This is a genomic window from Neisseria sicca (assembly GCF_014054945.1).
GTDB lineage: Bacteria > Pseudomonadota > Gammaproteobacteria > Burkholderiales > Neisseriaceae > Neisseria > Neisseria sicca.
This window is the reverse complement of record NZ_CP059566.1, coordinates 114,417-172,087: the sequence shown is the minus strand read 5'-3', so window position 1 is coordinate 172,087 and position 57,671 is coordinate 114,417. Positions and strand designations below refer to the sequence as shown.

Sequence of the window (57,671 nt, the reverse complement as noted above, 5' to 3'; positions counted from 1 at the left end):
ACGACCTTTTGACGACGGGCAGGCTCTCGCCCGTCAACATGGCTTCGTCCACTTCGCTCTCGCCGGACAACACCGTGCCGTCCACAGGAATGACTTCGCCGGGTTTGACGACGATCACGTCGCCCGCCTGAAGCTGTACAACTGCCGCTTCTTCGATTTCCTCGCTGTCGGGATAAGACGGAAGGCGGTGGCAGAACGCGGGAACAAGTTTCACCAGCCGCTCCGCCGCATCTCCTGCCCTGCGCCTTGCGATTTGTTCCATAAACCGCCCGCCCAACAGGAAAAACAGCAGCATGGCGATGGACTCGAAATACATCCCCTGCCCCGCATTGACGGCAAGGCTGTAAATGCCCGCGACAAAGGTCATCACGACCGCAATCGCAATCGGCGTATCCATGCCGACGCGGCGGTTTTTCCAATCGCGCCATGCGCCGCGGTAAAACGGCAACGCGCTGTAAAACACGACGGGCAGCACCATCAAAAAGCCGCCCCAGTGCAGGATTTCCAAAAACAGCGGCTCGATGTCGCCGCCGTAAAGATAAGTCGGCACGGCAAACATCATCGTCTGCATCATGCCCAAACCCGCGACCGCCAGCCTGACGATAAACTGTTTGCGCTCTTTCTGCGCCTGCGCCTCGACTTTTTGCGCATCGTAAGGCGCGGCGGTATAACCCGTTTTGCGGATTTTCAAAAGAATGTCCGACAGCGCGATTTTGCCCTCGTCCCACACCACGCGGCAGCGGTGCGTACTGTAATTCAAATCCACGCGCACCACGCCCGCCGTCCGTAAAAGCTGCTGCTCAATCAGCCATACGCACGCCGCGCAAGTAATGCCGCCCAGCATCAACACCGCCTCGCGTTCATCCCCTTCCCCGACCTCGACAAAATCCGCCTGCACTTCGGGCAAATCGTACAATTTCAGTTGCGACAACACTTCCGGCGGCGGCAGTTCGGATTTTTCCGCGTCGGCGGTACGCTGTTTGTAATAATTGCCCAAACCTGCATCAATAATGCTCTGCGCCACCGCCTGACAACCCGCGCAGCAGGTTTCATGGTCTTCATTTTCGTAGCGGACGGTCAAATGGAGGTGTTCGGGGACTTCCAGACCGCAATGGAAACAGGTTCTTTCCGTTTGATTCATAATATGTGCCTGATGGTGTGCCGGCAGATGGTTTGCCGCTTGAAACTTGGATTTGAAATGTTTAAAAATGTAAACTTTATTAAAGTGTCGCTTTTTAGCAGATTTTTAAAATTTTTTTACAAAACGTTTATTTTAAAACAATTTGCATATTTTTATATTATTTATTTATATTTTTCAACGATATATCCGTTTATCAATAGACGAACGGTTACCCTGCCATACCGCATATCGGTCGAATTTACCGATTATTTTAATGTAAAAACGGAACTTTTTTAAAAAAACACCATACATTTTTGTTGACCGACTCGATTTGAAGCTGCATACTACACGCATATTCCGTACAAACAGTACAATAAAAAATACAAAACATTACGCTTTTACACAAAATTTTTCATTAACTTCTTACTCGGGAAAACATCATGATTGACCGCCTGCTACCTATTTTTGCCGTTATCGGCATCCTGTCCAGCGTCGCCTACCTGAGCTTGGCGGCATGGATGATTTACGAAAACGTTTTGAAAAAACGCCGCCTCCTCCCCCTCTAAGCGGGAAACCTTTTAAACGGCCGTTTGGAAATAAAGATAAACCCTCCCTGATTTATCTTTGTTTTCCAAACGGCCTTTATTTTTTCAGACGACCTTTTGAAACACGCGGCGGCAAACGATGATCGAAATCGAAATTTGACCCGCCGCCCTTTCTATAGTGGATTAAAATAAAAATGAGACAAGGCGGCAACGCCCGCCGTGTACGGGTAGTACATAAGGGCGTTGGCAACGCCGTATCATTGCAATTTTAATCCACTATATACAGAAACAACGACAGTCAAAACACCTTGTTTTTATTCGACTTCGCAGTTTTCAGACGACCTCTTGCCGCCGTTTTCCAACACCCGTTCAATCATCGCCTCGCGCAAAGCGTCCAAGCCCAGACTTTTCGCAACCGAAATATTCACGCCGACGGCGCGTCCCGAATTGTCCCGCAACACGCCCGTATCGCGCACGCCTTGCGGCAGCAGGTCGATTTTGTTGTACACGACAAGCTGCGGCACTTCATGCGCGCCGATTTCCTCCAAAACCACATTCACATCGTCCATCTGCCGCTCGAAATCGGGATTGGACGCATCGACGACGTGCAGCAACACATCTGCCAAAGCCGTTTCCTCAAGCGTCGCCGAAAACGCCGACACCAGCTTGTGCGGCAAATCGCGGACGAAACCGACCGTATCCGTCAGAATCACGCCCGCCTCGTGCGACAGGAACAAACGCCGCGCCGTCGTATCCAGCGTGGCAAAAAGCTGGTCTTTCGCCAACACGTCCGCCTTGGTCAGACGGTTGAACAGGCTGGATTTGCCCGCATTGGTATAGCCGACGATGGCAAAGGTTTTCAGACGACCCTCCATCCGCGATTTGCGGCGCGTGGCACGTTGTTTTTTCACTTGCGCCAACTGTTTTTTCAACGCCGTGATTTTCTGCCCGATTAAGCGGCGGTCGGTTTCCAACTGCGTCTCGCCCGGCCCTTTCAAGCCGATACCGCCCTTCTGGCTCTGCAAATGCCCGTAGCCGCGCACCAGCCGCCCGCTCAAATGGTTCAACTGCGCCAGCTCCACCTGCAATTTACCCTCCTGCGATTGGGCTCGTTTGGCAAAAATCGCCAAAATCAGACCCACGCGGTCGAGGACGCGGCATTGCAGGATTTTCTCCAAATTACGCTCCTGCGTCGGCGTCAATTCATGGTTGAACACCGCCAAGCCGATGTCGTGCAGCTTCACCGCCGCCGCCAGCTCCTCCGCCTTGCCCGTACCGACGAAATAAGCCGTATGCGCCTTGTCGCGCTTGGCGGTTTCCCGCAACACCAGCTCGCCGCCCGCTGCCGCGACCAATTCCGCCGCCTCGTCCAAGGTCGTCTGAAAAGTCCGCTCGCGCACTTCGTTCGCGCCCGAATAATCCGCACTCAACATCACCCCGACCAGCATCACGCGTTCGGGTTGCTCCAAAGATTTGTCGACGGGGAAAATGTTGCGTTTGGACAAGGAAAATCCTTTCTTTTTTTGAAAAAACGGAAAGCGGCATCCATCCGTTTGATGGCTCGGCCGCTCTCTGCCCTATCTCTATCCGGCGTGCCGCACGCTCCGTTGGAGGCGTTTGTTGATGCGATTGCGTGCTGCGTCAACATCTTACACCATCCGCCCGTGAAAGCATAATCAAGAAAGGTCGTCTGAAAACCGGATTGGGGTTTTCAGACGACCTTTTGTTTGTTTAAACGGTTTAAACCAACGCTTCAGGCGGCTTGTTCGTGCAGCGTGTGGAGGCGGCTTTGCGCGGGATTTTCTTGAAACCACTTCAATTCGTCGCGCAGGGAAACGACTTCGCCGATGACGATCATCGCGGGGCGCGGGGCGTTTTCTGCCAGCTCGGACAGGTTTTTCAGACGACCTGTCACGACGCTTTGGTGCGGGAGCGTGCCGTTGGAAACGATGGCGACGGGTGTGTCGCCGCTGCGTCCGTGTGCCATCAGTTTTTCGGCGGTTTCGGCGGCTTTGAGCGTGCCCATATAGACGACCAGTGTTTGGTTGCTCAGAGCGAGCGTGCGCCAGTCGGGTTGGTGGCCGTCGTGTTTGCTGTGTCCGGTAACGAAGAGCGCGCTTTGGGCGCAGTCGCGGTGCGTCAGGGGGATGCCTGCGTAGGCGGTCGCGCCCAGCGCGGCGGTGATGCCGGGGATGATGCGGTAGGGGATGTTTGCCTGCCGCAAGACTTGGGCTTCTTCGCCGCCGCGCCCGAAAACGAAGGGGTCGCCGCCTTTGAGCCGGACGACGCGTAAACCTTGGCGGGCGTATTCGACCAGGAGGCGGTTGGTTTCTTCTTGTTGGACGTGGTGCGAGCCTGCGCGTTTGCCGACGCTGATTTTGTCCGCGTCTTTGCGCATCATGCTTAAGACGTCGTCTGAAACCAAGGCATCGTGGAACACGACATCCGCCGCCTGTATCGCCTGCAAAGCGTGCAAGGTGAGCAGCCCTGCGTCGCCGGGGCCTGCGCCGACAAGGACGACTTCGCCTTTTGCCGCGCCGAAGCCGTCAAGCTGCGCGGCAAGCTCTGCTTCGGCGGCATCGAGGTTGCCTTGGGCGGCGAGCGCGTTAAAGCGGCTGTCGAATAGGTTTTCCCAAAAGCGGCGGCGGTTTGCCGTACCTTTGATTTTGGCTTTGACCGCGTTGCGCCATTTGCCGGCGAGTGCCGCCATTTGACCGGTGTGCAGCGGGATGAGCGTTTCGATGATTTGCCGCCACTTGCGCGCCAAAACGGGGGCGGTCGCGCCGCTGGAGACGGCGATTTTGAGCGGGCTGCGGTCGATAACGGCGGGGACGGTGAAGGAACACAAATCCGCGGTATCGACGGTGTTGCAGAGTTTCGCCCGCTGCTCCGCCGCTTGGAAAATGCGGCGGTTGAAGGCGTAATCGTCGGTGGCGGCAACGGCGAAAAACACGTCGTCCAAATCGTCGTCGTGAAATTCGCTGCCCAGCCATTCGATTTTGCCTTCGTCCGCCCATTTTTGGAAAACGGGATTGAGTTCGCGGGCGACAACCCTGACCGCAGCCCCTGCCTGCAACAGGCTTTCGGCTTTGCGTTCCGCCACTTTGCCCGCACCCGCCAGCAGGACGGGGCGGCCGTTCAAATCGGCAAACAGGGGATAATGGTTCATGGCGTGTTCTCTTATTAAGCTATCGTGCCGCCCATCTTAAAATCCCGCAGGCCTCGGCGGAAAGAATGGTTTTTGCTTATCTTATCGAATTTGGTTATATGGTGGATTAAATTTAAATCAGGACAAGGCGACGAAGCCGCAGACAGTGCAGATAGTACGGCAAGGTGAGGCAACGCCGTACTGGTTTAAAGTTAATCCACTATATGTGCCGTTTCCGTTGCCGCGCGGCAAAAAGGTCGTCTGAAAACGGCAATCCCTTTTCAGACGACCCCGCCAATATAACGAAATCATCTTTGCTTCAAACAAACCATTCTTTCCGTTTTTCAGACGACCTCTTTAGAGTACCGCCTATCCGAGTTTTGCTAAAGAGAACAATATGTCTATTCAAAACCACCACCTAGACTGGCTTGAAGCCGAATCCATCTACATCATCCGCGAAGTCGTCGCCGAGGCGAAAAATCCCGCGCTGCTGTTTTCCGGCGGCAAGGATTCCGTCGTTTTGCTGGCGCTGGCGGTCAAAGCGTTCAAACTCGAAGGCCGCCCGCTCAAGCTGCCGTTCAAGCTGCTGCATGTCGATACGGGGCACAATTATCCCGAAGTGATTCAGTTCCGCGATGAAACCGTGGCGCGCACGGGCGTGCAACTGGTGGTCGGCAGCGTCGAAGATTCCATCAAAAAAGGCACGGTCGTCCTGCGCCGCGAAACCGATTCGCGCAACGCCGCGCAGGCGGTTACGCTGGTGGAAACCATTGAAGAACAAGGCTTTGACGCGCTGATGGGCGGCGCGCGGCGCGATGAGGAAAAAGCGCGGGCGAAGGAGCGGATTTTCTCGTTCCGCGACGAATTCGGACAATGGGACCCGAAAAGCCAGCGTCCTGAACTCTGGTCGCTCTACAATACTCGGCTCTTTAGCGGCGAAAACATGCGCGTGTTCCCCATTTCAAACTGGACGGAACTCGACATCTGGCAATACATCGCCCGCGAAAACCTCGCGCTGCCGCCGATTTATTACAGCCACAAACGCGAAGTCGTCGAACGCGGCGGGCTGCTCGTCCCCGTTACCCCGCTGACGCCGAAACGCGAAGGCGAAGTTTCCCAAATCCGCGACGTGCGCTTCCGAACCGTCGGCGACATTTCCTGCACCTGCCCCGTCGCCAGCACCGCTGCCACGCCCGAAGACATCATCGCCGAAACCGCGGCAGCCACCATTTCCGAACGCAGCGCCACGCGCATGGACGACCGCGTGTCGGAAGCAGCGATGGAAGAGCGCAAAAAGGCGGGTTATTTTTAAGCGGAACGCTCCGACCAAACCCGCGGCATTCACAATATTTACATCTGAATGTTTCCCTGCCCAAGGTCGTCTGAAACCGATTTCAGACGACCTTTTATTGATACAAATCTAAAAAAACTATTTGCATCACACATGAACTTTAACCAAACAACGCCCCGCACCCAAGCCCAAAGCGAGCGCTTGATTCCGACACCAAATCCGCGCCATTGCCCTTTCCACCTTCAACTTGACCACCCATCCCGATTCCCGTTTACCCGCCGCACGCAGGATAACGATAAAACTGAAACAAACAATGAGTGTTATAATAAGTAAACCGACACACCCGACAGGTCGTCTGAAAAGGAGTAATCGACATGCCCCGACGCGTCTTTATCGTACACGGTTTTGAAGGCAATCCGCACGGCAACTGGTTTGACTGGCTCTCGGCACAAGTCCGCGCCGCAGGCTTCTTCCAAGCCGACTCGCTGGCGATGCCCAATCCCGAACGGCCGACGGTTTCCTCGTGGCAGTTCGCCCTCGACCAAGTCATCGGCAAGCCCGACGAAAACACCTTTTTAGTCGGACACAGCCTAGGCTGCATCACCCTTCTGCACTTCCTCAGCCGCCAGCAACCCGAAAAAATCGGCGGCTTGGTACTGGCGGCGGGATTCGCCGACCCCCTGCCCCCGCTGCCCGCCCTTGACGCCTACATCAAAGGCGCCGCGCCCGAATTCGACATCCTGCGCAAAATCCAAATGCCCAAACACTGCATCGTCTCCGACGACGACACCCACGTCCCGCCCGAACTGACCCTGGACATGGCGGACAAACTCAAAAGCCCCGTCACCCACATCGCCCAAGGCGGACACCTGATGGCATCCGACGGCTTTACAGAACTGCCGCAGGCTTGGGAAGCCTTAAAACCGATGCTGGAAGCCAAAATCTGACCCGAACGAATCAAGCACCCGTCCGTACAAACCCGCATACCCGTTCCCAAACACAATCCGGTCCGAAACATCCATACGGATACCCGATACAGCCGATAAGCCTATTCAAACGAAGCCTTTGGGTTTCAATATAGTGGATTAAAATTGCAATGATACGGCGTTGCCAACGCCCTTATGTACTACCCGTACACGGTGGGCGTTGCCGCCTTGTCTCATTTTTATTTTAATCCACTATAAAATTCGGCAAGCCCTGAAACCATCCTCGAACAAAACCCAAAAACACACCGTTTCCCATAAGAAAGGTCGTCTGAAAATGCTTCACGCTTGTTTTCAGACGACCTTTGGTTTGAAGTTTCGGTGTTTTGGGGTTTTACGCCTGCGGCTCGCTCTAGCTGCGCTCATTTACCCAACCTTTTCAACTGTTTGGCAGCATATTATAGTGGATTAAATTTAAATCAGGACAAGGCGACGAAGCCGCAGACAGTACAGATAGTACGGAACCGATTCACTTGGTGCTTCAGCACCTTAGAGAATCGTTCTCTTTGAGCTAAGGCGAGGCAACGCCGTACTGGTTTAAAGTTAATCCACTATATTTGCCTGCCGCTGCGGCACGACAACAGTAGCGTACGGCTTTTTTCAGACGACCCGCTTGACTTTGCCTCTTGAGGGTTTACAGTACGGTCTTGGATATTTTCTACAATCTAGGATGAAATCCTACAAGCATTTGTGTTTCGACATTTGGGCACATCGTTTGCGTTGAAGTGTTGCGGCGGCCTGTCGGATTTCACGATATTTGCCCACAGAAAGGAAACCCTATGGAAACCCTCACGCTTCATATCGACGGGATGACTTGCGGCGGTTGCGTCAAAAGTGTTACCCGCATTTTGACCGGCATCGACGGCGTAGCCAAAGCCGAAGTCAGTTTGGAAAACAAAAATGCCGTTATTGAATTCGATCCGGCGAAAACCAATGCGGCGGCGTTGATTGACGCTGTGGAAGACGGCGGATACGACGCGGCTTTGTGATTGCTTGCGAAAAGGTCGTCTGAAAACGGATTCCGGTTCATATAGAACCGAATCAGCCGTTTTCAGACGACCTTTTTTTACGTTTTCGCCGGATATAGTGGATTAACTAAATCAGGACAAGGCGAGGTAACGCCGTACTGGTTTAAAGTTAATCCACTATAATCAAAACAAGATTCCGTCTCGGCGGCGGTCGTCTGAAAATGAAACCTGCTTTTCAGACGACCTTATAACCAAAATTGATATCCGCCGAAGCAAACATTATTTCCGCTTTTTATTCTTTCGAGATAAAGTGCTTTGTAATCACTGCCTGTTCATGCTTTGTGCGTTACGTCCTTATCGGCAATGAATCGGGCGAATTGTTTTCCGAATTTTTCAGGAGTGTCGAATGAATATCCGCATACTGTCGCTGGCTGCCGTCATTGCCCTTTCCGCCTGCTCGCCCAAGTCCGAACAGGCTGCCGACAAGGCGGCTGCGCCGGCGGCAAACGGCAAGGGCATTACGCTTTTAAATGTGTCTTATGATGTGGCACGGGATTTTTACAAAGAATATAACCCGTTATTTATTAAAGAATATCAGGCAAAGCATCATGGCGAGTCTATTGAAATCCAGCAGTCTCACGGCGGCTCCAGCAAGCAGGCTTTATCTGTGGCGAACGGTTTGGCGGCGGACGTGGTGACCATGAATCAGACTTCCGACATCGAGCTGCTCGAACAAAAAGGCTTGGTCAAATCCGACTGGGCTAAACGCCTGCCCGACCAAGCCGTGCCTTACACCAGCACGACAGTTTTCCTCGTCCGCAAAGGCAATCCGAAGCAAATCAAGGATTGGAACGATTTGACCAAAGACGGGGTAAAAATCGTACTCGCCAACCCGAAAACCACGGGCAACGGCCGCTACGCCTTTTTGGGCGCATACGGCTACGGTTTGAAGGCGTTTGGCGGAGATGAAGGCAAAACCAAGGAATTTGTCGCTGCTTTGCTGAAAAATACGCCGGTATTTGAAAGCGGCGGCAGGGCGGCAACGACGACGTTCAGTCAGCGTAATATCGGCGATGTTTTGATTACTTTTGAAAACGAGGCGAATCATGTCAGCAAAAAACTGACTCAAGATCAATTTGAGATTGTTTATCCGAGCTACACGATTTTGTCGGAAACACCGGTTGCCGTCGTGGACAGCGTGGCGGATAAAAAAGGTACGCAGCAGGCGGCGCAGGAATATCTGTCCTACCTTTGGAGCAAACCCGCCCAAGAGCTTGCCGCCAAATTGTATCTGCGTCCGCGCGACAGCGAAGTCCTCGCCGCACACAAAGCTGATTTCCCAGATATCGAAACGTTCAATCCGAATGAAAAATTCGGCACATGGCCGGAAATCATGAAGAAATATTTTGCTGACGGCGGCTTGGTGGACCAGCTCTCGCCCAAACGCTAAAAAACACCTTGCGCCCTGCCCCGCTTCGGCTTGCCAATCAGGCGCAAACAGCCCGAAACCTTTTTTCAGTCAGGTTTCGGGCTGTTTTGCTTTTGAATGAACGGCATCTTTTCAGACGACCTTGTCCATATCGCACATATCCTACTAGAAAATTTCATGCAGACTATGGTTTTTGAAAATACCCTGTTAGATCATATATTTCAGCTGTTATAAATTTATTTCTATTCTATATAGTTTCAAGTTTGGTGAGATACGACTTAACTAATGAGCTAACATCAACGAATAGAAGGAACTTCTCTATTTTTAGAAACAAATATAGGCCAATTTCCAATAATAGATTTGTTTATATCCATTGTTTCTAAATATTCTTTTGACTGATATGGGAAAAACCACCCATCATCATTTTCTCGTATATGAGATTCAACTATTAATAATGACATTCCTATTTCTTGCTCTATTTGACTTAAAAAAGATACTGCAATTTTCTTTGCTTCTTGATAAGTAATTATCATGGAAATACTCCATCAAACTTGGCACATCATTTCACACACGGATTGTCCAAAACGACCGAGACATCGCGTTCGGCTTTGTTCATATAGGTCATGCGGACTTTCTTGCCTTTGAATTCTGCCTCGACGACGGATTCCAACGTGGCGACATCTTGGATGAAGCCGAATTTTTTGTCTTTTGCGGAAATGAATTTGACCGGTTTTTCATGGAACAGCGAGTAGAAAGACACGCCTTTATAACCTGCGGTCACGGCGCATTGCGTTTTGCTGTCGGTGGCGATAACGGAAGAAAGCGTATGAGGCTTGTGGGTACGGTCGGCGAAGGTGGTGTAGGAATCATACGATCCGAAGCTGATCCTTAATGCAAAGGTATTGCCAAGCCATTCATAGCTCGTCCTGTCTTCGGGAAGATTTTTTGCAATGGCTTTTTTGCTTGCAAAGAAAGAGCATTCTTGAGTTTTATGGTTGCAGACTTTTCTGACGCTGAACTGTTTGTCCGGAGAAGTAATGACGGTTGCGGCGGCAAGGCTGTTTGCGCTTGCTGCGGCGAACACACAGCTTAAAAGAAGTGAGCGGATGGGAAGGGACGGTTTCATTTTTTGTTTGGTGTATCGGTTGGTTTTTAATCTTGATTGAGCGGGTTTGAATGCAATGGCGCATTCAATATGCCTGCGGCGGAATGACTGCCGATATGTTGATTTCAATCCGCAAAACAGATAATCCGAAGGTCGTCTGAAACTGCTTTTTGGCGTTTCAGACGACCTATAGTGGATTAACTTTAAACCAGTACGGCGTTGCCTCGCCTTGCCGTACTATCTGTACTGTCTGCGGCTTCGTCGCCTTGTCCTGATTTAAATTTAATCCACTATATATTTGCTTTGCGGCGCGGGTTTAGCGGAAGAAGTCGCCCATGCCTGCGGGCAGGCCTTGGGTGAATGCGCCCATGGTTTTGTTGGTGGTTTCTTCGGCTTTTTCAGAGGCGGCATTGATGGCGGCGAGCACCAAATCTTCGAGCATTTCTTTGTCGTCTGCGGCTTCTTGAATCAGGTCGGGGCTGATTTCGAGTTTGCGCACGACGTGGGCGCAGGTCATCACGACTTTAACCAAGCCGTTTCCTGCTTCGCCTTCTACTTCGGTCTCGGCAAGTTTCGCTTGCGCTTTTTTCATGTTTTCCTGCATTTGCTGCGCCTGTTTCATCAGGCCGCCTAATCCGGCTTTTCCGAACATATTTAAAACTCCTGTGGTTGAATCGTTAAGGTTATGGGGTCATACCGTTTGGTGTGAAGGGTCGTCTGAAAGCGGGTTGACGGTTTTCAGACGACCTGAATGTTTATGTATCCGAAGGGAAACGGAAATTCCCGATTGCCGTTATTCCGCCTGCTCCGCCAGTTCCAAAGAATCGGGCTGCCATTGGGCTTCGAAAACTTTTAAAACCTGACGCGCGGTTTCGTCGGCTTCGAGCAAATCCTGTGCCTGCTGCCTGCCTTCAAGCTGGAGGCGTTGGCGGCGCATGGTCGGGGTTTCCCAGCCTGCGTCGTCGCGCCACGGTTCGGTTTGCAATTTCAACGGAAGGCCGTAGGCTTCGGCAAGCGTGTTTTTGATTTTGTCGAGCCGCTCTTTGTTGGCGGTGGCGCGCGCTTCGTCAGTCAGCGACAGCATTATAAGATGGCTGTCTGCGTCGTAGTGCGTCCATGCTGCGTGTTGCGCCAGCATTTGCGCGGCGCCGAGCTTGCGGGCGAAATGTCGGACGATTGCCGCCCAGTTTTCGGTGGAAAAATCGGGCAGCGGGGCGAACTGCGTGTCTTCGTCGTCGCCGTCTTCTTCGGCTTCCGATTCTGCTTCTGCCGTATCGGCAGGGACGGCGTGTTCCCAATCCGGCGGCGGAGGCATGTCTGCGCTGTCTTCTACGGGGTAGTCATGCTCGGGCGAACCGTAATCGTAGAAAGGCTCTGCGGGAGCTTCATGCGCAAATGCTTCTGCGTCCACGGCTTCTGCGACTGGGGTCGTCTGAATTAGGTTTGTGTTTTCAGACGACCTTTCAGCCAAGGAAACCTCGGTTTCGTTGTTTGCTACCCCGTAATCGGAAACTTGGTTTTCAGACGACGTTTCGGCTTGAGGGGTCGTCTGAAACGGCGTTTCTGCTTCGTTTGCGGACGGAGTGTTTGTCTCTGCTGCGTCAGAGGTCGTCTGAACGCTCGCATCCGCCGTTTGCGCAGGTGTGTCCGATACGGTTTCCACATCGCTCGGCACGTCTTCCCAAGGTGGAACGTCGTTGTTTCCTTGAGTTGAAACCGGTTCGGCAACCTTGTTTTCAGACGACGTGGCAGGCGCAGGGGTCGTCTGAACGGGCGGTTTGGCGGCTTCAGACTGGGGAAGTTGCAAAGGCTTTTTTGCGGTGTGGACACCTGTTTCGGCAGAATGCAGCTCGGTATTTTCAATATGTCCGCCAACGTCGTGCGCATCCGCTGCCAGCGGCGCAAACGCAAGCATACGCAGCAGGGTCATGACGAAGCCGGCGTATTCGTCGGGCGCAAGGCTCAAATCCTGTTTGCCATGGATAGTGCATTGATAATAAAGCTGGATTTGTTCTCCGCTGAGTGCCTGGCTTAGTTGCAACAGGGTTTCGCGCTCAGGGTCGTCGTGTGCCAAAGCGGAAGGAACCGCCTGTATCAAGGCGAGGCGTTGCAACAGCATGGCAAGTTCGCCCAACGCGCTGTCAAAGCCGATGGCACGCGCCGCCATTTCCTGCGCTTTCGCCAGCAGGGCTTCGCCGTCTTGGTTGACAATACCCGCCAGCAGTTCGTACAGATATTGCTTGTCCACCGCACCAATCATTTGGCGGACGTCTTGTTCGGCAACGCTGCCCGAACCCATGGCGATGGCTTGGTCGAGCAGGCTCAGGGCATCGCGCATCGAGCCTGCGGCGGCACGGCCCAAGAGTTGCAGGGCAGCGGATTCGTAGGCGATGTTTTCGTTGTTTAAAACATGGGCAAGGTGGTCGGCAACCTGTTGCGAAGTCATGTTGCGCAAGACAAATTGCAGGCAGCGGCTCAAAACGGTAATGGGGACTTTGTGCGGATCGGTGGTGGCAAGGATGAATTTGACGTGTTCGGGCGGCTCTTCCAGCGTTTTCAGCATGGCGTTGAACGCACTTTTGGAGAGCATATGCACTTCGTCGATGATATAGACTTTGTATTTGCCGGCGGTCGGCGCGTATTGGGCGTTTTCCAATACTTCGCGGATGTTGTCGATGCCGGTATTGGAAGCGGCGTCGATTTCCAGCAGGTCGACGTAGCGTCCGGTATCGATTTGCGTACAGCTTTGGCACACGCCGCAAGGCTCGCCGTGTTGCGCGTTTTCACAGTTCAGGCTTTTCGCCAAAATACGGGCGATGGTGGTTTTCCCGACGCCGCGCGTACCGGTCAGCAGGTAGGCATGGTGCAGGCGGCCTTCGTCCAGCGCGTTGCGCAAGGCTTTGACGACGTGTTCCTGACCGACTAAATCGGCAAAGGTTTTCGGACGCCATTTACGGGCAAGAACTTGATAAGCCATAAGGTTTTCTCTGCTGGAAATAAATCGGAAGGTCGTCTGAAAAGTGGTTGAACGCCTTTCAGACGACCTTGGAAGATGACGGGTATTTTAGCATTTTTTTGATTTTTATTAAGGATTTTCTGCCTGCATATCGGGAAAGGCGCGTGTATATTCGTTAGAATATTACAAAATCTAAAATATCTTGAAGAACAAATCACTATGTCTGAAATCATCTTACGCAATCATTCCGCATCCATGCAGATAAACACCTTGGGTGCATATGTGGACAATTTGGTTTTACACGGTCGGGAAGTGTTATTCCCGAAAACCAGCGTCCAAGTCGGTACTGACACAAAATTACGCGGCGGGATGCACGTCTGCCTGCCGCAGTTCGGACCGGACAGTAAAAACCATTTGGCGCAACACGGTTTCGGCAGAACCTCTACTTGGCAAGTCCGTTATCAAAACGAATCGGATGTCGGCTTGAGATTAATCAGTACGGCAAAGGGCTACGAAAACGTCGAATGGCTGCTGGATTACAGCCTGCCGAATGAAAACGAAGCAGTCGCTACATTGACCGTCTGCAATTACGGAGACGCGCCCGTGCGCACTTCGCCCGGTTTCCATCCCTATTTCCCCGCCGTCGGCACCCAATTCGATTTCAACGGCGCGCCCTACGACGCCGACTATATTGCACACACGGAATTTGTCGCTTCACCATCGGATACACATGTTGCGTTTGACGGATTAAAACTCGACATCCGAACGCAAAACCTGCCCGTTTACGCGCTTTGGAGCGACCGCAACGGACAATACACCTGCGCCGAGCCTACCGCCGAAGGCAACGCCTTTTTATCGCCTGCGCGCGGCGGACAGTTTGTTTCCGGACATGGCAAAAAGCGTTACGGCATGAAAATCCGTTTGATTGCTTGAATTTGGAGTGGATTTGTTTCAGACCCTCAAATAAAAAACCACCTTGGAGAAGGTGGTTTTTAAACATTACAAACCGTTGTTGTTGATTGCATTGGCAATATCGCGCACGGCGGTAACATACATCCGGCTGTTGTTATACTGCCAAACCGTATAGAAATTATTCAGACCGAGATAATATTCAAATACGCCCGGACTAGTTTCCAAGCTGAACAAAACGGCTTTCTCATTGTCGGCAACCGCTTTTTGCGGAACCACGCCCATCGCTTTAAAATCGGCAACGGTACGGTTCAATGCAGTTTTTTCATCAATGATGGCTTTTAAATCGGGCGTAATTGTCAGATTGACGGGAACAATCATTTTGCCGCCTGTTTTCCAACCGTGTTGCTTCATATAATTGGCAACAGAGGCGGCAACGTCGCCGATATTGTTCCAAATATCACGGTGTCCATCGCCATCATAATCGACCGCCCATTTGCGATAGCTCGAAGGCATAAATTGCGGCATACCCATTGCGCCCGCATAGCTGCCTTTGAAGTCAAAAACATTCTCTTTTTCTTCTTTCGCCATCAGCAAAAGCTCAATCAGCTCGTTTTGGAAAAATTCGGCGCGGCGCGGATAATCAAAACCCAAGGTACTCAAAGCATCGGCAACGCGGAAGCTGCCCGTGTTTTTACCGTAGTTGGTTTCAATGCCGATAATCGCCACAATCAGCTCGGCAGGTACGCCGTATTTGCGTGCCACATCATCGATAACGGCACGGTTGGCAGCGTAAAACTGTTTGCCGCCGTTAAATTTCGTCGCGCCGGAGTTGCCCGTGCGGAATTCATACCAAGGGCGGGAAGTTGACGGGCGGTACATGATATTGATGATATTGCCCTTGTAAACCACGCCATTGAAAAAGTTTTGCAGCTCGGCTTCTGTAAACTGCTTTTTCGCCGCTTCATAACGGATAAACTGGCGGACATTGGTATTGGCATTAAAGCCGCTGCTGGCAACCGATTCCGCAGCAGAATCAAAAGCAGGACGCTGGTTTTTGCTTTGATTGATCGGCTCAACCGTTTTAGCAGACTCAACGTTTGTTTTGGTTGTATTGCAAGCAACAAGCAGCAACGCAGTTGATATCGCAAGAGAAGGAATAAGTTTTTTCATATCTGGATTTATAGTCACTAAGGAAGCAGTCTTAATTATGCAAAAAGGCCGTCTGAAAGACGGTAGGAATATACATTCCATTCCCTTTCAGACGACCTTTTAAGACTGTCTATTACTCGGCAGCCGCAACAACAGCAACGGTAATCGCAGCAACAGCGTCAGTGTGCAGAGCCACTTCAACTTCGTACTCACCTACGGCTTTCAGAGGACCGTTAGGCAGGCGGACGTTGGATTTTGCAGCTTCAACGCCTGAAGCAACAATCGCAGCAGCGATGTCGGCATTGGTAACAGAACCGAACAGACGACCGTCCACACCGGCTTTTTGAGCGATAGTGATGGTTTGACCGTCCAGTTTTTCTTGACGTGCTTTAGCATCGGCCAAGATTTCGGCTTGTTTGGCTTCCAATTCGGCACGGCGTGCTTCGAATTCTTTCATGTTGGCTTCAGTAGCGCGTTTGGCTTTGCCGGCAGGAATCAGGAAGTTGCGGGCGTAACCGTTTTTCACGGTAACGATGTCGCCCAGGTTGCCCAAACCGCCGATTTTCTCTAACAGAATAATTTGCATGATTTAAACTCCAAAATTATTTGTGTTGATCGGTGTAAGGCAACAGAGCCAGGAAGCGTGCGCGTTTGACTGCAGTAGCCAATTGGCGTTGGTAATGTGCTTTGGTGCCGGTGATGCGGGCAGGGATGATCTTGCCGTTTTCAGAAATGAAGTCTTTCAGCAAATCAACTTGTTTGTGATCGACTTCTTGGATTTTTTCAGCCGTAAAGCGGCAGAATTTTCTACGTTTGAATGATTGACGAGCCATTGTCGTTTAACCTTTATATTCTTTAATGTTCTGTATGCGGAGTATCGGCCTTGGGAAGCGTTTGCTTCGCTGTGCGAGAAAGCCTTCTGCTTCAACCATCGTATCTTGCCGATACTGCCATTCTTCAGCCTGCTTACCTAAAATACGCGCGGGAATTTCAAAACTGACCAGGCATTTTTGCCCATTTTCTTCCTGCCAAGATTCATGCTTTAACATAATATCCAAAACAGGGATTCCTGCCGGCGTGTATCTCAAGGATTCAACCTTGTAAATCAGGGCGGTAAGCTTTGTAAGATTATCCAATCTTATTCGGCTGCTGCAACTTCTTCAGCCGCACCGTTCAGCAAGTTTTTTGCTTTTTCGCCGCCCAGCATAGGAGAGGCTTCGGTTACAGCATGTTTTGTTTTGATGGTCAGATGGCGCAGTACGGCATCGTTAAAGCGGAAAGCGGTTTCCAGCTCTTCAACTACTTCAGGAGTAGTTTCGATGTTCATCAAAACATAGTGTGCTTTGTGGATTTTGTTAATCGGGTAAGCCAGTTGACGGCGGCCCCAGTCTTCCAAGCGGTGGATTTTGCCGCCGGCTTCGGCAATCATGGTTTTGTAACGTTCAACCATAGCAGGCACTTGCTCGCTTTGATCAGGATGAACGATAAACACGATCTCATAATGACGCATGTTATCTCCTTATGGATGATTAAATACAGCCTTTTGCCATGCGAAAGCAAAAGGCAAGGTTGAAAGCGTCGGATTATAACCGAAATTCGAGTCTGTCACAAGCAGACAATACTGTCTGAAAATATTCTGTTTTCAGACGACCTCTATCCTCATCAAATCATCCTTATTTATCCCGCCGTGACATTCCAGATAAACTTCAACATCATTCCCCTGCCAAACACAGGCAACAACAAATCCATCAGACAACATCGCTGTCATTCCATGCCAATCCGAACATCCGCACACCTGTATTTCCTTTTTTCCATCTGCTGTAAATCGATAGCCAACCTTGCGCATATCCTCGGGAAAATCCAAATCCGCCGCCTTCAACAGTGCTTCTTTAATGCACCATAGCCGATAAAATTCTTCCTTATCCCAATCTCTGGATGCCAAATATTCCTTTTCCCACTCAACACATACCCACTCAGCCAACGCCTGAAAATCACGAAAACGGATTTTCTCAACATCCACACCGGCGGACAGACTATTTGATGTACACAATACCGCAGCAATGCCGTGACTATGGCTGAGCGAAACGATTGGATATTTTGATTTTTGCTTAAGGGCGCGACTGACTTTCCAATCTATTCTTTCCGACAATTGCGGTGATTGGGCTATCCTCTGCCTATCATGTTGACTTAAAGAATCATCACAATAAGTTTCGGCAAGTAGCTCATCTCCGAGCAGGCAATACAAATGCTTCTTCATCGGATATCCAAAACAAAATTTTCTAAAACCAAAATGAGCCGGCAGCATATACCCCACCGGCTCATTTCAACACATTGTCGCAGACTGCCTGAAAAGGCGGTTACAACTCATAGTCCCGTTTCATCCGCTCCAACCCTTCTTCGTTGAACAGGCAAATACACAACGCCTGACAATCGTATTCGTTCCAACCGTTTTGCGCTTCAAAATCCGACAATGCCTGCGACAAGGCTTTGTCATCGCCTTTCGTGCTTCCAAACGCAGCTTGAAGTATTTCGGCAGAAACTGGTTCAGGCATACCGGAAACCAGCATGACACCACCATTCTCCACCGAATCCAGCGACACGGATAACGGCAGCGAAAAATAAATTTGCCCTGCCCAATCCTGCAAAACAAGCCGGTTTCCCTGAACGGCAAAAAATGCGTCCGTACCCTGCAAATACCACACATTTTCACATTCGCTATCAAACGCACAACCGGAAAATTCCCGATAAAATTCGTCAAAAAAATTGTCTTTGTCGTTATCAAACAGGATGAACGAATCGGGCGAAACGGATAATAGATAAGGATATTCCATAGATAAACGCTCCATATAGATTGGAATGTGCAGGATTCGTGGGGAACGTCAATCAGGAGTTGAACCTGCAGGCTGATTTGCCCCACGGCAAACATGCAGTTGAAATTGCCGTGGCAGTTAGACCAAATTACCGCCAAACCATAATTTGGTCGTTACACTTTTAATGCAAGCTTCCTTTTAAGACCACTCGGCTGTTCCAAGTAGCAACATGGCATTCATACTCATTGCCGCCAACGGTTTTTTTGTCAAAATAGCTGACTAAGCGGACGGATTTCGCTTTTCTTTGTACCGCAGTGCTTTGGAAGCGTTTCACTGTACTCAAGAAAGCACGCTGGCAGGACTCCTCCGGACTTTTACCGACCATGTTGGCAATTTGACGGGAGACCAAAGTGGTATTACCGGTGCTGCCATAAGAAACTTTGATATTAGGATTCAAAACAGATTTCGCTTCATCGGAATTCAGTGCAACACTTGCCTTACACATATAAACGTCATTTTTTCCTTTGCCATTCACTTTATGCCCTTCACCCACACTGCGGCATGCTCCTGAATCTTTCCCGGCATATTGTTCATGAGATGAAGCCGAGCCTGAATTTCCGACAGAAGATTCCGATTTTGATTGGTTACTAGCACATGCAGAAATGGCTAACACTGAAGACAAAGCGATTAGATAAGAAAAACGGCGCATTTCAATAACTCCCGAAAGTAGTTTGTAAATAAGGATTACGATTTGTTATTGTAATGCATTGCGGATTATCTGATAAGAAATAAATCATCTCTTCTTTTACAAAAATCCCCTCTCACCGCACAACTTCAAATATTGTTATAAAGCAAATTATAGTGGATTAAATTTAAACCAGTACGGCGTTGCCTCGCCTTGCCGTACTATCTGTACTGTCTGCGGCTTCGTCGCCTTGTCCTGATTTAAATTTAATCCACTATATATGAACTCTCTCTTTCAGACGACCTGCAATTCGCCACACACATAAAATCATCTGAAAAATAGACAAACTTTATCATCAACCGTTAGACTGCCCAGATTATGTCACGGATACAATTATGAATATCTTAATTTCCAACGACGACGGCTACCTAGCCCCCGGCATTGCTATTTTGGCACGCGTTGCAGCAGAATTTGCCAATGTCCGCGTAGTTGCACCCGAACGCGACCGCAGCGGCGTCAGCAATTCTTTAACACTTGACCGCCCGCTGCAAATAAAAGAAGCCTCAAACGGTTTTTACTATGTCAGCGGAACGCCAACCGACTGTATCCATGTCGGACAACACGCCCTGCCCGATTTCAAACCTGATTTGGTTTTATCCGGAATAAACAATGGCGCCAACATGGGGGACGACACCCTCTACTCAGGTACAGTCGCTGCAGCAACCGAAGCCTATTTGATGGGTATTCCCGCCATCGCTTTTTCATTGAATGATTCACGCGGCCGCTACTGGAAAACCGCTGAAAAATCCGTTTGGATGTTGCTAGAATATTTGTTAAAAAATCCTCCCAAAGAGCCCATCCTGTGGAATATCAACATCCCCGCAGTCATGCCTGAAGACATACAGGGCATTAAAATCACGCGATTGGGCAGAAGACACCACGAGCAAAGTATCGTCCCCATGCACAATCCGCGCGGAGAACCGATTTACTGGATAGGGCCGGTCGGCAACATTTCCGACCAAGAGAAAGGCACCGACTTTGGAGAGTGCGAAGCAGGATTCATCACCATCACCCCCCTGCAAATCGACCTGACAGCCTATAACCAACTCCAAAGCGTCAACGAGTTTTGGCAAGGCATAAAAACCTCAAACACATAACCTTTTCAGACGACCTGCTTCTGATATAGTGGATTAACTTTAAATCAGGACAAGGCGACGAAGCCGCAGACAGTACAGATAGTACGGAACCGATTCACTTGGTGCTTCAGCACCTTAGAGAATCGTTCTCTTTGAGCTAAGGCGAGGCAACGCCGTACCGGTTTAAAGTTAATCCACTATAAACAGTTATTTTGAAATGAAACCCTACATTAAGCCCATACCCGCTGTCCGTCAGATTTTCAAACAGGCAAACCAGTCAAAATCAGGCACTTTAACAGTTACTAACGGCTGCAATACTTGAGAACAGGGCGTATTTTTATTATGATATGTCCCAATAAAACAACAACCCGATATAAAGGTCATCCAATCATGTTGAAAAAAACCGCATTTTACGCAGGGTCGGCAGCCCTCGCCCTCATACTCAGCGCATGCGCCAGCCAACAACCTGCGCCCGTCGTCGTAGGAAATTCCGGCAGCAATTCCGGTTCTGCAAACACAGCCTCCAACAATCCATATGGTGCAGCGCCTTACGAAACCAATGCGGCCAACAACGACGCCCCTTATACCCCTCCCGCCTCTACTCCTCCTGCCAACAGCAGCTACCCTTCCGGCCCTACCGGCTCTTACACACCTTCTTACGCGCCGGTGGACATCAATGCTGCAACACACACCGTAGTGCGCGGCGATACCGTTTATAACATTTCCAAACGTTACCAAATTACCCAAGACAACCTCCGCGCATGGAACGGCTTGGCAGACAACACCATCAGCGTCGGACAAACCCTCCGCGTCAAACCGAACGGCTACAGCGCCCCAACCGCTACTGCGTCCGTTCCAACACCTCCTCCGACACACACCGCCTCTCCCAAACCTACTCCCGCACCGCTTAACACCCCGACCGTTTCCACAGGCGGTACCCGCACAGTCAGCGGCATCACATGGCAACGTCCGACCGTCGGCAACGTCATCAGCAACTTCGGCGGCAGCAACAAAGGTGTAGATATCGGCGGTACAGCCGGTCAACCCGTCGTTGCCGCTGCTGACGGCAAAGTCGTCTATGCCGGCTCAGGTTTGCGCGGTTACGGCAACCTGGTCATCATCCAACACAACTCATCTTATCTGAGCGCATACGGTCACAACCAACGCTTGCTGGTCAATGAAGGACAACAAGTCAAACGCGGTCAAACCATCGCAAACATGGGCAACACAGACGCCAGCCGCACGCAACTGCATTTTGAAGTGCGCCAAAACGGCAAACCGGTCAATCCTGCAAACTACGTTGCATTTTAAAATCAATGCCATACAAAACCGCCCCAATTGGGCGGTTTTTATTTTCAAAGACAAAAGCCAACCGCCCAATCCACAACAATATTGACTTATATTGAACTTCTCCCGCCGATACACCCGTACAATCAAACTTATTGCCGTCTCCAGTATTTTTCAGACGACCCTCAAGACATTTCCGTCTTTTGAAATCTTTCTCAAAGCTTTTCTTTTCAAGGAGTCATCATGCAACAATACACCCTAGATCCCAAAGCCTTGCTCGGCGGCGTTATCCATAGCGATATCGACCAAGAAATCGTTCAACTCTCCCTGCAAAAGGATAATGAAATCCCCGATTATCAAGCCGATGCCATTATTCTCCTGCTGGTACTCAACGGCAGCGCCAAAATCATCACCCAAACCGAAACCCTCTCCACGCAAGGACTTCAAGTCGTCCGCCTTGAACCCAACGAAACCCACAGCATACGCGCCCTAGAAGACCACACCAATATACTGGTCATCAAGCAACTTACTTACGCTTCCGGCCTGAATAAAAAACTGCGTTTCGGCAAATGTTGCCTATAAAGAAAGAGGTCGTCTGAAAGCCAAAAAATGGTTTTCAGACGGCCTTTTCAACATTCAATCTAATTGCTGTTCAAAAAGAACGATAAATCAAAGTTTCAACACAAGACAACTCAATTCTATAGTGGATTGAAATTGCAATGATACAGCGTTGCCAACGCCCTTATGTACTATCCGTACACGGCACCCGTTGCCACCTTGTCTCATTTTTATTTTAATCCGCTATACATTCTTACTCCCCTTACTCTATTCATCCGCATTCAGTAAAAAAGGTCGTCTGAAATCTTTCAGACGACCTTTTATCAATCAAAATCGGCCCAACGATTATTCAGGCGCTTTTTCTTCGCGCGCAGGAGCTTCGGTCAATGCTTTGATAGACAGACGCACGCGGCCGCGGTCGTCCACTTCCAATGCTTTCACATTCACAACCTGACCGACTTGCAGATAGTCGCTGACGTTGCGTACGCGCTCGTGGGCGATTTGGCTGATGTGTACCAAACCGTCTTTGCCCGGCATCACGCTGACGATGGCACCAACGTTGTTGTCGAGGATTTTAACCACAGTACCTTCGTACACTTTGCCCACTTCCACTTCGGCAGTGATTTCTTCGATGCGTTTTTTCGCAGCGTCGCCGGCTTCTTGAGTGGTTGCGGCAATAGTGATGGTACCGTCTTCCGCGATATTGATTTCAGTACCGGTTTCAGCGGTAATCGCACGGATGGTTTCACCGCCTTTGCCAATGACTTCACGGATTTTGTCTTGGTTGATTTTCATGGTAAACAGGCGCGGAGCGTGAGCAGACAGCTCTTGCGGACCTGCCACGGCAGCTTTCATCTGTTCCAAGATGTGCAGACGCGCATCTTTGGCTTGCGCCAAAGCAATCTGCATGATTTCTTTGGTAATGCCTTGGATTTTGATGTCCATTTGCAGCGCGGTTACGCCTTCGGTCGTACCGGCAACTTTAAAGTCCATATCGCCCAAGTGATCCTCATCACCCAAGATGTCGGTCAACACGGCGAATTTGTTGTTGTCCAAAATCAGACCCATTGCGATACCGGCAACGTGTGCTTTCAAAGGCACGCCGGCAGACAGCAAGCTCAAACAGCCACCGCAGACGGAAGCCATAGAAGACGAACCGTTGGACTCGGTAATTTCGGAAACAACGCGCATGGTGTAGCTGAATTCTTCAGGAGACGGCAATACGGCAACCAATGCACGTTTCGCCAAACGGCCATGTCCGATTTCACGGCGTTTCGGCGCACCGACTCGACCCACTTCGCCGGTAGAATACGGCGGGAAGTTGTAATGCAGCATAAAGCGGTCGGTGTATTCGCCGGAAAGCGCGTCAATAATTTGCTCGTCGCGAGAAGTACCCAAAGTCGCCACGGCAAGGGCTTGGGTTTCGCCACGGGTAAACAGGGCAGAACCATGTGTACGCGGCAATACGCCGGTTTGGATGTTCAAAGGACGTACAGTGCGGGTATCGCGACCATCAATACGCGGCTGACCTTCCAAAATTTGGGTGCGGACAACGTCGGCTTCCAAATGTTTGAAGATACCTTTGATTTCGTTGGCAGCCAAAGTATCGGTTTCTTCAGTAATCAGCGCATCTTTTACTGCGTTCCAAGCCTCGTCCAATTTAGCGGAACGCGCTTGTTTTTGACGGATTTTGAACGCTTCTTTAATGGCTTCGCCTGCGATTTCGCGCACTTTGGCAACCAATTCTTCATTGGTTTCAGGCGCTTTCCAATCCCATACTTCAGGGTTTACTTCGTCGGCGAACTCGTTAATGGCATTAATCGCCACCTGCATTTGGTCGTGACCGTAAACCACGGCACCCAGCATCACATCTTCCGGCAGGATTTTAGCTTCGGATTCCACCATCAAAACGGCTTTGGATGTACCCGCAACCACCAAATCCAGCTTGGATTTAGCCAATTCGGCTTTGGTCGGGTTCAATACGTACACGCCGTTTACATAACCTACACGCGCGGCACCAATCGGACCGGCAAACGGTACGCCGCTCAACACCAGCGCAGCGGACGCGCCGAGCATGGCAGGAATGTCGGAATCGATTTCAGGATCAACGGAAACCACCATCGCAACGATTTGGATGTCGTGGTAGAAACCTTCTGGGAACAGCGGGCGGATAGGACGGTCGATCAGACGGCTGGTTAGGATTTCTTTTTCGCTTTGTTTGCCTTCGCGCTTAAAGAAACCGCCGGGGATTTTACCTGCGGCGTAAGTACGTTCAAGGTAATCAACAGTCAGAGGGAAGAAGTCTTGACCTTCTTTGACTTCTTTATTGGTGGTAACAGCAACCAAAACAACTGTGTCGCCCATCGATACTTTAACAGCTGCGGCGGCTTGGCGCGCAATTTCGCCGGTTTCCAAAGTAACGGTGTGATTGCCATATTGGAAGGTTTTAACGTGTTTATCGAACATTTCGTTCCTTTCAGAATGCCGCACGCTAAAACACTAATAATGCACACTAAAAGTGAGAATGTGCATAGTTAGGGTTTCAGGTGTGCGGCGGTTGGTAAAAACTATAGTGGATTAACTTTAAATCAGGACAAGGCGACGAAGCCGTAGACAGTACGGATAGTACGGCAAGGCGAGGCAACGCCGTACTGGTTTAAAGTTAATCCACTATATATTTTCAGACGACCTCAAACGGCCAATCCAAACGCGCATTATAATAGCAAATGTAAGTAAATCCAAGCATTCATGACAGCAAAAGGTCGTCTGAAACGCGCTTCCGTGTTTCAGACGACCTTTTATTAATAGTCAATATGTTACGCCTCAAAAACGCCGTTTCAATTTGCAGGCTTGAAGAATATGGACGGCAAGTTCTTCCACCGATTTATCGGTCGTATTGGTGAACGGAATACCGTGACGTTTAAACATATTTTGCGCATCGGCAATCTCACTGCGGCAGGTATCGATTTTGGCATAAGTCGAATTCGGACGGCGCTCTTGACGGATGGCCTGCAGGCGTTCGGGTTGAATGGTCAGGCCGAACAGTTTGTCTTTGTAAGGTTTGACCATGCGCGGCAGGTCGGTGGATTCCAAATCGTCGGGAATCAGCGGGTAATTGGCGGCGCGGATACCGTATTGCAAGGCAAGGTAAAGACAAGTCGGCGTTTTGCCCGAACGCGATACGCCCATCAAAATCACATCGGCTTCTTTCAGGTTTTTATCGCTGACGCCGTCGTCGTGGTTGAGCGAGAAATTGACCGCCTCCATACGCGCATCGTAGCGTTGCGTATTGCCGATACTGTGGTGCCCCTGCTCGGCGGCAACCGCCTCGGTGTTGAGTTCTTTTTCCAAAAGCCCAAGGAAGGTTTCGAAAAAATTGATATGGAAAGCACCCGCTTTTTTGATGATTTCACGGATTTCGTCATTGACGACACTGACGAAGGCAATCGGACGCAAACCGTTTTCCTGAGCATTGCGGTTGACTATTTCGACGACGGTACGCGCTTTTTCAGGCGTATCGATGAAGGGATAGGTGTGGCGTTTGAATTCGATTCTGCCAAACTGATTCAGCAGTGCCTCACCGATATTTTCAGCAGTCAGGCCAGTACGGTCGGAAATATAAAACACATGGCGCGGGGCGGTCATTCAGTCATCCTTTGAAATTTAAGACAGTTGCAGACGGTTATCATAGCAGCTGAAACCTTCTAAATAAAGGGAATACGCTTAAATTACACCCAACTACAACGCAATTAAACCCACCTTTAAACGCATTTTTATTTTAATAATCGAATTATCTTAAAATTTTATACCCATCCAAAACCTTTCCAAACTCTACCAATCAGTCATTAATCTATTTCAAACCTTATGTTTTACAAAGAAATAGACAACGGGAATACTGGTTTTCCCATCAGATTTCATTTGACTACACGCCTGAAGCCCGCAATTTTTCAGACGACCCGCAAATAAATCGAGACAGAAAAAGCATGACAGCGGTCGTTTGAATCGCTTAAAATAACAAAGCGTATTCGTTTCTTTTTTAACATATCTTGGATTGGACACACAAATGGCTGACAACTACGTAATTTGGTTTGAAAACCTGCGTATGACTGATGTTGAAAGCGTGGGCGGCAAAAACGCCTCCCTAGGTGAAATGATCAGTCAGCTGACTGAAAAAGGCGTCCGCGTCCCCGGCGGCTTTGCCACTACTGCCGAAGCCTACCGCGCATTTTTGGCGCACAACGGACTGAGCGAGCGTATTTCCGCCGCACTGGCACAACTGGATGTGGAAGATGTCGCCGAACTGGCGCGCGTCGGTAAAGAAATCCGCCAATGGATTTTGGATACGCCCTTCCCCGAACAACTGGATGCCGAAATCGAAACGGCATGGAACAAAATGGTTGCAGACGCAGGCGGCGCGGACATTTCCGTTGCCGTCCGTTCTTCTGCGACCGCCGAAGACCTGCCCGACGCATCGTTTGCAGGTCAACAGGAAACCTTCCTGAATATCAACGGCTTGGAAAACGTCAAAGAAGCCATGCGCCATGTATTCGCCTCTTTGTACAACGACCGTGCCATCTCCTACCGCGTTCATAAAGGCTTCGAACACGACATCGTCGCCCTCTCGGCAGGCGTGCAACGCATGGTGCGTTCTGACAGCGGCGCGTCCGGCGTCATGTTCACCCTCGACACCGAATCCGGCTTCGACCAAGTCGTTTTCGTGACTTCATCTTACGGTCTGGGCGAAAACGTTGTACAAGGTGCGGTCAACCCTGACGAATTCTATGTATTCAAACCCACGCTGAAAGCGGGCAAACCTGCCATCCTGCGCAAAACCATGGGTTCGAAACAAATCAAAATGATCTTTACCGACAAAGCAGAAGCCGGCAAATCCGTGATGAACGTCGATGTTCCTGAAGAAGACCGCAACCGCTTCTCCATTACCGACGAAGAAATCACCGAGTTGGCACACTACGCGCTGACGATTGAAAAACACTACGGCCGCCCGATGGATATCGAGTGGGGCCGTGACGGCTTGGACGGCAAACTCTACATCCTGCAAGCCCGTCCCGAAACCGTAAAATCCCAAGAAGAAAGCAGCCGCAACCTGCGCCGCTTCGACATCAACGGCGACAAAAACGTCTTGTGCGAAGGCCGCGCCATCGGTCAAAAAGTCGGTCAAGGCAAAGTCCGCTTGGTGAAAGACGCCTCCGAAATGGATTCCGTTGAAGCAGGCGACGTACTCGTTACCGACATGACCGACCCGGATTGGGAGCCGGTAATGAAACGCGCTTCCGCCATCGTCACCAACCGCGGCGGCCGTACCTGCCACGCCGCCATCATCGCGCGCGAACTGGGTATTCCTGCCGTAGTCGGCTGCGGCAATGCGACCGAATTGCTGAGCAACGGTCAAGAAGTCACCGTATCCTGTGCCGAAGGCGATACAGGCTTCATCTATTCCGGCCTGCTGGACGTACAAATCACCGACGTTGCCTTGGACAATATGCCCAAAGCGCCGGTTAAAGTCATGATGAACGTCGGCAACCCCGAACTCGCATTCAGCTTCGCCAACCTGCCGAGCGAAGGCATCGGCTTGGCACGCATGGAATTCATCATCAACCGCCAAATCGGCATCCACCCGAAAGCCTTGTTGGAATTTGACAAACAAGACGATGAATTGAAAGCGGAAATTACCCGCCGCATCGCCGGCTACGCCTCCCCTGTCGACTTCTACGTCGATAAAATCGCCGAAGGCGTGGCGACATTGGCCGCATCGGTTTATCCGCGTAAAACCATCGTCCGTATGTCCGACTTCAAATCCAACGAATACGCCAACTTGGTCGGCGGCAGCATTTACGAACCGCACGAAGAAAACCCGATGCTGGGCTTCCGCGGCGCAGCGCGTTATGTCGCCGAAAGCTTCAAAGACTGCTTCGCCCTCGAATGTAAAGCCCTCAAACGCGTCCGTGACGAAATGGGGCTGACCAACGTCGAAATCATGATTCCGTTCGTCCGCACTTTGGGCGAAGCCGAAGCCGTCGTCAAAGCCTTGAAAGAAAACGGTTTGGAACGCGGCAAAAACGGCCTGCGCCTGATCATGATGTGCGAACTGCCGAGCAACGCGGTATTGGCAGAACAATTCCTGCAATACTTCGACGGCTTCTCCATCGGCTCCAACGACATGACCCAACTGACCCTCGGCCTCGACCGCGACAGCGGCTTGGTGTCCGAATCGTTTGACGAACGCAACCCTGCCGTCAAAGTGATGCTGCACTTGGCAATCTCTGCCTGCCGCAAGCAAAACAAATACGTCGGTATCTGCGGTCAAGGTCCGTCAGACCATCCGGACTTCGCCAAATGGCTGGTTCAAGAAGGCATCGAAAGCGTTTCCCTGAATCCGGATACCGTCATCGAAACTTGGCTGTATTTGGCTAACGAGTTGAATAAATAAGCTTTTTATCAACATTGAACAATCCCCCGATTGGAAACATTCGGGGGATTTTATGTAATAGGTGCTACATCAAACATACCTTACCGCATCGATCACATTACTCATCAAACCATACAGGGTCGTCTGAAACACACGATTTCAGTTTTTCAGACGACCCTACATAGATATAGTGGACTAAATTTAAATCAGGACGAGGCGACGAAGCCGCAGACAGTACAGATAGTACGGAACCGATTCACTTGGTGCTTCAGCACCTTAGAGAATCGTTCTCTTTGAGCTAAGGCGAGGCAACGCCGTACTGGTTTAAAGTTAATCCACTATAAAACCTTTATCGTTGTTTAATGTCTCGACCCAAAAAGCCAAAAGGTCGTCTGAAAATTTTTCAGACGACCTTTTCTCAAGCTAACGCTTCAAAATTTGATCAGTACCAACCGCGCAGCTTCATCGCTTTTTCAACACGGCGGATACTCATCATGTAAGACGCGGTACGCAGGTCCACGTCATACTCTTGCGCCAGATTCCAAATATCGCGGAACGCGCGGCGCAGGACGACGGTTTCTTTTTCCTGAACTTCGTCAAATTCCCAATAATAGCCTTGCAGGTTTTGCACCCATTCAAAATAGGAAACGACCACGCCGCCGCAGTTCGCCAGAATATCGGGGACGACCAATACACCGTTTTGACGCAGGATAGCATCCGCTTCGGGCGTAGTCGGACCGTTTGCGCCTTCGACCACGATTTTGGCGCGGACTTTGCCGGCGTTTTCGGAAGTCAGTTGGTTTTCCAGCGCGCAAGGGGCGAGTACGTCCACATCCAATGCCAAGAGTTCGGCGTTGCTGATTTCTTTGCCGTAACCCGCTTCGTTGGTAATGAAGCCTTTTTCTTGGAACTCTTTGAAGAGGGCTTCCATATCCAAGCCGTTTTCGTTGTAGATGGCGACGTCAACGGTGGAAACAGCAACGACTTTCGCGCCGGATTGATGCGCGTAATAGCCTGTGTGGTAGCCCACATTGCCGAAGCCTTGAATGGCGTAGGTCGCGCCTTTAACGTCTTTGCCAAGTTTTTCCAAAGCTTGGACGGCGGCAAAGTTCACGCCGTAACCCGTCGCTTCGGTACGCGCCAAAGAGCCGCCGAATTCGACCGGTTTGCCGGTGAACACGCCCGGCGCAGATTTTTTAACAACGTTTTCGTAGGCATCAACCATCCACGACATGATTTTGCCGTTGGTGTTCACATCGGGGGCGGGAATATCGATTTTCTCGCCAATCAGCGGGGAAATGGCTTCGGAATAAGCGCGTGAAATGCGTTCCAACTCTGCTTCGGAATAATCGCGCGGATCCAAAGTAATGCCGCCTTTGCCGCCGCCGTAAGGAATGCCCGCAACGCAGCATTTGATGGTCATCCAAATCGACAGGGCTTTGACTTCGTCCAGATTCACATTGGGATGGAAACGCACGCCGCCTTTGTAGGGGCCGACGGCGTTGTTGTGTTGCGAACGGTAGCCGGTGAAGGTTTTGACCGTACCGTTGTCGAGTTTGACGGGGAAGGTAACTTCCAAAACGCGTTGCGGGCTTTTCAGGATTTCATACACCGCAGGGTCGGCATTGAGTCGGTCGCAGGCAGTTTTGACCTGTTTTCGGGCGATTTCGAAAGGGTTAAGGGTTTCTTTTGCGGCGGATTGGGACATTTCTCTTCCTTCTTATGTCTGGTTGAAATTTAAGGGCTTCACAGTTGTAACTATAACCAATTTCCAAATGAAATGTAATAGCATGTAGTCAGTATTTTCAAAATTGATTAATTTATATATGAATTTATTTTCAGACGACCTCTGAAACCTGACACCCCGTTGCCCGATATCGCCGCCAAAATCGGCTACTAAAACTAAAGCCTTTGTTTTTAAAAAAATCGTCTGAAATTTTATATCATCAGGCTGATGCTTTAAAAACAGCAACGACCGCATATCAGACTCGATAATATTGTTAACAATATCCAATTTTCGGCAGCACAAAATAAGGCATAACAAGATAGGCTGCTTCATCCATTTTGACTTTATATAGTGGATTAACTTTAAACCAGGACGGCGTTATCTCGCCTTGTCCTGATTTAAAGTTAATCCACTATAAAATATGAAAAAGGTCGCCTGAAAACCCATGTTTCAGGTTTTCAGACGACCTTTTTGAACTTCATCGTTTACCGTTCGGCGGCGCTGCTTCTTTCGGCTTGCTCTTCTGCCGCTTCATACGCTTCCACAATTTTCTGAACCAGCGGGTGACGGACGACGTCTTCGCTGGTGAAGGTGTGGAAATACAGCCCTTCCACGTCGCGCAGTTTTTCACGGGCGTCTTTCAAGCCGGATTTGATGTTGCGCGGGAGGTCGATTTGGCTGATGTCGCCGGTGATGACGGCTTTCGCGCCGAAGCCGATACGGGTCAGGAACATTTTCATCTGTTCGGGCGTGGTGTTTTGCGCTTCGTCCAAAATCACATACGCGCCGTTGAGCGTGCGGCCGCGCATGTAGGCGAGCGGGGCGATTTCGATCAGGCCTTTTTCCATCAGTTTGGTCACGCGGTCGAAGCCCATCAGATCGTAGAGCGCGTCGTAGAGCGGACGCAGGTAGGGGTCGACTTTTTGCGCCAAATCGCCGGGTAGGAAGCCGAGTTTTTCGCCAGCTTCGACGGCGGGGCGGACGAGGACGATGCGTTCGATTTGGTGTTTTTCCATGGCATCGACGGCGGCAGCGACGGCGAGATAGGTTTTACCCGTACCGGCAGGCCCCAGCCCGAAGACGACGTCGTGGTTTAACAGCGCGCGGATGTAGCCGTTTTGGCGCGGGGTGCGCCCGCCTATGCTGCCGCGTTTGGTGCGGAAATAATATTGTTGGTCGTGATGTTTTTCTTCGTGTTTCTCGTCGGCGGTTTTGGCTTCGACGGCAGCGAGGCGGATGGCGTTGTCGTCCAAATCGCCTTGTTCGGCGGCTTCGGCGAGCGCGAGCAAGGCGCGGCGGCCGGCGTGGGCGAGTTCGCCCATGAAGGTGAAGTGTTCGAAGCGGCGGCTGATTTGGATGTCGAGGGCTTTGCCCAAGGCTTCAAGGTTGCTGTCGAGTGCGCCGCAGAGGCGTTGGAGGACGGTGTTGTCGATGTCTTCAAGTTGCAGGTGGACGGTATGGGTCATATCTTGTTTCCATGATGATTAAAGGTCGTCTGAAAGGTGCGGGATGCTTTTCAGACGACCTCTCGGTGTTATTTGTTTTGCGCTTGTTCGCGAAGCTCGCGGCGCAGGATTTTGCCGACGTTGGACTTGGGCAGTTCGTCGCGGAACTCGATGTCTTTCGGCACTTTATAAGCGGTCAGCTCGGTACGGCAGAATTCGATGAGTTCTTCTTTGGTCAGGCTCGGGTCTTTTTTGACGACGAAGACTTTGAGGGCTTCGCCTGTTTTTTCGTTGGGCACGCCGATACAGGCGACTTCCATGACTTTATCGTTGTGTGAAACGACTTCTTCGATTTCGTTCGGATAAACGTTGAAACCGGAAACGACGATGAGGTCTTTTTTGCGGTCAACCAGTTTCAGCCAGCCTTTTTCGTCCATGACGGCGATGTCGCCGGTTTCCAAAAAGCCGCGCGCGTCTATGGTTTTAGCAGTTTCTTCGGGGCGGTTCCAATAGCCTTTCATCACTTGCGGGCCGCGCACCCAAAGTTCGCCCGGCTGTCCGACGGGGACTTCTTTGCCGTCCGCATCGCGCAATTCGACTTCGGTGGAGGGAACGGGCAATCCGATGCCGCCGCTGTACGCTTCGATATTGAGCGGGTTGCAGCACACGCCGGGGCTGGCTTCAGTCAGGCCGTAGGCTTCAACGATGGGCGTGCCGGTGATTTTTTTCCATTTTTCGGCGACGGCTTTTTGAGTCGCCATGCCGCCGCCCAAAGTCAGGCGCAGATTGGAGAAATCGACGGTAGCGAAATCGGGTTGGTTGACCATGCCGTTAAACAAGGTGTTCACGCCGATGAAGACGCTGATGCGCTCTTTTTTGAGTTCGCCGATAAAGCCTTTCATGTCGCGCGGGTTGGTAATCAGGATGATTTTGGAACCGGCATTGGTGAAAATCATCAGGTTCACCGTCAGGGCGAAGATGTGGTAAAGCGGCAGCGCGGCGATGACGGTTTCTTTGCCTTCGCGCAGTTGGTTTTTAATCCATTCTTTCGCCTGCAGCATATTGGCGCAGATATTGCCATGGCTGAGGACGGCGCCTTTTGCCACGCCGGTCGTGCCGCCCGTGTATTGCAACAGCGCGGTATCTTCGCGGGTCAGGGTAACGGGGCGGAAGGTATGCGCCGCACCTTCTTTCAGGGTCGTCTGAAAAGGGATAGCGCCGGAAATGCGGTATTCGGGCACCATTTTTTTGATTTTGCGCAGCACGAAATTCATCAGCGTGCCTTTGAAGAAGCCGAACATTTCTCCGACAGAAGCGACGATGACGTGTTTGATTTGCGTGCGCGGCAACACCAGCTCCAGCGTGTTGGCAAAATTTTCCAAAACGATGATGGTGGTCGCGCCGCTGTCTTTCAACTGATGCTCCAGCTCGCGCGGGGTGTAGAGCGGGTTGGTGTTTACCGCCACCAACCCCGCCTGCAGGATGCCGAAAAGTGCAATCGGGTATTGCAGCAGGTTGGGCAGCATAATCGCCACGCGCTCGCCGCGCGGCAGCTTCAGGACGTTTTGCAGATAGGAGGCAAAGTCTTGCGCCAGCTTGCCGACCTCGGCGTAAGTGAGCGTTTTACCCATGTTTTGAAACGCGGGTTGATGCGCGAATTTTTCAACGCTTTGACGGAATACGTCGCTGATAGAGCTGTATTGCGTGATGTCGATTTCGGCATTGACGCCTTGTTCGTAGCTGTTGAGCCAGAGTTTTTCCATATAAATAGTCTTGTTTCGTTGGTTTTATGGTTGTCTTGAGGTCGTCTGAAAAGACGGGAACAAACCCGCTGTAATGGTTTTCAGACGACCTTTTATCTTTTTTATTCAAGCAGTAATAATGACGGGCTTGTCGGTGGACATGATAATGCCGCCGCCCAAGCAGACGTCGCCGTCGTACAGTACGGCGGATTGACCGGGCGTTACCGCCCATTGCGGTTCGTCAAACACCAGCTCGACCGTTTCATCATCGAGATAACGCAATTCGCAGGGCGCATCCGCCATGCGGTAGCGGGTTTTGCAGGTGTAGCGCCCTTCTTTTGGCCGTTCGGGCAGAGTGAAACTCAAATCGTTCATGACGAGGCTGCGGGTATAGAGCAGCGGATGGTCATGACCTTGCACGACGATGAGTTCGTTTTTCGTCAAATCCTTCGCGGCAACAAACCACGGCTCGCCCGCGCCGCCGATGCCCAATCCTTTGCGCTGTCCGAGCGTGTAGAACATCAGCCCGACGTGTTCGCCGACGGTTTTGCCTTCGGGCGTCACCATTTTGCCGTTGTTGGTCGGCAGGTATTTTTGCAGGAACTCGCGGAACGGACGTTCGCCGATGAAGCAGATGCCGGTACTGTCTTTTTTAGCGGCAGTCGGCAAATTGAATTCGGCGGCAAGGCGGCGGACTTCAGGTTTTTCCAAATCGCCCAACGGGAAAATCGCGCGCTCGAGTTGGAAAGGCTTGAGGCGGTAGAGGAAATAGCTTTGGTCTTTGTTTTGATCCAAACCTTTGAGCAGGTAATGAGTGCCGTTGCGGACTTCTTTGCGCGCATAGTGTCCGGTGGCAATCGTATCCGCGCCCTGCTCTATGGCGTAGTCCAAAAAGCATTTGAATTTGATTTCCGCGTTGCACAACACATCCGGATTCGGCGTGCGCCCCGCGCTGTATTCTTTGAGGAAATAAGCGAATACGTTGTCTTTGTATTGGGCGGCAAAATTGACGATGTCGATGTCGATGCCGATAATGTCGGCGACGGCAATGGCATCGAAAGAGTCTTGCTTGATGCTGCAATATTCGTCATTGTCGTCGTCCTCCCAGTTTTGCATAAACACACCGCGCACTTGATAACCCTCCTGTTTGAGCAAGGCGGCGGTTACGGAGGAATCGACACCGCCGGAGAGTCCGACGATGATGTTTGAAGGTTGTTGAGTAATGTCCATGAAAGGGATATGGGTAGGAAACAGCAGTTTTTAAAGGCGGATTTTAGCACATTTTGATGAAGGGATAAGGAAGGCTACCCCATAAGACAGACGGGGTTTGAATGATGTTTTATTGGAAATTCAAGAAATTAAATGATATTTGATAGAAAAAAGCCGCCTGAAACCGCTACCATCGGTTTTCAGACGACCTTTTACTTATTCGGATACGTCGGCTGCTTTTTCTTTTTGTCGGGTGAACACATCGCCCTTTCTGTAAGCATTGCGCTTTCCGTGCAAACTGTAATACTCGACAAGCTGTCCGTTTCTGCGCACGAAATATCCGCGGTCTTTTTCATATTTCGGACAATGCGTGTACCAAGAATCGTCGCCTTCGCTGCAATAGCTCAAATACAGTTTGCCGCGTTTGACATAGCCTTTTACCTTGCCGCTGCCGCCCGGACCATTAGAACGGCCTTCATTCCACTCTCCGGAAATAATGTATTTCGGTGATTGTTTAATATTAAAATATTTACCGTAGATACCATCTTCCAGTTCTTGTTCATACCCCCAATTTCCAGAAAAATCAGCGGCTAATGCTTGACCTGCAAACCATAATGCACACGCTGCAAGAATATATTTCTTCATTTTAGCCTCATCGTTCAATCAATAATAAACAGATGGCATTTTATGACGAAGCAGAATATGTGTCTATCACAAAAGGTCGTCTGAAATGACAGTTTCAGACGACCTTTTTTATCACATTACAATAACTTTCATCACCATTTCAGACGGTCTCAATCCAAAATCTTGCCGACGATTTCGCCCACGTCTTTCGACAATCCTTCCTGCGCCCGAATGCGCTGCAATTCTTGTTTCACCAAGTTTTTGCGGTGCGGCTCGAGCTTGTTGCAGAGGTTGAACGCCTGCACCAGACGGGCGGCGACCTGCGGGTTGAAGCGGTCGATTTCGATGACTTTGTCGGCGATGAAGCGGTAGCCGCTGCCGTCTTGTGCGTGGAAATGCGGGACGTTGCGGCTGAAGCTGCCGATGAGCGAACGGGCTTTGTTGGGGTTTTCGAGGCTGAATTTCGGATGCTGCAAGGCGGTTTGAACCTGTTGCAGGGTATCGCTGCGGCGGCTTGAGCCGATGAGGGCAAAATATTTGTCCATCACCAGCGCGTCGTCTGAAAACTTGTCGGCAAACTGCGCCAGCAGGCGGTTGCGCGTATCGCCTTCGTTGCCGTTGACGGCGGACAGGATGCCCCATTCGTGGGTCATGTTTTGCGCCATTTCGCCGTATTTTTCGGCAACGGTTTCGATGTGTGCAGGGTCGGCGCGCAGGACGAAGGCGCGGCAGACGTTGCGCAACGTGCGCCAGCCGGCGGTTTCGGGGCTGTACTCGTAGCTTTGGTTTTCCTGCTTCGCCGCCTGACGGTTCAATTCGTGCCATTTCGGCAGGAAGTGGACGGCAAGCGTATCCAACAAGGCTTCGCGCGCCTGATGGTAGCGCAGCGGGTCGATGTTTTCCGCGCCGTCCCACAGTTCGGCTTCGGACGGCACGCCCAAAAGCAGGGCTTTGAAGGCGTTGTCTAAGAGGTCGTCTGAAATGACTTTTTCGACGGCGGCAAGCAGTTTTTCATGTTTCGGTAACTCTACGCCGTCTGAAAGCGCGGCAAGGTTAGCGGCGACGGCGCGGCGGTAGAGCGTTTGGGCGGCTTCCCAGCGCGTGAAGGCATCGCTGTCGTGGGCAAGCAGGAGCAGCAGGTCGTCGTCGCTGTACGGATAATTCAAATGCACCGGCGCGCTGAACCCGCGCAACAGCGAGGGAACGACGGCTTCGGTTACGCCTTCGAGCGGGAAGGTCTGTTCGGCTTCGGTCAGCAGCAACACGGCTTCGGTCGTGCGTTTGCCCTGATAATCGAATGCCACCGCTTCGCCGTTGCGGTTCAGCAGCCCGATTTTGACGGGAATCATCATCGGCTGCTTGTCCGCCATATCGGGCGTGGGCGGCACGGTTTGTTTAATGGTTAACTCGAAAATATTGTTTTTCAGACGACCTTTCGCTTCCAAAACGGGCGTGCCCGCCTGGCTGTACCACAAGGCGAATTGGTCGAGATTGATACCGTTCGCGTCCGCCATCGCCGCGCGGAAATCGTCGCAGGTCACGGCCTGCCCGTCGTGGCGTTGGAAATAGAGCTTCATGCCTTTCTGAAAGCCCTCTTCACCGAGCAGGGTGTGATACATCCGCACCACTTCCGCGCCTTTTTCATAAACGGTCATGGTGTAGAAATTATTCATCTCCTCATAGCTGGCGGGGCGCACCGGATGGGCGGTCGGGCCTGCGTCTTCAGGGAACTGGTGCTGGCGCAGCAGGCGGATGTTTTCGATGCGGCGCACGGCGCGGCTGGCGCGGTCGCCGGAAAATTCTTGGTCGCGGAACACGGTCAGCCCTTCTTTCAGCGAAAGCTGGAACCAGTCGCGGCAGGTCACGCGGTTGCCCGTCCAGTTGTGGAAATATTCGTGTCCGACCACGGATTCGATGCCTTCGAAATCGGTATCGGTGGCGGTACGGCTGTCGGCGAGGACGAACTTGGTGTTAAAGATGTTCAAACCCTTGTTTTCCATCGCGCCCATATTGAAATCGCCCACGGCGACGACCATGAAAATATCCAAGTCGTATTCCAAACTGAAGCGCGTTTCGTCCCATTTCATCGCGTTTTTCAAGGATTCCACGGCAAAGCCGACCTTGGGCTTGTCCGCTTCGGTGGTGTAAAACTCGATTTTGACGTTTCTGCCGCTCATGGTGGTGAAACGGTCTTCCGTTACCGCCAAATCGCCCGCGACCAAAGCAAACAGATAGCTCGGTTTGGCAAACGGGTCTTCCCATTTCACCCAATGGCGGCCGTCTGAAAACTCGCCGCCGTCGATTTTGTTGCCGTTGGAGAGCAATACGGGATAGCGTTTTTTGTCCGCGACGATGGTGGTCGTGAACTTGGACATCACATCCGGACGGTCGATGTAGAACGTGATTTTGCGGAAGCCCTCCGGCTCGCACTGGGTAAACAGATTGCCGCCGGAAGCATACAGCCCCATCAGCGATTTGTTTTCCGCCGGCAGGATTTCGGTTTCCACTTCAACGGTGAAGCGCTCGGACGGCACGTCTGCAATCGTCAGCGTCTCGCCTTCCAACACATAATCCGCCGCCACGCCGTTGATTTTGACGGACAAGAGTTTCGCCGAACCGTCCAACACCAGCGGCTCCTCCACCCTCTGCGGCTCAACCGTCAAACGGGATTTCACGACGGTTTGCGGTTCGGCAATGTCAAAATGCAGGTCGGTTTCGAGAATGCGGTAGGCAGGCGTTTGGTAATCTTTCAGATAACGGACGGTTTTGCTCATGGTTTTGCTTTCGGGTTAGGAATCAATTAAAGAAATGAAAAGAGATAGGGTGGATAACTTTCATCGGACGGCGTCGCTGCGCCTTGTTCTGACGGCTGTCATCCCCTATTGGGTCGTCTGAAAATGCAATCTTAACAAAATAACAAACTTCGCACCCATCATCCCACAAAAATACCTTTTATCCAATATTTCATGCCACAAAGTCAGGTGCGACCCCGTCTTCCGTTTACGCTGTTAGAATGCCCCCTTCGCCCCCGCACGGGTATAATCCGTTGCCATATCGGCAATCGCGGAATGACCGAAATTGCTTTAGGATTTCGGGCAGCCAACCGCCCGATCCGACAAGGAGCGGATGAACCTTTACCGGCATTCCCGTTCCAATCCGTCAGGTTTTGATTATCTTTGAGGTGTGATAAATATGTCTTCCAAACCTTTGCTCCTTTTGTGTTCCACATTGACTGCATTGCTATGCGCCTGCAGCGCCGGCAACGAAGCGGCAGAAGCCAGCGCATCCGGTGCTTCAAATGCGTCGGCAGCCGCAGCCTCCCAAGCCCCGGCACAAGCCGCCGCTTCCGAGGCAGCATCAGCCTCCGCGCCTTCCGCCACACAAAATCTGACCGGTTTGGATCAGGCAAAATGGCAAACCTACCGCTGCAAAGACAACGGCAGCGTATCAGTCCGCTATTTCAAAACAGAGGACGGCGCCGCGGCGCAAGTACGCTTTAAAGGTGCCGAATTTGTCGCACCTTTCAGCCCCGAAATGAGCAACGAAGATTTGAACGCCTTTAGCGACGGTCAATACACTTGGACAATCGGCAACTTTACGGAAACCGATTTCTACAAGGAAGACGGCGGTTTTCTGGTTCATCATGAAGCCTCGGAAGAAACGCCTGACAACATGACGGACAACCTGCTGCTGCAAGAATGCGCCCCGTCCCAATAGCATTGCCGTTTTAGAGAAAACCATCCACCCAATTTCTCCCCAATACACGCCATACAAACCAAAAGGTCGTCTGAAAACCTCAAATCGAGATTTTCAGACGACCTTTTCTTCTGCCTGCTTTAGAACGTGTGTTTCAACGTAGCGGTCAGGCTGCGCGGCGTGCCGTAAACGTGGATGTCGGGCATGGTGCGGTAGCGTTTGTTGAACACGTTTTCAAAGTCCAAACCGATTTGGGTGGATTTGCCGATTTTGTAATGCGCGGTCAAGTCCAGCGTAGCGTATGGGCGTTGGGTCAATGCAGCGGCAGCAGCCGGATTGATATCTGCGGGATATTCGTCCAGCGTATGGCTGCGGCTTTGCCAGTTGACGTTTGCGCCTAAGTTCAAACGGTCGGTTACGTCGTACGCCGTGAAGAGTTTGAACAAATGAACGGGATAAGACGGATGCAGTTGCTTGCCTTCGCTGTCTTTGATTTTGGAACGTGCATAAGAAGCATTAAGTAGCCATCTGTCGCTCAAGCGTCCGCCGACGGCAAGCTCCCAGCCCTTGGTCGTCGTTTTATCAGCAGAGCGGTAGTATTCTTCGCCGTTTGGCAATCTACCCGCATAAACGCCCAAATGGTCGCGTTTGTTCATAAAGACGGACGCAGAAGCATTCAGACGACCGTCAAACCATGAGCCTTTCAAACCGGTCTCGTAGGTTTTGCCGCGTTGCGGTTCGAGCGCCGCGCCGTTTTTGGTCAGGTAACGCACTTGCGGACGGAAGATGGTGGTGTACGACGCGTAGGCGGTTAAGTTTTCACCAATATCGAGGGTTGCACCCAGATAAGGAATGAAAACTTTTTGTTTGTGGCTGCTGTAAGCGAATTTGTTGCGGTTGGTGCTGTAACGGTATCGCCAGTCTACAAAACGTGCACCACCGATCAGGGCGAATCGGTCAGTCAGTTTGAAACGGGTCGAGCCGTAAACCGACAGGTTTTTCATATTGGTAAAACCGTCGCGCAAATACGGCATATCGGGCTGTGCAACATTACCGTCAAATTGGCGCAAATCAGGAATAATCGATTCGCCTTCCTGATAGAAAGACAGGTTTTCTCGGTTGCCCTGATAGCTGATACCTGCATTAAATTCATGTGAACGACCGAAAGCGGGATAGTCGCCGTCCAAAGTCAGCGAGAAATCTTGGTCGCGGTATTTGCTGCGGTCACGATCTGAAGTGAAAAGCGCAGAGTAATCAGGATTGATTTCGTATGTACCAGCAATGCCTGAAACGATGTCGCTTTTACCTGTCAGATAGCTGTAATCGCCCGTCAACCTCCAGCCGTTGGCAAACTCATGACTGAGGGAAGTGAATACTTCGGCGCTGTTGTCTTTGCCGTATGCCCAGCGTGCGGACGAGTTCTTGCGCGGCGAAGATTCAAACGGCTTGAATCCGTCGTTGCGGTTTCCCGCTACGGTCAGATAGCTGAAACGCGAGCTGCCGTTATTGCGGAAACGGTGTATTTCCGTACCGAGGCGCCAGTGGGTTTGCGGCGTGAGGTCGTAAGACAGAATGCCGTAGAAAGTGTGATTGTGGCGCGAAGTGTTCGGCAGGTAATCACCGCCGTGGTCGCTGACCAAAATGGCGCGGCCGCGCAAGGTATTGTCGGCATTCAGAGGATGATTGGCATCAAGGACGAAGCGGTAGTGTTTCCAAGAACCGACACCGGCTTCCACGCTGACGGCTGGCTTGGCAGTCGGTTTTTTGCGTTCCAAAGCAACCGTACCGCCCGGCTCGCCCATACCGCCGTTGGACAAACCGCTCGCGCCGCGCACGACGACGACTTGTTCGTACAATGCGCTGTCCAGATTGTTGGTGCCGCGGCGTATGGCTTTACCGTCGTAAAGAAATTTGGGCGCGCCGTCCACAGAAATGCTGTCAATCGCCTGACTGCGCGAAATAAATTGGCTGTGGCCGGAAACGTTGTTGCCCATTTTGCTGTGGAACACGCCCGGTGTTTGTTTCAACACGTCCTGCAAGGTATCCAAACCTTGGTCGTCCATTTGTTTTTCGGTAACGACGGACAAAGACTGCGGCGTTTCGCGCTGGGTCATGCGGATGCCTGTGGCGGCGGAAGAAGTCGGAATGGTGTAGTTGGAGGTTGTCTGTTTACCAACGCCCCGTACTTGGACGGTAGGCAAATCAACCTGCTCAACCCCATCCCCTGCACCTAAGGAGTAAGCAGATAAAAGTGCCGCAGCAACAGCAACCGGCAAACGCGCCGGACGAAATTTAGATAATGGCATGGTGTCTCCTAATTATTTAGCCGTCCGAACGGCAGTGGAGTTCCAAACCTCCTTGCACCATTCGGCAGCAAACGGCTTTTTTGTGTATTAAATAAGAATTTTTATCAAATTTCTGTAATAGGATGAAATAAAACGGTCGGAGTATAGGGAACTGACGGGCATGAATCAAATAATTTACACAGTCCCCGACACATCATTTTCATCTGCATGACCATCTTTCATTCTCAATCAAACAAATCCGACAGCCGCAAAAAAGGTCGTCTGAAAAGTTTCAGACGACCTTTGGCTGATTTATGTGAAAGATAAATCTGTTGTATCAATTTTCCAAATTCAACTTAAGTGGCAGCGGTGAGGCATTTTGCTGATAGGTTTCAAAATCGACAGTTTTCTATCATCCAATCCTAACTTTCATCCACATGGAGTCTATACTTGCCACAATGACGACATTGAAAAAGATAACCTGCCATGTCGCCATCTCGACTGAGACATTCCTCCAAAATATCACGGTCAAATCCATCCGAAAGTTCATAATCTGCCAAGATAGCTTCTTTTTCCGGCATCTGGTTCAGTTCATCCATTCCCACATGATCAATGAAATTACAGAAATCATCACAACAAGCTAACCAATATTCCCCCTGCCAGCTGCTATAACCCGGCGTGGTACGGAAAAAGTTTTTAACCCGATCCGGATCGCTGACCATTTCAGATTCTGCATCTTGAATATAATCACCATCAAACTTATCTGCCGCAGCTCCACTGGCTACACACTCCAAACAAAGACAATCAATCTCCTCTGTCGCATACATACTATCCAAATAAAGATCAGGGACACAGCCGCAAACCTGACAAACAAGACCGTCTTGATTGCGCTCAATTGGACCAAATTCCAGTTGATAAATATTCGGATGATAAGGAAATTTAACGTGGCTCATGATTTCAAATCTTTAATTTTAGGTTAAAACAGCCTTACTTGAAGCTTTTGCCCCAAGCTTTATTGGCAAATACGATACTGTAAACAAAATGTGCAACTCTCTGCATAATTTGGATTTTACACTGTTTCAGATAACAGACGATTTAGTATGGCGTTTTCTGATTACCCAATCAGTTTTAAAAAATCCGACAGCCGCAAAAAAGGTCGTCTGAAAAGTTTCAGACGACCTTTGGCTGATTTATGCGAAAAATAAAACCGTTATATCAATTTTCCAAATTCAATTTCAGTGGCAGCGGTGAGGCATTTTGCTGATAGATTTCAAAATCCAAAGCCTTCTGTTCTTCGTTCCAGCGCAATCTACGGGAAGGACTGGAATGTTTTGCCAAAACGCTTTCTAAAGCAGTACGGCGTTTACCGGCAGGCAGTCGGTATAACTCTAAAGCGGCTTGGAATGCGTGTTGCTGCATGGCGGTATCTTGCAGGTCATGGACGTAATCAACGTAATCCGGAACCATAATTGCTGCCTGTAAGCAACCTACACTATTGTCGACACATGCCCATTTATGTTTAAAAGAATCCGGTCTCAGCACCAGCCCCGATTGCATTTTTCTGTCAGCATCTAGGGTAACTGTGGTTTCTGGTTTGCAGAAGGTAGCAAAATGCGGAGCGTAAAGCGCTTGGGTGTGTGCAGAATCGAGATTAGGTCGAATTAAGGGGATAATCGATCTGATATCCTCTGTCCCCATACCTGAATTTATCAACTCGCGAAATTGGCCTTGTATTAAATCAAACGGTCCATTTTCCCTTTTACGCATGTCATTGCCGATCACTCGGAACTCACTGCTTATAGCCGAACAGATACTTTGTTCTTTCGCCGTCAAGGGCTCAAACATTCCATCGCATTCGGCGGGCAGGCGGTTTGCCCATTCGGGTTTTTCGTACAGCATTTGCGCGGCAAGATCAGTATTCCTGCGGATGGCTTCGGTACCCGTCTCAACGTAAATCATACCCGGAGCATGATGCAGCATGTTCCGACCGATTTTAATGTTACGACAGACACGCTGCCATGCTTCGTTCTCCTTTCCCGTCGCCCAATCAACGGCTTCGGCTTTGCTGCCATATGCCGCCACCCATGGAAATTTTGCAAACGGGATCGTAAGTGAATCATCGTCACTCAACCATTCTCTAGGAACAAAGATATCGTAGTTGGCAAGCGCATCCATATTTGCCAATAATGCGGCATTTTTTTCCACTTCGGCTTTGTATTTCGGCAAATCTGCGCGGATAGCATTCAGACACTCCGCCATCCTTTCGCTACACCCCAATGATTCGTTATAGAGATTCAATTCAGCAATCCGCCTGCCTTGCAATTCCTGATTCTGCTTGAGGACATCTTGATGATATCTAATTTCGTTACCGAAACGCTTCATCAAGTCGGCGCGGTCGGCATCATTTTTCGTGCGGAATTCCAGCAGCCACAAGGCATCTATGCCGTTTTTCAAAGACGGCGACGGGGTGGACTGAATGGAAAGCAGCGCCAAATCCGCTTGCGCGGCTTGGATTTCGCGCTGTTTCAGATAATAGGGAACGATGTAGAGGACGACCGCTACGACAAGCAACAGGATGATCAGTGCCCAAAGCAAGTATTTCCAGAAACGTTTCATGATGCTCTTCCCGTATCAATTTTCCAAATTCAATTTAAGTGGCAGCGGTGAGGCATTTTGCTGATAGGTTTCAAAATCCAAAGCCTTCTGTTCTTCATTCCAGCGCAATCTACGGGAAGGGCTGGAATGTTTTGCCAAAACGCTTTCTAAAGCAGCACGGCGTTTACCGGCAGGCAGTCGGTATAACTCTAAAGCGGCTTGGAATGCGCGTTGCTGCATGGCGGTATCTTGCAGGCGATGAACGTTGGAGTCGTAGGCAGGAAGAGTAATAGCGTAAGTGATACAGCCGACACTATTGCCCATACACGCCCATTTTTTAGCGAATGTTTGGTTCATATCTTCCGGAGGCATCCATTTCGCCTTGGTGTCATTTTTCAAAATAGCCATTTTTTCCGGTTTGCAGTAGGCAGCGAAGTAAGGCGAGATGTGGGCTAATGTATGTTCTGCATCCACATTAGGACGCAATAGAAGAGAAAGCATTATGTCGGCATACTGTATTTCTCCGTTCATTAATGTCAGCAACTCATAAAATCCATTCACATTCATGTACCACTTCTGTAAGAACCATAATCTTTGCTGTTCAAATTCCCATCGCCGTAGTGAATTGGCACTTAACCGAAACTCTTCCTGAGCTATCAAACAAATATTTTGTTCCTCTGCTGTCAGAACATCAAACATCCCATCACATTCGGCAGGCAGACGGTTTGCCCACTCGGGTTTTTCGTACAGCATTTGCGCGGCAAGGTCGGTATTCCTTCGGATAACGGCATTCCCTATCATGGCGTAAATCAACTCAGGATCATTATTCAGCATACTGCGCCCTGTCTTGATGTTGCGGCAAACGCGCTTCCATGCCTCGGCTTCCCGCCCTTCCGCCCAATCAAGTGCGGCAGGTTTTCTACCGTATGTCACGAATTGCAGTTTTGGAAGCGGTTTATTAGCAATACCATAATCATCATTAGGCCAATCTCTTGAAACAAAAATATCGTAGTCGGCAAGCCTGTCTACATTGGCTAACAGTTCGGCGTATTTTTCCACCCCAGCTTTCGATTTCGGCAAGTCGGCACGCACTTCAGCCAAGCACTCTTGCGCCGTTGTACCACAGTCCAATGATTTATCATCGTACTCAGGGACAATAAGCCGCCTGCCTTGCAATTCCTGATTCTGCTTAAGGATATCTTGGTTGTTATTGCTTTGGAGGTCGCTTCCGAAACGCTTCATCAAATCGGCACGGTCGGCATCATTTTTCGTGCTGAATTCCAGCAGCCACAAGGCATCTATGCCGTTTTTCAAAGACGGTGACGGGGTGGACTGAATGGAGAGCAGCGCCAAATCCTCCTGCGCGGCTTGGATTTCGCGCTGTTTCAGATAATAGGGAACGATGTAGAGGACGACCGCTATGACAAGCAGCAGGATGACCAGCGTCCAAAGCAAGTATTTCCAGAAACGTTTCATGATGTTTTTATAGAGTCAGGCAAAATAAGGCGATTATACTGTGTATCGGCTTTATTTTTTGCATTTGCCATATCAAAAGGGCCAGATATCCATACCCGGCCCTTTTATCTTTTCAGACGACCTTTTAACTCCCCAACCTTACATCAATATGTCGTCTGAAACCTACTCTATCCCCGCCCATTTGTGCGTCTGCACGCTCAACTGCCAATGCACGGGCGCGTCGGGGCGGCTGTTTAAGATACCGATTTGGCGGATGGTGTCGTAGATATTCATCACGCCGTTTTGTTCACAGGGCGAAAGGTAGTAATGACGGGCGCGGATTTTGCGTTCCATGTTTTCGCAGAACGCAACGACATCGCCGTCGGCAACGATGCGCACTTCGTCGGCTGTTTCGATGCAGCTTTTTTCGTATTTGGCGGCGTAGCAGGCTTTGGGGCTGGTGGCGACGTAGTCGATTTGCGGCGGCACGGGCTTGAGTCCGTTGGTTTCAATACAGAGGAAATAACCTTCTGCCTTGAGCGCGTCCAGCAGCGTATCGAGATGCGGCTGTATGGTCGGTTCGCCACCGGTGATGATGATATTGCGGACGGTGTAGGTTTTCAGACGACCTAAGATGTCGGACAGGCTCATCATACTGAATTTCAAATAATCGGTATCACACCAGCCGCACGCCAGATTGCATTTGCCCAAGCGGACGAACACGGCAGGCATGCCCGTGTTCCAGCCCTCACCTTGCAGGCTCTCGAAAATTTCGACGATGCGGTATTGCGGATTTTCGGGGGCAACGCTGATTTTTTTCATACCGCCAACACCGCTGCCGCCGCCAGCATCGCGGGCAGGCCTTGTTTGACGAGTATACCTTTGTTGCCGGAAGAGAACGCACCCCATGCGGCGGCAATCAAGACGAAGCCGAGAAACAGAATCGTCGCGCCGTAAACGGCATTGTCCGGCGCGGCAAACCGAGACCACACCAGCCCGATGCCGAGAAAGCCGTTATACAGCCCTTGGTTGCTGAACAGGGTCTGCACGCGCTTTTGTTCCATAAATTCATAAGGCAGCTTGAACATTTCCGCCGCTTTTTCGCTGGGAATCTGCGTCATTTCAAGCCAGGCGATGTAGAAATGTTCGGCGGCGACGAGGAGGACTAAGAGGGTGGAAAGGAGTTTCATGGGTGTTCCTTTTAATGGGTGTGTTTGATATGAAAGGTCGTCTGAAACATAGGCAATCGGGTTTTCAGACGACCTTTTTGCTTTTTAACGGATGATTTTGGTTCGCTGGCAAAACCGCGCCCCTACTCCCCTTCATACTCCGCACTCGATGTCGGCGTTTCCCACAATTTCACGATGCACACTTTCAGCCCCGCGTTTTTCAAACGGTCGTACATTTCGACCGCCATATTTTCGGCAGTGGTGCGGCAGGGCAGGCACAGGGTTTTCATGTTCCAGCCCTCCAAGAGCGCGGCGATTTGGCATTCGCGGCCGTTGCCGCCATGGTAGATAAACGCGTGGTCGAAGGGATCGGTAATGTGTTTTTTCACAATGGCTTTGAGGTCGGTGAAATCCATCACCATGCCGTCTTTCGGCCCGCCCCTGACGGGGTCGTCTGAAACGGTGATTTCGAGTTTGTAGGTATGCCCGTGCAGGTTTTGGCATTTGCCGTCATGCCCGTCGAGCATGTGTGAGGAGTCGAAGGTGAATATCTTGGTAATTTTCATGGTGGGTACTTTAAATCGGTAAATAGCCCTGAAAGCCGATTTCGGCAGACTTGCCGTGCGGATTCGGGGTCAGGCGGATGGTGTGATTGCCGATGCGGTCGAGCCGGAGCAGGTTGTCCACGTCTTTTAAGTTGTCTTTATGCTGCTGGATATGGTCGGTCAACAGGGTTTGCAGGGCTTTTTGTTTGGCTTCGGCGGGCGTAGCAGCAACGAACAGTCCGAAAGCGTGCGCCTCGGCAAGCTGCCCCGCGCGATAGCCGCCGACATTGACGAAATACAGGTGCGGGACGTTTTCAGACGCCCCCTGCGGCTCGGCGTGGTCGGATACATCGACATCGTAACCGTCCACCCATTCGACAACCTGCCAGCCGTCAATGTGGATTTTGTCCGCATCGCCGAACCATGCGGCTTTGAGCGCGGGAATGGCTTCGCGGTAGTCGTCGCACACGGCAAATTGGATGTCGTGCACTTCGATATTGGAGCGGCCTGCGTTACCGCCGAGATAGAACATATAAAGTTTGGGCATCTTCGTCCTGACGTATTGTTGAAGTTTGGAAATCAGCTGTCCTCCGCCTGCCTACCCGCCCAATTTCCTACTCAAACTTTCCGTATATTCCTCGCGTTCGGCGCGGCTGGTTTCGGGGAGGTGGGTGTTGAGCGACGACCATTTCCACCTGCTGCGCGCTTTGTTGAGTTCGGACGGAAGTTTGTCCGGCGTCCAGGGCGCTTTGCGGCTGTGCAACTCGACTTGCGATTGCGCCGCATGGCCGCGCGTTTGCAGGATGTGGAGCAAATCGAGGGCGCGGGCGGCGAGCAGGGTCAGGGTTTCGGGGTCGGTGTGCAGGGTTTGGCGGCCGGTGAGCTTGTCGGAAATGGTGCGGGTATTGGGCAGGATGCCGCCCAAAAAGCCGCCGATTGCCGTACCCAAGCCGAGCGAACCGCCGAGCGTGGCGATGTCCAGCCCCAAGCCGATGAGTGCGCCGGTTGCTGCGCCCGTGCCGGTACGGATGCCGTATTGTTTGAGCAACTCGCTGTCGAACGGATCTTGATGGAAGGCTTTGGGTACCCAGTCGCCGCCGTCGATTTCGCTGTGGTAGAAGCGGTAGAGGGCAAACAGCCGCTGCTGCATCTGTCGTTCGAGCTGGCGGATTTCTGCCTGCATGGTTTGCAGGACGGGCGCGGGGTCGTCGTTTTCGTCGATTTCCTGCGTGAAGGCTGCCACATCGAGCAGGAAACCTGCGATTTCGTGCCGCGCTTCTTTGTCCAGACGCGTCCATTCGCGGCGGCGGGAAGCGGTCAGACGGTCGATGATGTCGTGTTGCGGCAGCATGGTGGCGAGCTTGTTCCAAAGGTTCAATTCGCCTTCAAAATCGAAGGCGACAGTGTCGAACCCTGCGAAAACGTGGAGATTGCGACGCGCCAACATGGTTGTCCACGCTTCAGGAAGCTGTCCGCCGGTAAAGTTGAACACGGGCATGACCGGTTTGGCGCACCATGAAAGGATGGTCAATTCATCCCGATATTTGTCGAGTACGGGTTCGCGCGCGTCGATGACGTACAACGCCATGTCGCTTTGCAAAAGCTGCCGCAGCACTTTGGCTTCTTGGTTGAAATCATGATGCGCGCCGTGGCTGTCGAGGAACTTTTGCAGCCGCTCGATGCCGTCGGCACGGGCATCCGTATGGGTTTCCAGCCAATCCAAAACGCCGCCGGCATCTTCGAGTCCGGGCGTATCGTACAGGTACAGCAGCGTGTCGGCGCCGTCGGTAATCGCGGCTTCTTCGACATGGCGCGTGGTGGACGGAGCGTTTTTGACTTCGCCGAACCCGCTGTCGCGCAACAGGGTGCGCAGGAGCGAGGTTTTGCCGGTATTGGTGTGCCCGACGACGGCGAGGGTAAGGGGTTGGTTGTTCATCATATTTTGAAAGAATGGATTTTCAGACGACCTTTTTCAGGATGGCGGCTTAACAGGGCATTTCAAGTACGTTTATTGGTTTTTCAGACGACCTTCCTGCGCCGCCTTGTCAGGTTCCAGCCATGCCACGTCGCACTCTGCCAACGCGTTGCGCCAGTGGTCCAATGTTTCGGACAGGTCGTCTGAAAGCGCCCGTTCCGTCAAAAGCTGTACCACCGCCCCGCCCTGCGCCGATTCCGAAAGTCGGACAATCTGCCGCAACACGCCGCGGTCGGGGACAGCTTCCGCGCGCACGCCGATGAGGAGCTGGGCAGGTTTCTGTTTTAACTCCGCCTCCAAAGCAGCAACTTCTTCACGATTCGCCGCCACGCCTTTATCCAGCCATTCCTGCGCCAGCCTGCCCGCAAACCATGTGCCTTCGTGCCATTCGGTTTCCAGCATGACTGCCCACTTGGGCGCGTCGTTTAAGGTGATTTTCGGGGAAACGGCAGACACGGTTTCCCGACGCGTGTCCGCATCGACGATTTTGTTCTGCCAACGGCGGATGACCGCCTGATAATAAGGCTTCTCCAAATCCAGCTTGCGTTGGCTTGTTTTTAAAAAGATTTTGCATACCGCCCAAGCCAGCAGGCGCGGCAGGATGCCGTAGCAGGCAATGCTGCCGACCAACAAGCCCGACCACGCGCGCGCATCGGCAATGTTGCCGTTCAGACGACCTTCGACCACCGCCCGCGCATCGGGCGCAGGAAAACCGAGTTTCGACGGCAGCCATGCCAGCATCTCCACCGCGCGTACCGAAGCGGCATTGGTCAACAGCGTGCTTTCCCAGTTGAACGTATATTGGCGCACCAAAAGCAGCAGCAATACCGACACCAGCATTCCGCTCAGGGTGCAGAGCCATAGACTGTGCGAAGTCGCGCCGGCGATCCAACGCGCCGAAGGCTGCCGCCATTCGTCCGCATACAGCCGGAACACCGCCTGATTGACGGGGTCTTTACCCCGAAACCACGTCGCGGGACTGCTGAAAAACCGCCCCACTTTCACGCGTAGGAACAACGTTGCCAACCATACCGCCAACATCAGCGTATTCATGCCCAACACGCCCGCCAAAATCAGGAAAAAATTCAGCCCTTGGCTGTCCATCAGAAGGTAAGTGCCGGAAAAGCCGCCGCTAAACATCATTGTCGCCGCCACGATCCACAGCCAAAACGACCCGGCCCGCACTTGTTCCAAGGTATGCCGAAGCCGGCGGTCTCTGTCTATCATCTCCGCGCGGCGGATGATTTTTCCTTCCACGCCGCCCTCGACATGACGCAACGCCTCCGTCGCCTGCACGGGATCGCCGGCAAAAATATAGCCGCCCTCTTCCAAAATACGGACAAGTTCGGCGAGTTTTCGGGATGGGTTCAACATAAAAAGGTCGTCTGAAAGGGATAGTGAAAACGCAAAGATTTTATCACAGCCCTTTTCAGACGACCTTTGTATTTTAAATATGCGGCTCAGGCAAACCGTTTATTTCAAGCGGCGGCGGGAAGGTTGCCGCTATTCCCCGTCTTGGAATATCACGTCGTTTTCAAACCTCGCCATATTGTGCAGCCCGTCGGTCAGGGCGATGCCTTTCAGTTCGTGGCGGCGAACCAAGTCCAACGCTGCTTCCTTGCCGGAAACGGGATGGCAGCCGACAGGTCCCATGTGTTGGAAGCGGTCGGTGTAAAAGAGGTATAAATAACCGTCCCGCGCGTAAAGCCCGCCGTCTTTGCGGTTGATCCCGACAAAAAGCGGCTGCTCTGCCAATTGGTTCCAAACAATATACTTCACGGATTTTGCCAAATCCGCCGAATATTTTTCCACCAATCCGATCAGCAGTACATTCTCTTGCGGCGTGTTACCGGCAAAAAAACTCAGCAATTCGTCATCTTCGACATTTGTAAACTGCTTGAACAATTCTTCCGCCCGCGCGGGTGTAACCTTATAGGGATTGGAAAAACCGACAATGGCTATCGGGTGAAATTGCAGCGGCAGCTTGGCATTGGTACCGATGGACAACGCTTCCATTTTTTCTCGGGAAGCCGCCATGCCATCCGCGCCGTTCACACGCATCAGCCACGAAAGCGCGCATTCGAAATGTTCGCCGTCCTGCCCTCGGTATTCCATCAGTTGAATGCCCAGCGAGTGCGCAACACGCAGGACATTACTCAAATTATTGAACTGGTCTGCCTTATCCAGCGCACCGACCAAAGCGATGCCGTCTAAAGCGCCGTCCTGCCCGTCTGAAAAAGCCCGCGCCGCTTCATAGGTTTCAAACAGATATAAAACCGTCCGCCCGTCTTTCAGACGACCTATATAAGGGATGCCCGTCCCTTCCGACACATCCGCCTGCATGGCAGACAGCGGCACATACACTTTATCTTTCGCATAAATCGCCCGCGCCGCGCCCTCGCTTTTTTCCTGCGCGGAAAGTCTGCGCGGCTCTTGTACCGTTTCGCCGGACGGCTTGTTCCCAAAAATTTTCGACAAAATACTCATTCGGTTTTCCTTAATGTATTGGTATGCGCCCGCTTGAATGCTTTTCTGCACAACAGAACGGCGGCAAACCGGGCGCGCAAGATTTTATCACAGCCTTTTTCAGACGACTTGCATTATCCCTAAGATACCGTCCATAATAGCTTTATGCATTAAGCAAGGAAAAACAATGACTATCCGAACCACAACGTTATCCCTACTCACCCTGCTCACCCTCTTCCCGACGATTGCCGCCGCGAAAGACGAACCGCCCGCCGACGGCGACACTTGGGTGGACCACCGCCACGAAGTCGTTTCCAAACGCTTGGACAAATGGTCCAACCGCATCGATGACTGGTTTGGCGAACCCGATCCAGACCACCCTGCCGACGCCAACCTGCGCGTCATGCTTGATACCGAATGGAACCCTGACGACAAGTTTACCGTGACGCCCCGCGTACGGGGTCGTCTGAAACTGCCGACCTTAGAGAAAAAAGTCCATGTGATTTTTGGTGACGACTCTTTGGACGACGAGTTGAAACACGAAGCCAATGCCTACCGCAACCGTACCAATACCAACGGCAGGATATTCGACGCATCCCAAAGCCGCGACAACAACGCCTCCCTTGCCGTACGCTGGTCTGAAGTATTTGCAAAACAGCGCACCGATACCGACTTCGATATCGGTATCCGCTCCGGCAGCGACCTGTACGCCCGCGCCAAAAGCTCGAGCAATTGGCAACTGACCGACAACATCGACACCAGTTTGGAACAAATCTACCGTTACGGCATCAAGAGCAAACACCATGTCCGTACCAACTGGGAAACGCGCTACATCCCCAGCGAAAAAAGCTTTATCGCCAATCAGGCACACCTGCAATACGAACACGATAAAACCGAAGACTGGACATGGGGCAACAGCCTCTTCCGCCAACACAACCTCGGCAAACACCGCCACGTCAACTACGGCGTGTACACCGGCGGCAATATCGAAAAACGCAAAGCCGCCCTCAACACCTACGGTCCGTTTACCACCTACCGCCAACCGATTTGGCGCAACTGGCTGTTTACCCAAACCGAAGTCAACTACTACAACAACCGCAAGGAAAACCAAAAACACCGCGTCGGCGCGCTGTTAAGGATTGAAGCCTTGTTCTGATGCCAAAAGGTCGTCTGAAAGCCTGTTAACGGATTCAATCCCGTCAATACAGCTTTCAGACGACCTTTTTTCAAACTATCTCACACAAATTATTCTTCCGAACCTTCTTCCCTGCCGTTGAAATACTCTGCCGCGCCGCCGTCGAAAAAGCCCTGCAAAATCGCTTGCGCCGCCACTTGGTCGAGTACCGCCTTCTGTTTGCGCCCGAATACCTGCGCTTCGGCAAGCAGGCTTTCGGCGTATAGCGAAGACATCCGTTCATCCACCCAATATATGGGCAGGTTAAAACGCCCGTGCAGGCGGCGGCCAAATTTGCGGCTGAGGCGGGTCAACTCGTGTTCCGTGCCGTCGGCGTGGGTCGGCAGCCCGACGACCAAATGCTTGGGCTGCCATTCCCGTATCAGCTTGGCGATGGCGTTGAATTTCTCATCGTTGCTGTTGCCGGTAACCGTCGCCAAAGGGTGCGACAAACCAAGCTCCGCATCTCCCTGCGCCACGCCGATACGCGTCTCGCCGAAATCAAACGCCAAAACCGTCCCTGCCGGTGCCTTATGCATGACCGGCTCCACAGACAAGCGCATCGGGCTGGATGCCCAGTTTGGCAAACGCAGCGGCGTAGCGGTGTTCATAAGGCATATCGAACAAAATATGCTCGTCCGCCTTCACCGTCAGCCAGACATTGTCCGCCAGCTCGCGTTCAAGCTGTCCTTTGCTCCAGCTCGAATAGCCTATGCTGATTAAAATCTTGTCTACCGCGCCTTCACGCGATAAGTTTTCAATCACATCGCGCGAAGACGTCAGCGCAATGTCGTCTGAAACAATCATACTGTTTTGCCAGTTGCCCACGGGCGTATGCACGACATAGCCGCGGTCAATCTGTACCGGCCCGCCCATCATGACGTGTTCGTGCTGCATCCGCAAAGGGATATTGCGGTCAGACGCCGCAAAAATCATATCCATCGTAATCGGCGACGGTTTGTTGATGATGATGCCCAACGCGCCCTCTTCGTTGTGTTCGCACACATAAATCACCGAATTTTCAAAAAACGGGTCGTCCATATCGGGCATGGCAATCAGGAAATGGTCGGTTAGGTTCATATCGCTTGTCTTTTATTTGGTCGGCACAGGCGCATCCACGACGCACGCACCGTAAATCTGTTTGCCTTCCGCACCAGCAATTTGCTGCGCATCTGCTTTAGCACCGCCAAAGCAAGACACCGCGCTCAAAGAGTTTTTCGGCGACCCCTGAACGATTTTGTCGCTATAAATCAGATACGCAAACGCCTTACGCTTAGGATCGTAATAACGGATAATCTGCTGGCTCTTAAACGCCAAACTCGCGCTGCGTTTAAACACCTCCCGCGGCTTAACGACGGCTTGCTCGTTGTAACGGATGACATCCGCCGTCTGCACGCACGACACGGAAGCATCGCTCGCATCCTCCTCCAAATTCACCGTCTCTTTCAAACCGCCTTTCTTCGCATAAGAAATATAACAGGCAACCCCTTGCACATCAGGATCGTCAAAACCCTCGACTTCAATACGGTCATTTTTCCCCAGCATATGAAAAACCGTGCTGGCACGTCCGATTTTGTCGGTATCGTTACCGCAGGAAGCAAGAAGCAGAGCGCAAAGCGCAGGCAGAATAATTTTATTCATGTAAATAAGAAACCTTTGAGGGTTGAAAATAAAGAAGCTAACACCGTAGCTCCTACTATATAAGACCGCTTGTTCAGATTGCAAGCATCGGAAAGACACAGAGATCCAATTGAACACACGGCACCGATCTCAAGCCCTGAGACCTTTGCAAAATACCCCTCTTCACCTCCCCCCCAACAGCCGAAACCAAAACACAGGTTTTCGGCTGTTTCCGCCCCAATCACTCCCGATTCTACCCAAACACCCCCTTAATCCTCCCCGGATACCCCATAATCAGGTATACGAGCCGCCTTTTAGGCGGCAACAGGCACACTTAGCCTGTTAGCCGCTTTCAACAGGTTTAAACACATCGCCTTTAGATGGCTTTGCGCACTCACTTTGAGCAGACCAAAATAGGCTGCCCGGGCGTAGCGGAATTTACGGTGCAGCGTACCGAAGCTTTGTTCGACCACATAACGGGTCTTCGACAAATATCGGTTGCGTTTGGTTTGCACTTCCGTCAGCGGACGATTGCGGTGGGCTTTGCGCATAATGCCGTCTAACAACTGATGCTCTTTCAGATGTTGCCGGTTTTCCTTACTGTCGTAGCCTTTGTCGGCATAGACGGTCGTGCCTTCGGCTATACCTTCCAGCAAAGGCGACAGATGGTTGCACTCATGGGTATTGGCGGGGGTAATGTGCAGTTTCTCGATATAGCCTTCCTCATCGGTACGGGTATGTTGTTTGTAACCGAGTTTGTAGAGGCCGTTTTTCTTTGTCCAGCGGGCATCTTTGTCCTTACTCGGTGTGGTTTGTCCGCTGACTTGTCCTTCCTCGTCGACTTCTATGGCCTGACGCTGTTTGCTGCCGGCGGTCTGAATAATGGTGGCGTCAACGACGGCGGCGGATGCCTTCTCTACTTTTAGGTTTTTTTCGGCCAGTTGGCAGTTAATTAGTTTGAGCAATTCGGACAGGGTGTCGTCTTGCGCCAGCCAGTTGCGGTAGCGGCATAAGGTGCTGTAATCGGGGATGTTCAGTTCGTCAAAACGGCAAAACAGGTTGAAATCGATGCGGGTGATGAGGCTGTGTTCGAGTTCGGGATCGGAGAGGCTGTGCCATTGTCCGAGCAGGACGGCTTTGAACATGGACAACAGGGGATAGGCGGGACGCCCTCGGTGGTCTCTAAGGTAACGGGTTCTTTGACGATTCAGGTATTGTTCGATCGGCTGCCAATCAATCACCTGATCCAACTTCAATAGTGGGAAGCGGTCGATGTGTTTGGCGATCATGGCTTGTGCGGTTTGCTGGAAGAAGGTGCTCATGAGAAATCCCCTAAATGCCTTGGTGGGAATTTAGGGGATTTTGGGGAATTTTGCAAAGGTCTCGCCCTCTTAATACAAACCCTATCCCCTTCATTCCTTGGTACATTCAAGGTTCAAAAAGAGAATCCGTATCGATCGCCAAGATCGTCAAGTTTACGGACTGAGCTTTGGCTGCAGACAAAAGGTCGTCTGAAAACAGATTTTCAGACGACCTTTTGAACAGAGTGTTCAACGCCCACGTTTCCAGCCGGAAAACGCGGCATCAGTAATAACGCACCTTTATTTGACTTCAGAAGGCTGCTCCCCTTTCAGATAATTCTGATAATTATATGTACCATATATTTTTAAATATTCACCTGAATTATAGATATTAAAAGTACTAAATTGTTGTTTGTCTGTTTTCCAGATGAGCACAGTTTCATAAGAATTATTGCTCAAACGAAAGCTGACGAGAAATTTGTGTACAGTCGGTCTTAATGTATCACGATCAAATTCAGAAAATAAATAGCGTCCATATAGGGTTGGCTTAACTTCGCTGACAAAACGCTCATATGCCATTTCATGTTCAGTAACTATTTTTTTATGTAGTAAAATCCCATAAAGCTCTTGAATAAACAAATCAGTATCAGGCATAGGAATACCATTTTTATTAATAAAATCATGATCTGAAATCTTCAGGTACGTTTTTTCGTCAGACAGCCATTGTTTGGCACTAAACCACACCTTTTTTTTAAGTGGCGATTCAGCTTCTCCGTATTCTCCGCATTCTAAATATTCCAAATACCGAAACACATACATTTGATATTTCTTCTGCGTTAGATGATAACCACCAGCCAGTAATAATATTCCAATAAATAAAACAATAACTTTATTTTTACGGTTGATATTTTTGCAATTCATATTTTAATCCTATTGATATTTATTATAATATCGGTAAATATCGTATCTTTTTTGAGTATAACGATTCCGTCAGCATTATCTTCATTATTTTCCTATTTTTCTATACATTTAACTCTTTTCAACAAATGGCATAGTTTAAATGGCATTTAATTTACCACTCCATTCATAAAAAAGTCGTCTGAAAACATATTTTCAGACGACCTTCTAATCTTCAAACTTTTCCAAACTAATCAGCTTGACCTTTGCCTTCACGCTTGCGTTTCTGTTCCCTCGCCCAATCAATCATATCTTTAGGATAATAAGGTGATTGGCGCAATTCGGTATCGTCCAAATCGTCAAGATAAGCGATGGCGGCGGCTTCGAATGCCCAATAACCGCAATAACCGTTCTGTTCTGGGTCGAGGTGGGACTGGTATTCAAGGTTGCTCATGCCGACCATTTCGTGGTACCAGTCTTTGAGGTAGGCGTTGAGAATGTCGAGTTTTTCAGCCTTATCTTTTTCGCGGATGGCATCCGAAATCAAAACTGCATGGTCGTTCATTTGGACATAATCGGGGTCGGGACGGTCTTTGAAGCGGTAGTAGAAGAAATCTTCAATGGTTGAATCAGGCTCAAGCCCATCTTCTGCATTGGCAAGGATGACTTCGAGCAGGCGCGGGAGCAGGTCTTCGCATTGGAGGAGGTAGCACAGCGCGATGAGGTGCAACGTCTTAAGATAATATTCAACATAAAACCACGGCATCGGGCTGGTGTAGTAGCCGATTTCGTTTAATTCGGCTTTGTTTTGCTGCCAGAATTTGGTGGAAACTTCTAATGTAGAGACAATTTTGTCCAGCATAGGAGACAAAAGGGAAATCGACTCGCCCGCTGTATAGCATATTCTCAAATAATCAAATACTTCGGAAAATTTATAGCGAAATAGATGTTTTGATTCTAAAATACTTTTCTGCCAATTATTATCCCAAAATTTTAAATTAGATAAATATCCATTTTTCTCTTTCTGATATTTTTCCTCACTCAAAAAATTCTGCCTGCGTTTCTTGTGAAAAGGGATTTGTTCGGCTTCGTTCATGTTTACTCCCGTAAAATTTAGCTTGGTCGGTACTCTCTTAATTCTGCTGTTCGGTTTCAGACGACCTTTTAATCTTTAACCTTTTCCAAACTAATCAGCTTTACCTTTGCCTTCGCGTTTTCGCTTCTGTTCCCTCGCCCAG

54 protein-coding genes and 1 pseudogene (2 of these 55 cut by a window edge) are annotated in these 57,671 nt (G+C 50.9%); 14 read left to right on the top strand and 41 right to left on the bottom strand.

Annotated features, from left to right (window positions below):
- Positions 1–1,141, bottom strand: partial view of a heavy metal translocating P-type ATPase gene (locus tag H3L95_RS00860; protein ID WP_040668283.1) — the 5' portion only. Its footprint begins 1,331 nt before the window's first position; the window shows 1,141 of its 2,472 coding nt (coding positions 1–1,141); the start codon lies at positions 1,139–1,141; its stop codon lies beyond the left edge, outside the window.
- A 419-nt stretch (positions 1,142–1,560) separates the two neighbouring features.
- Here H3L95_RS00860 and H3L95_RS13700 point away from each other — a divergent pair, with 419 nt between their 5' ends.
- Positions 1,561–1,686: a hypothetical protein gene (locus tag H3L95_RS13700; RefSeq protein ID WP_003757417.1), complete on the top strand. Its 126-nt coding sequence runs from the start codon at positions 1,561–1,563 to the stop codon at positions 1,684–1,686.
- Between the two features lie 293 nt (positions 1,687–1,979).
- On the opposite strand, the gene hflX is transcribed toward H3L95_RS13700, so the two are convergent.
- Positions 1,980–3,170 (bottom strand): GTPase HflX, encoded by a 1,191-nt coding sequence (hflX, locus tag H3L95_RS00855; RefSeq protein ID WP_040668282.1) that lies wholly within the window; start codon positions 3,168–3,170, stop codon positions 1,980–1,982.
- Positions 3,171–3,188: 18 nt separating this feature from the next.
- Here hflX and H3L95_RS00850 point away from each other — a divergent pair, with 18 nt between their 5' ends.
- On the top strand, positions 3,189–3,341 hold the full coding sequence (locus H3L95_RS00850) for a hypothetical protein (protein ID WP_003757414.1): 153 nt from the start codon (positions 3,189–3,191) through the stop codon (positions 3,339–3,341).
- 77 nt (positions 3,342–3,418) lie between these two features.
- On the opposite strand, the gene cysG is transcribed toward H3L95_RS00850, so the two are convergent.
- On the bottom strand, positions 3,419–4,834 hold the full coding sequence (gene cysG / locus H3L95_RS00845) for a siroheme synthase CysG (protein ID WP_003757413.1): 1,416 nt from the start codon (positions 4,832–4,834) through the stop codon (positions 3,419–3,421).
- A 97-nt stretch (positions 4,835–4,931) separates the two neighbouring features.
- On the opposite strand from cysG, the pseudogene H3L95_RS13960 reads away from it, so the two are divergent.
- The 5 genes and pseudogenes from H3L95_RS13960 to H3L95_RS00815 all read left to right on the top strand — a co-directional run.
- Positions 4,932–5,042: pseudogene (locus H3L95_RS13960) on the top strand (IS5/IS1182 family transposase); the annotation flags it as partial.
- A gap of 168 nt (positions 5,043–5,210) precedes the next feature.
- Positions 5,211–6,125: a sulfate adenylyltransferase subunit CysD gene (cysD, locus tag H3L95_RS00835; RefSeq protein ID WP_003757409.1), complete on the top strand. Its 915-nt coding sequence runs from the start codon at positions 5,211–5,213 to the stop codon at positions 6,123–6,125.
- A 353-nt stretch (positions 6,126–6,478) separates the two neighbouring features.
- Positions 6,479–7,051 carry an RBBP9/YdeN family alpha/beta hydrolase gene (locus H3L95_RS00830; RefSeq protein ID WP_003757405.1) on the top strand — a complete coding sequence of 191 codons (573 nt, stop codon included), beginning with the start codon at positions 6,479–6,481 and terminating at the stop codon, positions 7,049–7,051.
- Positions 7,052–7,866: 815 nt separating this feature from the next.
- Complete coding sequence (locus tag H3L95_RS00820) at positions 7,867–8,076, top strand: heavy-metal-associated domain-containing protein (protein WP_003757400.1); 210 nt, start codon at positions 7,867–7,869, stop codon at positions 8,074–8,076.
- Between the two features lie 385 nt (positions 8,077–8,461).
- The gene (locus H3L95_RS00815) at positions 8,462–9,505 is read left to right on the top strand and encodes a sulfate ABC transporter substrate-binding protein (RefSeq protein WP_003757396.1); all 1,044 of its coding nucleotides are present in this window, start codon (positions 8,462–8,464) and stop codon (positions 9,503–9,505) included.
- A 275-nt stretch (positions 9,506–9,780) separates the two neighbouring features.
- Here the strand turns inward: H3L95_RS00815 and H3L95_RS00810 are convergent, their stop codons facing one another.
- The 4 genes from H3L95_RS00810 to dnaX form a co-directional block, all read right to left on the bottom strand.
- On the bottom strand, positions 9,781–10,017 hold the full coding sequence (locus H3L95_RS00810) for a YrhB domain-containing protein (RefSeq protein WP_003757392.1): 237 nt from the start codon (positions 10,015–10,017) through the stop codon (positions 9,781–9,783).
- 26 nt (positions 10,018–10,043) lie between these two features.
- Complete coding sequence (locus H3L95_RS00805; RefSeq protein WP_003757391.1) at positions 10,044–10,610, bottom strand: hypothetical protein; 567 nt, start codon at positions 10,608–10,610, stop codon at positions 10,044–10,046.
- 295 nt (positions 10,611–10,905) lie between these two features.
- Positions 10,906–11,241 carry a YbaB/EbfC family nucleoid-associated protein gene (locus H3L95_RS00795; RefSeq protein WP_003744574.1) on the bottom strand — a complete coding sequence of 112 codons (336 nt, stop codon included), beginning with the start codon at positions 11,239–11,241 and terminating at the stop codon, positions 10,906–10,908.
- 141 nt (positions 11,242–11,382) lie between these two features.
- Positions 11,383–13,566 carry a DNA polymerase III subunit gamma/tau gene (gene dnaX / locus H3L95_RS00790; protein ID WP_040668279.1) on the bottom strand — a complete coding sequence of 728 codons (2,184 nt, stop codon included), beginning with the start codon at positions 13,564–13,566 and terminating at the stop codon, positions 11,383–11,385.
- A 198-nt stretch (positions 13,567–13,764) separates the two neighbouring features.
- On the opposite strand from dnaX, the gene H3L95_RS00785 reads away from it, so the two are divergent.
- Entirely contained in the window at positions 13,765–14,478 is a 714-nt protein-coding gene (locus H3L95_RS00785) for an aldose epimerase family protein (RefSeq protein ID WP_040668277.1), read from the top strand.
- A 66-nt stretch (positions 14,479–14,544) separates the two neighbouring features.
- Here the strand turns inward: H3L95_RS00785 and mltB are convergent, their stop codons facing one another.
- The 8 genes from mltB to H3L95_RS00745 form a co-directional block, all read right to left on the bottom strand.
- Positions 14,545–15,627, bottom strand: a complete 1,083-nt coding sequence (mltB, locus tag H3L95_RS00780) for a lytic murein transglycosylase B (RefSeq protein ID WP_003757382.1) — start codon at positions 15,625–15,627, stop codon at positions 14,545–14,547.
- 112 nt (positions 15,628–15,739) lie between these two features.
- Positions 15,740–16,192: a 50S ribosomal protein L9 gene (gene rplI / locus H3L95_RS00775; RefSeq protein WP_003743490.1), complete on the bottom strand. Its 453-nt coding sequence runs from the start codon at positions 16,190–16,192 to the stop codon at positions 15,740–15,742.
- Positions 16,193–16,208: 16 nt separating this feature from the next.
- Positions 16,209–16,439 carry a 30S ribosomal protein S18 gene (gene rpsR / locus H3L95_RS00770; RefSeq protein WP_003757380.1) on the bottom strand — a complete coding sequence of 77 codons (231 nt, stop codon included), beginning with the start codon at positions 16,437–16,439 and terminating at the stop codon, positions 16,209–16,211.
- A 6-nt stretch (positions 16,440–16,445) separates the two neighbouring features.
- Positions 16,446–16,742: a primosomal replication protein N gene (priB, locus tag H3L95_RS00765; protein ID WP_003757378.1), complete on the bottom strand. Its 297-nt coding sequence runs from the start codon at positions 16,740–16,742 to the stop codon at positions 16,446–16,448.
- Between the two features lie 2 nt (positions 16,743–16,744).
- Positions 16,745–17,116, bottom strand: a complete 372-nt coding sequence (gene rpsF, locus H3L95_RS00760) for a 30S ribosomal protein S6 (protein ID WP_003757376.1) — start codon at positions 17,114–17,116, stop codon at positions 16,745–16,747.
- A gap of 132 nt (positions 17,117–17,248) precedes the next feature.
- Positions 17,249–17,863, bottom strand: coding sequence for a 4'-phosphopantetheinyl transferase family protein (locus tag H3L95_RS00755; protein ID WP_003757375.1), 615 nt, complete (start codon positions 17,861–17,863; stop codon positions 17,249–17,251).
- Between the two features lie 100 nt (positions 17,864–17,963).
- Positions 17,964–18,437 carry a hypothetical protein gene (locus tag H3L95_RS00750; protein WP_003757373.1) on the bottom strand — a complete coding sequence of 158 codons (474 nt, stop codon included), beginning with the start codon at positions 18,435–18,437 and terminating at the stop codon, positions 17,964–17,966.
- Positions 18,438–18,597: 160 nt separating this feature from the next.
- Complete coding sequence (locus H3L95_RS00745) at positions 18,598–19,125, bottom strand: hypothetical protein (protein WP_241429710.1); 528 nt, start codon at positions 19,123–19,125, stop codon at positions 18,598–18,600.
- 371 nt (positions 19,126–19,496) lie between these two features.
- Here H3L95_RS00745 and surE point away from each other — a divergent pair, with 371 nt between their 5' ends.
- The 3 genes from surE to H3L95_RS00730 all read left to right on the top strand — a co-directional run bounded on the left by surE (position 19,497) and on the right by H3L95_RS00730 (position 22,106).
- Positions 19,497–20,258, top strand: coding sequence for a 5'/3'-nucleotidase SurE (gene surE, locus H3L95_RS00740; RefSeq protein ID WP_003757367.1), 762 nt, complete (start codon positions 19,497–19,499; stop codon positions 20,256–20,258).
- 369 nt (positions 20,259–20,627) lie between these two features.
- Positions 20,628–21,548 carry a peptidoglycan DD-metalloendopeptidase family protein gene (locus H3L95_RS00735; protein ID WP_003757365.1) on the top strand — a complete coding sequence of 307 codons (921 nt, stop codon included), beginning with the start codon at positions 20,628–20,630 and terminating at the stop codon, positions 21,546–21,548.
- Between the two features lie 219 nt (positions 21,549–21,767).
- Positions 21,768–22,106, top strand: a complete 339-nt coding sequence (locus H3L95_RS00730) for a cupin domain-containing protein (RefSeq protein WP_003757360.1) — start codon at positions 21,768–21,770, stop codon at positions 22,104–22,106.
- A gap of 321 nt (positions 22,107–22,427) precedes the next feature.
- Here H3L95_RS00730 and pnp read toward each other — a convergent pair whose 3' ends face one another.
- Together pnp and ppsR are read right to left on the bottom strand one after the other, a co-directional pair.
- A complete protein-coding gene (gene pnp, locus H3L95_RS00725; protein ID WP_003757358.1) occupies positions 22,428–24,548 on the bottom strand; it encodes a polyribonucleotide nucleotidyltransferase in 2,121 nt (706 codons plus the stop codon).
- A gap of 357 nt (positions 24,549–24,905) precedes the next feature.
- Positions 24,906–25,727, bottom strand: coding sequence for a posphoenolpyruvate synthetase regulatory kinase/phosphorylase PpsR (gene ppsR / locus H3L95_RS00720; RefSeq protein WP_003757356.1), 822 nt, complete (start codon positions 25,725–25,727; stop codon positions 24,906–24,908).
- Between the two features lie 418 nt (positions 25,728–26,145).
- Here ppsR and ppsA point away from each other — a divergent pair, with 418 nt between their 5' ends.
- Positions 26,146–28,530, top strand: coding sequence for a phosphoenolpyruvate synthase (gene ppsA, locus H3L95_RS00715; protein ID WP_003757353.1), 2,385 nt, complete (start codon positions 26,146–26,148; stop codon positions 28,528–28,530).
- 421 nt (positions 28,531–28,951) lie between these two features.
- Here the strand turns inward: ppsA and H3L95_RS00710 are convergent, their stop codons facing one another.
- From H3L95_RS00710 to pepN, 6 genes are all read right to left on the bottom strand, one after another.
- Entirely contained in the window at positions 28,952–30,217 is a 1,266-nt protein-coding gene (locus H3L95_RS00710; protein WP_003757349.1) for a Glu/Leu/Phe/Val family dehydrogenase, read from the bottom strand.
- Positions 30,218–30,720: 503 nt separating this feature from the next.
- Positions 30,721–31,701: a PhoH family protein gene (locus H3L95_RS00705; protein ID WP_003757346.1), complete on the bottom strand. Its 981-nt coding sequence runs from the start codon at positions 31,699–31,701 to the stop codon at positions 30,721–30,723.
- A 68-nt stretch (positions 31,702–31,769) separates the two neighbouring features.
- A complete protein-coding gene (locus tag H3L95_RS00700; protein WP_003757344.1) occupies positions 31,770–33,443 on the bottom strand; it encodes an AMP-binding protein in 1,674 nt (557 codons plus the stop codon).
- Positions 33,444–33,548: 105 nt separating this feature from the next.
- A complete protein-coding gene (mnmA, locus tag H3L95_RS00695; RefSeq protein ID WP_003757340.1) occupies positions 33,549–34,652 on the bottom strand; it encodes a tRNA 2-thiouridine(34) synthase MnmA in 1,104 nt (367 codons plus the stop codon).
- 195 nt (positions 34,653–34,847) lie between these two features.
- A complete protein-coding gene (locus H3L95_RS00690; protein ID WP_003757333.1) occupies positions 34,848–35,276 on the bottom strand; it encodes a hypothetical protein in 429 nt (142 codons plus the stop codon).
- Between the two features lie 149 nt (positions 35,277–35,425).
- Complete coding sequence (gene pepN, locus H3L95_RS00685; RefSeq protein ID WP_003757331.1) at positions 35,426–38,029, bottom strand: aminopeptidase N; 2,604 nt, start codon at positions 38,027–38,029, stop codon at positions 35,426–35,428.
- 418 nt (positions 38,030–38,447) lie between these two features.
- Here pepN and H3L95_RS00680 point away from each other — a divergent pair, with 418 nt between their 5' ends.
- A complete protein-coding gene (locus tag H3L95_RS00680) occupies positions 38,448–38,972 on the top strand; it encodes an ACP-like domain-containing protein (protein WP_009312241.1) in 525 nt (174 codons plus the stop codon).
- Positions 38,973–39,091: 119 nt separating this feature from the next.
- Here the strand turns inward: H3L95_RS00680 and H3L95_RS00675 are convergent, their stop codons facing one another.
- The 11 genes from H3L95_RS00675 to H3L95_RS00625 form a co-directional block, all read right to left on the bottom strand.
- Positions 39,092–41,257: a TonB-dependent siderophore receptor gene (locus H3L95_RS00675; protein ID WP_003757319.1), complete on the bottom strand. Its 2,166-nt coding sequence runs from the start codon at positions 41,255–41,257 to the stop codon at positions 39,092–39,094.
- A gap of 401 nt (positions 41,258–41,658) precedes the next feature.
- Entirely contained in the window at positions 41,659–42,189 is a 531-nt protein-coding gene (locus H3L95_RS00670; protein WP_003757316.1) for a CbrC family protein, read from the bottom strand.
- A gap of 262 nt (positions 42,190–42,451) precedes the next feature.
- Positions 42,452–43,852: a hypothetical protein gene (locus H3L95_RS00665; protein ID WP_182096183.1), complete on the bottom strand. Its 1,401-nt coding sequence runs from the start codon at positions 43,850–43,852 to the stop codon at positions 42,452–42,454.
- A 15-nt stretch (positions 43,853–43,867) separates the two neighbouring features.
- Complete coding sequence (locus H3L95_RS00660; protein WP_003757311.1) at positions 43,868–45,307, bottom strand: hypothetical protein; 1,440 nt, start codon at positions 45,305–45,307, stop codon at positions 43,868–43,870.
- Positions 45,308–45,469: 162 nt separating this feature from the next.
- Positions 45,470–46,108, bottom strand: coding sequence for a 7-carboxy-7-deazaguanine synthase QueE (locus tag H3L95_RS00655; protein ID WP_003757309.1), 639 nt, complete (start codon positions 46,106–46,108; stop codon positions 45,470–45,472).
- Positions 46,105–46,476: a DUF1304 domain-containing protein gene (locus tag H3L95_RS00650; protein WP_003757307.1), complete on the bottom strand. Its 372-nt coding sequence runs from the start codon at positions 46,474–46,476 to the stop codon at positions 46,105–46,107. The genes H3L95_RS00655 and H3L95_RS00650 overlap by 4 nt, the downstream gene beginning before the upstream one ends.
- Positions 46,477–46,598: 122 nt before the next feature.
- Positions 46,599–47,021, bottom strand: coding sequence for a 6-carboxytetrahydropterin synthase QueD (gene queD / locus H3L95_RS00645; RefSeq protein ID WP_003757305.1), 423 nt, complete (start codon positions 47,019–47,021; stop codon positions 46,599–46,601).
- Positions 47,022–47,031: 10 nt separating this feature from the next.
- A complete protein-coding gene (locus H3L95_RS00640; RefSeq protein WP_003757304.1) occupies positions 47,032–47,547 on the bottom strand; it encodes a DUF1543 domain-containing protein in 516 nt (171 codons plus the stop codon).
- Between the two features lie 51 nt (positions 47,548–47,598).
- A complete protein-coding gene (locus H3L95_RS00635; protein ID WP_128887908.1) occupies positions 47,599–48,936 on the bottom strand; it encodes a DUF3482 domain-containing protein in 1,338 nt (445 codons plus the stop codon).
- Positions 48,937–49,008: 72 nt separating this feature from the next.
- Positions 49,009–50,349 (bottom strand): DUF2868 domain-containing protein, encoded by a 1,341-nt coding sequence (locus H3L95_RS00630; RefSeq protein WP_003757300.1) that lies wholly within the window; start codon positions 50,347–50,349, stop codon positions 49,009–49,011.
- Positions 50,350–50,478: 129 nt separating this feature from the next.
- Positions 50,479–51,462, bottom strand: coding sequence for a hypothetical protein (locus H3L95_RS00625; RefSeq protein ID WP_046398802.1), 984 nt, complete (start codon positions 51,460–51,462; stop codon positions 50,479–50,481).
- Positions 51,463–51,628: 166 nt separating this feature from the next.
- Here H3L95_RS00625 and H3L95_RS00620 point away from each other — a divergent pair, with 166 nt between their 5' ends.
- Complete coding sequence (locus H3L95_RS00620) at positions 51,629–52,597, top strand: hypothetical protein (protein ID WP_003777258.1); 969 nt, start codon at positions 51,629–51,631, stop codon at positions 52,595–52,597.
- An 89-nt stretch (positions 52,598–52,686) separates the two neighbouring features.
- Here H3L95_RS00620 and ruvX read toward each other — a convergent pair whose 3' ends face one another.
- From ruvX to H3L95_RS00585, 7 genes are all read right to left on the bottom strand, one after another.
- The gene (ruvX, locus tag H3L95_RS00615; protein ID WP_003757294.1) at positions 52,687–53,154 is read right to left on the bottom strand and encodes a Holliday junction resolvase RuvX; all 468 of its coding nucleotides are present in this window, start codon (positions 53,152–53,154) and stop codon (positions 52,687–52,689) included.
- On the bottom strand, positions 53,147–53,695 hold the full coding sequence (locus H3L95_RS00610; RefSeq protein WP_003757292.1) for a YqgE/AlgH family protein: 549 nt from the start codon (positions 53,693–53,695) through the stop codon (positions 53,147–53,149). The genes ruvX and H3L95_RS00610 overlap by 8 nt, the downstream gene beginning before the upstream one ends.
- A gap of 12 nt (positions 53,696–53,707) precedes the next feature.
- A complete protein-coding gene (locus tag H3L95_RS00605) occupies positions 53,708–54,256 on the bottom strand; it encodes a CreA family protein (protein WP_003757290.1) in 549 nt (182 codons plus the stop codon).
- Between the two features lie 293 nt (positions 54,257–54,549).
- On the bottom strand, positions 54,550–55,557 hold the full coding sequence (locus H3L95_RS00600; protein WP_182096182.1) for an IS5 family transposase: 1,008 nt from the start codon (positions 55,555–55,557) through the stop codon (positions 54,550–54,552).
- A gap of 279 nt (positions 55,558–55,836) precedes the next feature.
- Complete coding sequence (locus H3L95_RS00595) at positions 55,837–56,457, bottom strand: hypothetical protein (protein WP_070869695.1); 621 nt, start codon at positions 56,455–56,457, stop codon at positions 55,837–55,839.
- 226 nt (positions 56,458–56,683) lie between these two features.
- Positions 56,684–57,529 (bottom strand): PoNe immunity protein domain-containing protein, encoded by an 846-nt coding sequence (locus H3L95_RS00590; RefSeq protein ID WP_003755150.1) that lies wholly within the window; start codon positions 57,527–57,529, stop codon positions 56,684–56,686.
- Positions 57,530–57,619: 90 nt separating this feature from the next.
- On the bottom strand, positions 57,620–57,671 hold the 3' end of the coding sequence (locus H3L95_RS00585) for a PoNe immunity protein domain-containing protein (RefSeq protein WP_003755148.1). It continues 794 nt past the right edge of the window; the window shows 52 of its 846 coding nt (coding positions 795–846); its start codon lies beyond the right edge, outside the window — the gene reads right to left on this strand; its stop codon occupies positions 57,620–57,622.

Bases quoted from the DNA above. Each gene is read 5' to 3' on its own strand.
- H3L95_RS13700 (WP_003757417.1), top strand. From the start codon at position 1,561: ATGATTGACCGCCTGCTACCTATTTTTGCCGTTATCGGCATCCTGTCC.
- cysG (WP_003757413.1), bottom strand. From the start codon at position 4,834: ATGAACCATTATCCCCTGTTTGCCGATTTGAACGGCCGCCCCGTCCTG.
- cysD (WP_003757409.1), top strand. From the start codon at position 5,211: ATGTCTATTCAAAACCACCACCTAGACTGGCTTGAAGCCGAATCCATC.
- H3L95_RS00830 (WP_003757405.1), top strand. From the start codon at position 6,479: ATGCCCCGACGCGTCTTTATCGTACACGGTTTTGAAGGCAATCCGCAC.
- H3L95_RS00820 (WP_003757400.1), top strand. From the start codon at position 7,867: ATGGAAACCCTCACGCTTCATATCGACGGGATGACTTGCGGCGGTTGC.
- H3L95_RS00815 (WP_003757396.1), top strand. From the start codon at position 8,462: ATGAATATCCGCATACTGTCGCTGGCTGCCGTCATTGCCCTTTCCGCC.
- H3L95_RS00810 (WP_003757392.1), bottom strand. From the start codon at position 10,017: ATGATAATTACTTATCAAGAAGCAAAGAAAATTGCAGTATCTTTTTTA.
- H3L95_RS00805 (WP_003757391.1), bottom strand. From the start codon at position 10,610: ATGAAACCGTCCCTTCCCATCCGCTCACTTCTTTTAAGCTGTGTGTTC.
- H3L95_RS00795 (WP_003744574.1), bottom strand. From the start codon at position 11,241: ATGTTCGGAAAAGCCGGATTAGGCGGCCTGATGAAACAGGCGCAGCAA.
- dnaX (WP_040668279.1), bottom strand. From the start codon at position 13,566: ATGGCTTATCAAGTTCTTGCCCGTAAATGGCGTCCGAAAACCTTTGCC.
- H3L95_RS00785 (WP_040668277.1), top strand. From the start codon at position 13,765: ATGTCTGAAATCATCTTACGCAATCATTCCGCATCCATGCAGATAAAC.
- mltB (WP_003757382.1), bottom strand. From the start codon at position 15,627: ATGAAAAAACTTATTCCTTCTCTTGCGATATCAACTGCGTTGCTGCTT.
- rplI (WP_003743490.1), bottom strand. From the start codon at position 16,192: ATGCAAATTATTCTGTTAGAGAAAATCGGCGGTTTGGGCAACCTGGGC.
- rpsR (WP_003757380.1), bottom strand. From the start codon at position 16,439: ATGGCTCGTCAATCATTCAAACGTAGAAAATTCTGCCGCTTTACGGCT.
- rpsF (WP_003757376.1), bottom strand. From the start codon at position 17,116: ATGCGTCATTATGAGATCGTGTTTATCGTTCATCCTGATCAAAGCGAG.
- H3L95_RS00755 (WP_003757375.1), bottom strand. From the start codon at position 17,863: ATGAAGAAGCATTTGTATTGCCTGCTCGGAGATGAGCTACTTGCCGAA.
- H3L95_RS00750 (WP_003757373.1), bottom strand. From the start codon at position 18,437: ATGGAATATCCTTATCTATTATCCGTTTCGCCCGATTCGTTCATCCTG.
- H3L95_RS00745 (WP_241429710.1), bottom strand. From the start codon at position 19,125: ATGCGCCGTTTTTCTTATCTAATCGCTTTGTCTTCAGTGTTAGCCATT.
- surE (WP_003757367.1), top strand. From the start codon at position 19,497: ATGAATATCTTAATTTCCAACGACGACGGCTACCTAGCCCCCGGCATT.
- H3L95_RS00735 (WP_003757365.1), top strand. From the start codon at position 20,628: ATGTTGAAAAAAACCGCATTTTACGCAGGGTCGGCAGCCCTCGCCCTC.
- H3L95_RS00730 (WP_003757360.1), top strand. From the start codon at position 21,768: ATGCAACAATACACCCTAGATCCCAAAGCCTTGCTCGGCGGCGTTATC.
- pnp (WP_003757358.1), bottom strand. From the start codon at position 24,548: ATGTTCGATAAACACGTTAAAACCTTCCAATATGGCAATCACACCGTT.
- ppsR (WP_003757356.1), bottom strand. From the start codon at position 25,727: ATGACCGCCCCGCGCCATGTGTTTTATATTTCCGACCGTACTGGCCTG.
- ppsA (WP_003757353.1), top strand. From the start codon at position 26,146: ATGGCTGACAACTACGTAATTTGGTTTGAAAACCTGCGTATGACTGAT.
- H3L95_RS00710 (WP_003757349.1), bottom strand. From the start codon at position 30,217: ATGTCCCAATCCGCCGCAAAAGAAACCCTTAACCCTTTCGAAATCGCC.
- H3L95_RS00705 (WP_003757346.1), bottom strand. From the start codon at position 31,701: ATGACCCATACCGTCCACCTGCAACTTGAAGACATCGACAACACCGTC.
- H3L95_RS00700 (WP_003757344.1), bottom strand. From the start codon at position 33,443: ATGGAAAAACTCTGGCTCAACAGCTACGAACAAGGCGTCAATGCCGAA.
- mnmA (WP_003757340.1), bottom strand. From the start codon at position 34,652: ATGGACATTACTCAACAACCTTCAAACATCATCGTCGGACTCTCCGGC.
- H3L95_RS00690 (WP_003757333.1), bottom strand. From the start codon at position 35,276: ATGAAGAAATATATTCTTGCAGCGTGTGCATTATGGTTTGCAGGTCAA.
- pepN (WP_003757331.1), bottom strand. From the start codon at position 38,029: ATGAGCAAAACCGTCCGTTATCTGAAAGATTACCAAACGCCTGCCTAC.
- H3L95_RS00680 (WP_009312241.1), top strand. From the start codon at position 38,448: ATGTCTTCCAAACCTTTGCTCCTTTTGTGTTCCACATTGACTGCATTG.
- H3L95_RS00675 (WP_003757319.1), bottom strand. From the start codon at position 41,257: ATGCCATTATCTAAATTTCGTCCGGCGCGTTTGCCGGTTGCTGTTGCT.
- H3L95_RS00670 (WP_003757316.1), bottom strand. From the start codon at position 42,189: ATGAGCCACGTTAAATTTCCTTATCATCCGAATATTTATCAACTGGAA.
- H3L95_RS00665 (WP_182096183.1), bottom strand. From the start codon at position 43,852: ATGAAACGTTTCTGGAAATACTTGCTTTGGGCACTGATCATCCTGTTG.
- H3L95_RS00660 (WP_003757311.1), bottom strand. From the start codon at position 45,307: ATGAAACGTTTCTGGAAATACTTGCTTTGGACGCTGGTCATCCTGCTG.
- H3L95_RS00655 (WP_003757309.1), bottom strand. From the start codon at position 46,108: ATGAAAAAAATCAGCGTTGCCCCCGAAAATCCGCAATACCGCATCGTC.
- H3L95_RS00650 (WP_003757307.1), bottom strand. From the start codon at position 46,476: ATGAAACTCCTTTCCACCCTCTTAGTCCTCCTCGTCGCCGCCGAACAT.
- queD (WP_003757305.1), bottom strand. From the start codon at position 47,021: ATGAAAATTACCAAGATATTCACCTTCGACTCCTCACACATGCTCGAC.
- H3L95_RS00640 (WP_003757304.1), bottom strand. From the start codon at position 47,547: ATGCCCAAACTTTATATGTTCTATCTCGGCGGTAACGCAGGCCGCTCC.
- H3L95_RS00635 (WP_128887908.1), bottom strand. From the start codon at position 48,936: ATGAACAACCAACCCCTTACCCTCGCCGTCGTCGGGCACACCAATACC.
- H3L95_RS00630 (WP_003757300.1), bottom strand. From the start codon at position 50,349: ATGTTGAACCCATCCCGAAAACTCGCCGAACTTGTCCGTATTTTGGAA.
- H3L95_RS00625 (WP_046398802.1), bottom strand. From the start codon at position 51,462: ATGAGTATTTTGTCGAAAATTTTTGGGAACAAGCCGTCCGGCGAAACG.
- H3L95_RS00620 (WP_003777258.1), top strand. From the start codon at position 51,629: ATGACTATCCGAACCACAACGTTATCCCTACTCACCCTGCTCACCCTC.
- ruvX (WP_003757294.1), bottom strand. From the start codon at position 53,154: ATGCATAAGGCACCGGCAGGGACGGTTTTGGCGTTTGATTTCGGCGAG.
- H3L95_RS00610 (WP_003757292.1), bottom strand. From the start codon at position 53,695: ATGAACCTAACCGACCATTTCCTGATTGCCATGCCCGATATGGACGAC.
- H3L95_RS00605 (WP_003757290.1), bottom strand. From the start codon at position 54,256: ATGAATAAAATTATTCTGCCTGCGCTTTGCGCTCTGCTTCTTGCTTCC.
- H3L95_RS00600 (WP_182096182.1), bottom strand. From the start codon at position 55,557: ATGAGCACCTTCTTCCAGCAAACCGCACAAGCCATGATCGCCAAACAC.
- H3L95_RS00595 (WP_070869695.1), bottom strand. From the start codon at position 56,457: ATGAATTGCAAAAATATCAACCGTAAAAATAAAGTTATTGTTTTATTT.
- H3L95_RS00590 (WP_003755150.1), bottom strand. From the start codon at position 57,529: ATGAACGAAGCCGAACAAATCCCTTTTCACAAGAAACGCAGGCAGAAT.